Annotated in this window: 57 protein-coding genes and 1 riboswitch (2 of these 58 cut by a window edge); of the genes, 23 read left to right on the top strand and 34 right to left on the bottom strand. The window is 63.4% G+C overall.

The window, feature by feature from the left end; genetic code table 11:
- Window positions 1-1,102 carry the 3' portion of a glutamyl-tRNA reductase gene (locus AC3A4M_RS02240; RefSeq protein WP_498733661.1) on the top strand. 242 nt of this gene lie to the left of the window's left edge, so the window shows 1,102 of its 1,344 coding nt (coding positions 243-1,344); the start codon falls outside the window, past its left edge; the stop codon is at window positions 1,100-1,102.
- 38 nt (window positions 1,103-1,140) lie between these two features.
- Here the strand turns inward: AC3A4M_RS02240 and moeB are convergent, their stop codons facing one another.
- Complete coding sequence (gene moeB / locus AC3A4M_RS02235; RefSeq protein ID WP_498733659.1) at window positions 1,141-2,325, bottom strand: molybdopterin-synthase adenylyltransferase MoeB; 1,185 nt, start codon at window positions 2,323-2,325, stop codon at window positions 1,141-1,143.
- 150 nt (window positions 2,326-2,475) lie between these two features.
- Here moeB and AC3A4M_RS02230 point away from each other — a divergent pair, with 150 nt between their 5' ends.
- Genes AC3A4M_RS02230 through AC3A4M_RS02220 form a run of 3 tightly spaced genes read left to right on the top strand, consistent with a single transcriptional unit; the run spans window position 2,476 to window position 3,682 of the window.
- Window positions 2,476-3,096 carry a TetR/AcrR family transcriptional regulator gene (locus tag AC3A4M_RS02230; protein WP_139004764.1) on the top strand — a complete coding sequence of 207 codons (621 nt, stop codon included), beginning with the start codon at window positions 2,476-2,478 and terminating at the stop codon, window positions 3,094-3,096.
- A gap of 47 nt (window positions 3,097-3,143) precedes the next feature.
- Window positions 3,144-3,368 carry a DUF3107 domain-containing protein gene (locus AC3A4M_RS02225; protein WP_074701505.1) on the top strand — a complete coding sequence of 75 codons (225 nt, stop codon included), beginning with the start codon at window positions 3,144-3,146 and terminating at the stop codon, window positions 3,366-3,368.
- A gap of 14 nt (window positions 3,369-3,382) precedes the next feature.
- On the top strand, window positions 3,383-3,682 hold the full coding sequence (locus AC3A4M_RS02220; protein WP_498733657.1) for a hypothetical protein: 300 nt from the start codon (window positions 3,383-3,385) through the stop codon (window positions 3,680-3,682).
- 22 nt (window positions 3,683-3,704) lie between these two features.
- On the opposite strand, the gene AC3A4M_RS02215 is transcribed toward AC3A4M_RS02220, so the two are convergent.
- The 4 genes from AC3A4M_RS02215 to thiO all read right to left on the bottom strand — a co-directional run bounded on the left by AC3A4M_RS02215 (window position 3,705) and on the right by thiO (window position 6,207).
- Window positions 3,705-4,037, bottom strand: a complete 333-nt coding sequence (locus AC3A4M_RS02215; RefSeq protein ID WP_498733655.1) for a 4a-hydroxytetrahydrobiopterin dehydratase — start codon at window positions 4,035-4,037, stop codon at window positions 3,705-3,707.
- 14 nt (window positions 4,038-4,051) lie between these two features.
- Complete coding sequence (locus AC3A4M_RS02210; RefSeq protein WP_498731263.1) at window positions 4,052-4,819, bottom strand: thiazole synthase; 768 nt, start codon at window positions 4,817-4,819, stop codon at window positions 4,052-4,054.
- A 3-nt stretch (window positions 4,820-4,822) separates the two neighbouring features.
- A complete protein-coding gene (thiS, locus tag AC3A4M_RS02205) occupies window positions 4,823-5,059 on the bottom strand; it encodes a sulfur carrier protein ThiS (protein ID WP_498733653.1) in 237 nt (78 codons plus the stop codon).
- Window positions 5,056-6,207, bottom strand: a complete 1,152-nt coding sequence (gene thiO / locus AC3A4M_RS02200; protein WP_498733650.1) for a glycine oxidase ThiO — start codon at window positions 6,205-6,207, stop codon at window positions 5,056-5,058. Before thiO ends, thiS begins: the two co-directional genes overlap by 4 nt.
- Window positions 6,204-6,338: riboswitch (TPP riboswitch) on the bottom strand. (Overlaps the previous gene by 4 nt.)
- Before the next feature lie 106 nt (window positions 6,339-6,444).
- Between thiO and thiE the strand changes: the two genes are divergently transcribed.
- On the top strand, window positions 6,445-7,086 hold the full coding sequence (gene thiE / locus AC3A4M_RS02195) for a thiamine phosphate synthase (protein ID WP_498733649.1): 642 nt from the start codon (window positions 6,445-6,447) through the stop codon (window positions 7,084-7,086).
- Between the two features lie 32 nt (window positions 7,087-7,118).
- Here thiE and AC3A4M_RS02190 read toward each other — a convergent pair whose 3' ends face one another.
- Window positions 7,119-7,826 (bottom strand): ferritin-like fold-containing protein, encoded by a 708-nt coding sequence (locus AC3A4M_RS02190; RefSeq protein WP_498733647.1) that lies wholly within the window; start codon window positions 7,824-7,826, stop codon window positions 7,119-7,121.
- Window positions 7,827-7,877: 51 nt separating this feature from the next.
- Between AC3A4M_RS02190 and AC3A4M_RS02185 the strand changes: the two genes are divergently transcribed.
- From AC3A4M_RS02185 to AC3A4M_RS02175, 3 genes are all read left to right on the top strand, one after another.
- The gene (locus tag AC3A4M_RS02185) at window positions 7,878-9,362 is read left to right on the top strand and encodes an RNB domain-containing ribonuclease (RefSeq protein WP_498733646.1); all 1,485 of its coding nucleotides are present in this window, start codon (window positions 7,878-7,880) and stop codon (window positions 9,360-9,362) included.
- A 336-nt stretch (window positions 9,363-9,698) separates the two neighbouring features.
- Complete coding sequence (locus AC3A4M_RS02180; protein WP_498734082.1) at window positions 9,699-11,384, top strand: DEAD/DEAH box helicase; 1,686 nt, start codon at window positions 9,699-9,701, stop codon at window positions 11,382-11,384.
- A 38-nt stretch (window positions 11,385-11,422) separates the two neighbouring features.
- On the top strand, window positions 11,423-12,328 hold the full coding sequence (locus AC3A4M_RS02175) for a DNA-methyltransferase (RefSeq protein ID WP_498733644.1): 906 nt from the start codon (window positions 11,423-11,425) through the stop codon (window positions 12,326-12,328).
- A gap of 99 nt (window positions 12,329-12,427) precedes the next feature.
- Here AC3A4M_RS02175 and AC3A4M_RS02170 read toward each other — a convergent pair whose 3' ends face one another.
- The 3 genes from AC3A4M_RS02170 to AC3A4M_RS02160 all read right to left on the bottom strand — a co-directional run bounded on the left by AC3A4M_RS02170 (window position 12,428) and on the right by AC3A4M_RS02160 (window position 15,509).
- Window positions 12,428-12,559, bottom strand: coding sequence for a putative transporter small subunit (locus tag AC3A4M_RS02170; protein ID WP_240793011.1), 132 nt, complete (start codon window positions 12,557-12,559; stop codon window positions 12,428-12,430).
- An 11-nt stretch (window positions 12,560-12,570) separates the two neighbouring features.
- Window positions 12,571-14,271 carry a sodium:solute symporter family protein gene (locus AC3A4M_RS02165; protein ID WP_498733640.1) on the bottom strand — a complete coding sequence of 567 codons (1,701 nt, stop codon included), beginning with the start codon at window positions 14,269-14,271 and terminating at the stop codon, window positions 12,571-12,573.
- Between the two features lie 356 nt (window positions 14,272-14,627).
- Window positions 14,628-15,509, bottom strand: coding sequence for a PHP domain-containing protein (locus AC3A4M_RS02160; protein ID WP_498733638.1), 882 nt, complete (start codon window positions 15,507-15,509; stop codon window positions 14,628-14,630).
- 196 nt (window positions 15,510-15,705) lie between these two features.
- On the opposite strand from AC3A4M_RS02160, the gene AC3A4M_RS02155 reads away from it, so the two are divergent.
- Window positions 15,706-17,163 carry an aminopeptidase P family protein gene (locus AC3A4M_RS02155; protein WP_498734081.1) on the top strand — a complete coding sequence of 486 codons (1,458 nt, stop codon included), beginning with the start codon at window positions 15,706-15,708 and terminating at the stop codon, window positions 17,161-17,163.
- 123 nt (window positions 17,164-17,286) lie between these two features.
- Here AC3A4M_RS02155 and AC3A4M_RS02150 read toward each other — a convergent pair whose 3' ends face one another.
- Window positions 17,287-18,183, bottom strand: coding sequence for a YflT domain-containing protein (locus AC3A4M_RS02150; protein ID WP_498733636.1), 897 nt, complete (start codon window positions 18,181-18,183; stop codon window positions 17,287-17,289).
- A 119-nt stretch (window positions 18,184-18,302) separates the two neighbouring features.
- Here AC3A4M_RS02150 and AC3A4M_RS02145 point away from each other — a divergent pair, with 119 nt between their 5' ends.
- The 3 genes from AC3A4M_RS02145 to AC3A4M_RS02135 are packed head-to-tail and all read left to right on the top strand — an operon-like array spanning window position 18,303 to window position 21,327.
- Entirely contained in the window at window positions 18,303-19,586 is a 1,284-nt protein-coding gene (locus AC3A4M_RS02145; protein ID WP_498733634.1) for a magnesium transporter MgtE N-terminal domain-containing protein, read from the top strand.
- Entirely contained in the window at window positions 19,579-20,175 is a 597-nt protein-coding gene (locus tag AC3A4M_RS02140; RefSeq protein ID WP_139004750.1) for a DUF1003 domain-containing protein, read from the top strand. The genes AC3A4M_RS02145 and AC3A4M_RS02140 overlap by 8 nt, the downstream gene beginning before the upstream one ends.
- Before the next feature lie 3 nt (window positions 20,176-20,178).
- On the top strand, window positions 20,179-21,327 hold the full coding sequence (locus AC3A4M_RS02135; protein WP_498733631.1) for an Mrp/NBP35 family ATP-binding protein: 1,149 nt from the start codon (window positions 20,179-20,181) through the stop codon (window positions 21,325-21,327).
- Here AC3A4M_RS02135 and AC3A4M_RS02130 read toward each other — a convergent pair.
- The 3 genes from AC3A4M_RS02130 to sigE are packed head-to-tail and all read right to left on the bottom strand — an operon-like array spanning window position 21,324 to window position 23,480.
- Entirely contained in the window at window positions 21,324-21,788 is a 465-nt protein-coding gene (locus AC3A4M_RS02130) for a twin-arginine translocase TatA/TatE family subunit (protein WP_498733629.1), read from the bottom strand. The genes AC3A4M_RS02135 and AC3A4M_RS02130 overlap by 4 nt on opposite strands.
- A gap of 50 nt (window positions 21,789-21,838) precedes the next feature.
- Window positions 21,839-22,855, bottom strand: coding sequence for a zf-HC2 domain-containing protein (locus AC3A4M_RS02125; RefSeq protein WP_498733627.1), 1,017 nt, complete (start codon window positions 22,853-22,855; stop codon window positions 21,839-21,841).
- Between the two features lie 7 nt (window positions 22,856-22,862).
- Entirely contained in the window at window positions 22,863-23,480 is a 618-nt protein-coding gene (gene sigE / locus AC3A4M_RS02120) for an RNA polymerase sigma factor SigE (RefSeq protein WP_498733625.1), read from the bottom strand.
- A 255-nt stretch (window positions 23,481-23,735) separates the two neighbouring features.
- Between sigE and AC3A4M_RS02115 the strand changes: the two genes are divergently transcribed.
- Window positions 23,736-24,368 (top strand): O-methyltransferase, encoded by a 633-nt coding sequence (locus AC3A4M_RS02115; protein ID WP_208574779.1) that lies wholly within the window; start codon window positions 23,736-23,738, stop codon window positions 24,366-24,368.
- A 2-nt stretch (window positions 24,369-24,370) separates the two neighbouring features.
- On the opposite strand, the gene AC3A4M_RS02110 is transcribed toward AC3A4M_RS02115, so the two are convergent.
- From AC3A4M_RS02110 to AC3A4M_RS02090, 5 genes are all read right to left on the bottom strand, one after another.
- Complete coding sequence (locus tag AC3A4M_RS02110) at window positions 24,371-25,984, bottom strand: leucyl aminopeptidase family protein (RefSeq protein ID WP_498733623.1); 1,614 nt, start codon at window positions 25,982-25,984, stop codon at window positions 24,371-24,373.
- An 11-nt stretch (window positions 25,985-25,995) separates the two neighbouring features.
- The gene (locus AC3A4M_RS02105; RefSeq protein WP_074703315.1) at window positions 25,996-26,175 is read right to left on the bottom strand and encodes a DUF3117 domain-containing protein; all 180 of its coding nucleotides are present in this window, start codon (window positions 26,173-26,175) and stop codon (window positions 25,996-25,998) included.
- Window positions 26,176-26,356: 181 nt separating this feature from the next.
- On the bottom strand, window positions 26,357-27,490 hold the full coding sequence (locus AC3A4M_RS02100; RefSeq protein ID WP_498733621.1) for a putative hexosyltransferase: 1,134 nt from the start codon (window positions 27,488-27,490) through the stop codon (window positions 26,357-26,359).
- 95 nt (window positions 27,491-27,585) lie between these two features.
- Window positions 27,586-27,960 carry a DivIVA domain-containing protein gene (locus AC3A4M_RS02095; RefSeq protein WP_498733618.1) on the bottom strand — a complete coding sequence of 125 codons (375 nt, stop codon included), beginning with the start codon at window positions 27,958-27,960 and terminating at the stop codon, window positions 27,586-27,588.
- Window positions 27,961-27,990: 30 nt separating this feature from the next.
- Complete coding sequence (locus tag AC3A4M_RS02090) at window positions 27,991-28,800, bottom strand: LOG family protein (RefSeq protein WP_498731243.1); 810 nt, start codon at window positions 28,798-28,800, stop codon at window positions 27,991-27,993.
- Window positions 28,801-28,956: 156 nt separating this feature from the next.
- Between AC3A4M_RS02090 and AC3A4M_RS02085 the strand changes: the two genes are divergently transcribed.
- The 4 genes from AC3A4M_RS02085 (at window position 28,957) to AC3A4M_RS02070 (ending at window position 32,297) form a co-directional block, all read left to right on the top strand.
- Window positions 28,957-29,772 carry an amino acid ABC transporter ATP-binding protein gene (locus tag AC3A4M_RS02085; protein ID WP_498733616.1) on the top strand — a complete coding sequence of 272 codons (816 nt, stop codon included), beginning with the start codon at window positions 28,957-28,959 and terminating at the stop codon, window positions 29,770-29,772.
- A 50-nt stretch (window positions 29,773-29,822) separates the two neighbouring features.
- Window positions 29,823-30,671, top strand: a complete 849-nt coding sequence (locus tag AC3A4M_RS02080) for a glutamate ABC transporter substrate-binding protein (RefSeq protein WP_498733613.1) — start codon at window positions 29,823-29,825, stop codon at window positions 30,669-30,671.
- A 70-nt stretch (window positions 30,672-30,741) separates the two neighbouring features.
- Window positions 30,742-31,437, top strand: a complete 696-nt coding sequence (locus tag AC3A4M_RS02075) for an amino acid ABC transporter permease (RefSeq protein ID WP_498731240.1) — start codon at window positions 30,742-30,744, stop codon at window positions 31,435-31,437.
- Window positions 31,434-32,297, top strand: a complete 864-nt coding sequence (locus tag AC3A4M_RS02070) for an amino acid ABC transporter permease (protein WP_498733610.1) — start codon at window positions 31,434-31,436, stop codon at window positions 32,295-32,297. The genes AC3A4M_RS02075 and AC3A4M_RS02070 overlap by 4 nt, the downstream gene beginning before the upstream one ends.
- Window positions 32,298-32,372: 75 nt before the next feature.
- Here AC3A4M_RS02070 and dapE read toward each other — a convergent pair whose 3' ends face one another.
- Window positions 32,373-33,464 (bottom strand): succinyl-diaminopimelate desuccinylase, encoded by a 1,092-nt coding sequence (gene dapE / locus AC3A4M_RS02065; RefSeq protein ID WP_498733608.1) that lies wholly within the window; start codon window positions 33,462-33,464, stop codon window positions 32,373-32,375.
- Between the two features lie 54 nt (window positions 33,465-33,518).
- On the opposite strand from dapE, the gene dapD reads away from it, so the two are divergent.
- Together dapD and AC3A4M_RS02055 are read left to right on the top strand one after the other, a co-directional pair.
- Window positions 33,519-34,487 carry a 2,3,4,5-tetrahydropyridine-2,6-dicarboxylate N-succinyltransferase gene (dapD, locus tag AC3A4M_RS02060; protein WP_498733606.1) on the top strand — a complete coding sequence of 323 codons (969 nt, stop codon included), beginning with the start codon at window positions 33,519-33,521 and terminating at the stop codon, window positions 34,485-34,487.
- 18 nt (window positions 34,488-34,505) lie between these two features.
- Window positions 34,506-35,354, top strand: a complete 849-nt coding sequence (locus AC3A4M_RS02055; RefSeq protein ID WP_498733604.1) for a hypothetical protein — start codon at window positions 34,506-34,508, stop codon at window positions 35,352-35,354.
- A 22-nt stretch (window positions 35,355-35,376) separates the two neighbouring features.
- On the opposite strand, the gene AC3A4M_RS02050 is transcribed toward AC3A4M_RS02055, so the two are convergent.
- On the bottom strand, window positions 35,377-35,922 hold the full coding sequence (locus tag AC3A4M_RS02050; protein ID WP_498733602.1) for a hypothetical protein: 546 nt from the start codon (window positions 35,920-35,922) through the stop codon (window positions 35,377-35,379).
- 173 nt (window positions 35,923-36,095) lie between these two features.
- Here AC3A4M_RS02050 and galE point away from each other — a divergent pair, with 173 nt between their 5' ends.
- The gene (galE, locus tag AC3A4M_RS02045) at window positions 36,096-37,109 is read left to right on the top strand and encodes a UDP-glucose 4-epimerase GalE (RefSeq protein ID WP_498733600.1); all 1,014 of its coding nucleotides are present in this window, start codon (window positions 36,096-36,098) and stop codon (window positions 37,107-37,109) included.
- A 152-nt stretch (window positions 37,110-37,261) separates the two neighbouring features.
- Here galE and AC3A4M_RS02040 read toward each other — a convergent pair whose 3' ends face one another.
- From AC3A4M_RS02040 to fdxA, 3 genes are all read right to left on the bottom strand, one after another.
- The gene (locus AC3A4M_RS02040) at window positions 37,262-38,545 is read right to left on the bottom strand and encodes a citrate synthase (RefSeq protein ID WP_139004734.1); all 1,284 of its coding nucleotides are present in this window, start codon (window positions 38,543-38,545) and stop codon (window positions 37,262-37,264) included.
- Between the two features lie 193 nt (window positions 38,546-38,738).
- Window positions 38,739-39,866: a succinyldiaminopimelate transaminase gene (gene dapC / locus AC3A4M_RS02035; RefSeq protein WP_498733598.1), complete on the bottom strand. Its 1,128-nt coding sequence runs from the start codon at window positions 39,864-39,866 to the stop codon at window positions 38,739-38,741.
- A 2-nt stretch (window positions 39,867-39,868) separates the two neighbouring features.
- Complete coding sequence (gene fdxA, locus AC3A4M_RS02030) at window positions 39,869-40,192, bottom strand: ferredoxin (RefSeq protein ID WP_074703313.1); 324 nt, start codon at window positions 40,190-40,192, stop codon at window positions 39,869-39,871.
- A gap of 91 nt (window positions 40,193-40,283) precedes the next feature.
- Between fdxA and AC3A4M_RS02025 the strand changes: the two genes are divergently transcribed.
- Window positions 40,284-40,526 carry a putative acetyltransferase gene (locus AC3A4M_RS02025; protein ID WP_498733595.1) on the top strand — a complete coding sequence of 81 codons (243 nt, stop codon included), beginning with the start codon at window positions 40,284-40,286 and terminating at the stop codon, window positions 40,524-40,526.
- 72 nt (window positions 40,527-40,598) lie between these two features.
- A complete protein-coding gene (locus tag AC3A4M_RS02020; RefSeq protein ID WP_264670693.1) occupies window positions 40,599-41,093 on the top strand; it encodes an ArsR/SmtB family transcription factor in 495 nt (164 codons plus the stop codon).
- Here AC3A4M_RS02020 and AC3A4M_RS02015 read toward each other — a convergent pair.
- From AC3A4M_RS02015 to AC3A4M_RS01980, 8 genes are all read right to left on the bottom strand, one after another.
- Entirely contained in the window at window positions 41,090-41,581 is a 492-nt protein-coding gene (locus AC3A4M_RS02015) for a hypothetical protein (protein ID WP_498733593.1), read from the bottom strand. The two genes, AC3A4M_RS02020 and AC3A4M_RS02015, sit on opposite strands and share 4 nt — an antisense overlap.
- A 9-nt stretch (window positions 41,582-41,590) precedes the next feature.
- Window positions 41,591-43,513, bottom strand: a complete 1,923-nt coding sequence (gene typA / locus AC3A4M_RS02010; protein WP_498731229.1) for a translational GTPase TypA — start codon at window positions 43,511-43,513, stop codon at window positions 41,591-41,593.
- 191 nt (window positions 43,514-43,704) lie between these two features.
- Window positions 43,705-45,396, bottom strand: a complete 1,692-nt coding sequence (locus AC3A4M_RS02005) for a dipeptide ABC transporter ATP-binding protein (RefSeq protein WP_498731228.1) — start codon at window positions 45,394-45,396, stop codon at window positions 43,705-43,707.
- The gene (locus AC3A4M_RS02000; RefSeq protein WP_498733589.1) at window positions 45,393-46,349 is read right to left on the bottom strand and encodes an ABC transporter permease; all 957 of its coding nucleotides are present in this window, start codon (window positions 46,347-46,349) and stop codon (window positions 45,393-45,395) included. The genes AC3A4M_RS02005 and AC3A4M_RS02000 overlap by 4 nt, the downstream gene beginning before the upstream one ends.
- Complete coding sequence (locus tag AC3A4M_RS01995; RefSeq protein ID WP_139004726.1) at window positions 46,342-47,268, bottom strand: ABC transporter permease; 927 nt, start codon at window positions 47,266-47,268, stop codon at window positions 46,342-46,344. Before AC3A4M_RS01995 ends, AC3A4M_RS02000 begins: the two co-directional genes overlap by 8 nt.
- Window positions 47,269-47,393: 125 nt before the next feature.
- Complete coding sequence (locus AC3A4M_RS01990) at window positions 47,394-49,025, bottom strand: peptide ABC transporter substrate-binding protein (RefSeq protein WP_498733586.1); 1,632 nt, start codon at window positions 49,023-49,025, stop codon at window positions 47,394-47,396.
- A 307-nt stretch (window positions 49,026-49,332) separates the two neighbouring features.
- The gene (locus AC3A4M_RS01985) at window positions 49,333-49,869 is read right to left on the bottom strand and encodes a hypothetical protein (protein ID WP_498733585.1); all 537 of its coding nucleotides are present in this window, start codon (window positions 49,867-49,869) and stop codon (window positions 49,333-49,335) included.
- 111 nt (window positions 49,870-49,980) lie between these two features.
- Window positions 49,981-51,798, bottom strand: coding sequence for an ABC transporter ATP-binding protein (locus tag AC3A4M_RS01980; RefSeq protein ID WP_498734080.1), 1,818 nt, complete (start codon window positions 51,796-51,798; stop codon window positions 49,981-49,983).
- Between the two features lie 88 nt (window positions 51,799-51,886).
- Between AC3A4M_RS01980 and AC3A4M_RS01975 the strand changes: the two genes are divergently transcribed.
- Window positions 51,887-52,510 (top strand): PH domain-containing protein, encoded by a 624-nt coding sequence (locus tag AC3A4M_RS01975; RefSeq protein WP_498733583.1) that lies wholly within the window; start codon window positions 51,887-51,889, stop codon window positions 52,508-52,510.
- A gap of 34 nt (window positions 52,511-52,544) precedes the next feature.
- On the opposite strand, the gene AC3A4M_RS01970 is transcribed toward AC3A4M_RS01975, so the two are convergent.
- From AC3A4M_RS01970 to AC3A4M_RS01960, 3 genes are all read right to left on the bottom strand, one after another.
- Window positions 52,545-53,579, bottom strand: a complete 1,035-nt coding sequence (locus AC3A4M_RS01970) for an ABC transporter permease (protein WP_498733582.1) — start codon at window positions 53,577-53,579, stop codon at window positions 52,545-52,547.
- Window positions 53,576-55,117, bottom strand: a complete 1,542-nt coding sequence (locus AC3A4M_RS01965; protein ID WP_498733581.1) for an ABC transporter permease — start codon at window positions 55,115-55,117, stop codon at window positions 53,576-53,578. The genes AC3A4M_RS01970 and AC3A4M_RS01965 overlap by 4 nt, the downstream gene beginning before the upstream one ends.
- A 192-nt stretch (window positions 55,118-55,309) precedes the next feature.
- A protein-coding gene (locus AC3A4M_RS01960; RefSeq protein WP_498733580.1) for an ABC transporter family substrate-binding protein crosses the window boundary here: on the bottom strand, window positions 55,310-55,622 show its final stretch. 1,499 nt of this gene lie beyond the right edge of the window; 313 of the gene's 1,812 nt are visible here — the last part of the coding sequence; its start codon lies off the right edge, out of view; its stop codon occupies window positions 55,310-55,312.

Raw genomic sequence — 55,622 nt, 5'->3', positions numbered from 1 at the left:
CGAAAACCTGGTTGCCCGCTCCTTCTCCACCAATACCGGTCCCAAGGTCTCCCGCCACCTCTTTGCCGTCGGCGCCGGCCTCGATTCAGCCGTTGTGGGCGAGCGTGAAATCGCCGGCCAGGTGCGCCGCGCCCTGAACGAGGCGCAGCAGGAGGGCACCGCCAGCGGGGCGCTCGTGCGGCTGTTCCAGACCGCTTCCCGCACCGCCAAGGACGTTGGCGCCCAGACCGCTTTGGGCGGCCGCGGGCTTTCCATCGTTTCCGTTGCCCTGGACCTGGCCACCGATCTGGCCGAAGAGCGCGACTGGGCGTCCAAGAACGTCGTTGTTTTCGGCACCGGGGCGTATGCCGGTGCCACCATGGCGCTGCTGCGCGAACGCGGCTGCACCAGTATTTCCGTCTACTCATCCTCCGGCCGTGCACGGACGTTCACCGAGACCCGCGGCGGATTCCCTTTGACGGAAGAGACCTTAGGCGCTGCCGTTGCCGCTGCGGATGTTGTCATCGGTTGCAGCGGCAGCGACCGCCAGATCAGCGCCGCCGAGGTTGCCGCCGGCCGTGAAGCCGACGCCAAGCCGCTGACCATCATCGACTTGGCCCTGACCCACGATTTCGATCCCGCTGTGGGCGAACTGGACGGCGTCGAGCTCATCACGCTGGAGTCCGTGCGGCTGGCCGCTCCGGAAGAGCAGGCAGAGTCGGTCAACCAGGCAGCAAAGATTGTGGATCACGCCGCACGAACCTTCGAGGAAAGCCAGCAGGCACGCTCCGTGGATGCCGCCATTGTTGCACTGCGCCGGCACACCATGGCGGTATTGGAAACGGAGCTGGAGAAGGTCCGTAACCAGCACGGCTGCACCGGCCCTGCACAGGAAGTGGAATTCGCCATGCGGCGGATGGTCAAGCAGTTGCTTCATCTGCCGACCGTGCGTGCCCGCGAGCTCGCCGCCAACGGCCAGCAGGACCAGTACATCGCGGCCCTTGACGCACTTTATGGCATCAGTGTTGCAGAACCCGCCGCAGCACCGGCCAGCTCCGCCAGCGAGGACAGCTGCCCCGTAGACCATTCGGGCGGCAGCCGGGAACAGGCCGCTACCGCCTGAGCCTTGCGGCTCAGTACCCTGCGGGCAGTGCCTGCGGCTCAGTACACCGGCTTGTCCGGCTCCACTTCACGCACCCAGCTGAGGATGCCGCCATCGAGATGCCGCACACGAGTATAGCCGTGGTCCAGCAGGTTCTGCAGCACTTCGGCCGAACGCGTCCCGGCCTTGCAGTGGAAGACCAGGTCCCGGTCCCTGGGCAGCTCGCCCAAGGCCTCGCCGGACAGGATCCTTCCCTTCGGAATCAGCGTGGCACCGGGAATGCTGACGATCTCGAATTCGCCCGGCTCGCGGACATCGATCAGCTCAAAGTCTCCCGGGCCTTGTCCGCGGGACTGGAGCATGGCCGCCAGTTCGGGCGCCGAGACCGTATGGTCGGCATCCACCGTGGCTCCAGGTGCCACGCCGCAGAACGCTTCGTAGTCCATCAGCTCCGTGATCGGTTCGCCGTCCGGGTCCTTACGCACGCGCAGTTCGCGCCAGCTCATCTGGAGCGAGTTGAAGATCAGGACCCGGCCCAACAGCGTCTGGCCAATGCCGGTGATTAGTTTGATGGCCTCGTTGACCATGACGGACCCGATCTGTGCACAGAGCACGCCCAGCACGCCGCCTTCGGCGCAGGACGGCACGGAACCCGCCGGCGGAGCTTCCGGGTAGAGGTCGCGGTAATTCGGCCCGTACTTGTCCCAGAAAACGCTGACCTGCCCGTCGAACCGCAGGATCGACCCCCAGACATAGGGCTTGCCCAGGATCGCGGCGGCGTCATTGACCAGATAGCGGGTGGCGAAGTTATCCGTGCCATCCAAAATCACGTCATAGCCGGCAAAGATCTCCAGCGCATTGGACCTGTCCAACCGCACTTCATGGAGCACCACGTCCACCCCGGGGTTGAGGTTGAGGATGCTTTCCCGCGCCGATTGCGCCTTACTGCGGCCCAGATCGGCGACGGTATGGATGACCTGCCGCTGCAGGTTGCTGGTCTCGACCACGTCATCGTCAATAATGCCGATCCGGCCCACGCCGGCCGCCGCCAGGTACAGCATGGCCGGAGAACCCAGTCCGCCGGCGCCAATGACGAGGACCTTGGCATTCTTCAGCCGGAGCTGTCCCGCCATGCCGACTTCGGGAATGATCAGGTGCCGCGAGTACCGCTCCATCTCGGCCTGCGTGAGCTCGGCCGCGGGCTCCACCAACGGCGGCAACAACAGTGATTCCTGCGTATTCATAGAGCCAATCTACGCCGACGCCCACGGGTTGGCAGAATAGATGAATTGATCTGTATTACCGACGCGTAAACTGGCTGGAGAACGATAGTCAAGATTTCCTGCTATACCGGCGCGCGGCCACAATCGGGTGCCAGATGAGGTCCGAAGACAGTGAGTACTGATTCCCGGCCGGCGGCCAAGCCTGCCCGCCTGCCCCGCGAGGAGCGCCGGCGCCAGCTGCTCCAGGCAGCGCACGAAGTTTTTGTCGCCAACGGATACCACGGCGCCGCCATGGACGAGATCGCGGAGACGGCCCGGGTCAGCAAGCCCGTGTTGTACCAGCATTTCCCGGGCAAGCGGGAACTCTACCTGGCATTGCTGGACCACCATCTGGAATCGCTCACGGCCATGTTGATGGCAGCCCTGAACTCCACCAACGACAACAAACTGCGCGTCCATGCCACCATGGATGCTTACTACCGCTTCATTTCCCAGGAGAGCCAGGCACACCGGCTGGTGTTCGAATCGGACCTGAACAATGATCCGGACGTCAGCAAACGTCTGGAGGACTTCAACGCCCAACTGGCCAGTGCCATTGCCGCTGTCATCGCCGATGACACGAAGCTGTCGGAGGTGGAGGCGACGCTGCTGGGGCGGGCCCTGGCCGGCATGGCCCAGATCAGCGCCCGTTACTGGCTCCAGGCCGACAACGAGCTTGAGCGTGATACCGCCGTCGATTTGATCTACCGTTTAGCTTGGCGCGGAATTTCACGGTTCCCGAAGGAATCCTAAGATAGATTTCGAACCAGACATCGTTCGCACACCAGGAGGCATCAGTAGTGGAAATCAAGATTGGTATTCAGAACGTCGGCCGCGAGATCGTCGTCGAGTCCGACGAGTCCGCAGATGAAGTTGCCGAAATGGTTTCCCGTGCCATGAACGGCGGCGCCGAGCTGCGCCTGAAAGACAGCAAGGGCAACCTGGTCATCGTCCCGACCAATGTCCTCGGCTATGTGGAAATCGGCGCCGAGGAGCCGCGCAAGGTCGGCTTCGGGGCCCTTTAGCCCCCGTCAGCACCGTGGTCCAGTTCGTTCTGATCATTCTGGCGGCAGCCGCCGTGGGCATGAGCGCGTGGGGCATTGACAACAAGCGCCACGCCTACGGCGTCCTGCTGCTGCCGGCATCGGCCATCCTGGCCGCTACCATCTTGTGGCTCATCCTGATGTTCGCAGGCCTTGGCTCTCAGCCCGGCGTGGAGTACCTGAGTTGGCTGCTGCCCATGGTGGTGACCGTTCCCGTGGCTTGGCTCACGGTGCTCATGGTCGGCCGGCGTCGCGTCCCCGCTGACGTGGAGCGCCTGACCGAAGCGCTGCGCTGACCCGCCGGAGGGTACCTGGCCGTCAGGCCGGGTACTTGTCCGGTTGGGCCGTGGCTCCCAGCCGGGTGGCAAGCTCACTCAAGGAAGTGGCTGCAGCGACGTCGCGGGTTGTTACCGCGGACCCAGCATCATGTGACGTCAACCGGATGAAGACCTTGTTGTAGCGCCAGTCCAGGTCCGGATGGTGGTTGGCCTCCTCGGCCAACTCTCCCGCTCCGGCGATGAAATCCAGCGCAGCGCGCCCGTTCTCGAGCTTGAAGACGGTAACCAGCGCGCCCTCGCTGTGGCGCCAATCCGGCAGCGTCCTAAGCTGTTCATCGATCTGCTTGCTGTCCAGCTTGTCCTCGGCGCCCATTGCTCCTCCTGTGGCTAGAGATCCGGGCGGCCTGCAAACGATGATGAAGCCAATGCGTGCTCCCGTTTGGGAATCCGGCCACCTGTTGCCGCCAGCCTACCGGCGATGACCGCATGTTTGAAGGCTTCGGCCATGCGGACCGGATGCTGGGCCCTGGTCACGGCGGTGGCGAGCAGGACGGCGTCGCAGCCAAGCTCCATGGCCAGTGCAGCGTCCGACGCCGTGCCGATACCGGCGTCCAGCACCACCGGAATCCCGGCGCGCGAGACAATCAATTCGATGTTGTGCGGATTGAGGATTCCCAGCCCGGTACCGATCGGAGCACCCAGCGGCATCACGGCGGCAGCACCCAGCAGCTCGAGCCGGCGGGCCAGCACCGGGTCGTCATTGGTGTAGGCGAAGACCTTGAACCCGCGGTTGACCAAGGCCTCGGTTGCCTCGACAAGTTCCACCGCGTCGGGCAGCAGTGTCTCTTCGTCCGCGATGACTTCGAGTTTCACCCAGTTCGTCTCCAGGGCTTCGCGCCCGAGTTCGGCGGTCATCACCGCCTCCCGCGCCGTGTAGCAGCCCGCCGTGTTCGGCAGCACGCGAATGCCATGGCGGTCCAGCAGGTCGAAGACCGAAGTACCGGTACCGGCCGCGTAGCGGCGCATCGCTACCGTGGTGAGTTCTGTTCCGGAAGCCAGCAGCGCCTCGCCCAAACCATCCAGGCTCGGCGCCCCGCCCGTGCCCATGATTAGGCGTGATCCGAGCCTTACCCCGTCGATCATCAGTTCATCCATTATTCAGCCTCCCTGTACCGCGGTCACGAGTTCTACGCCGTCGCCGTCGGCGAGCACGGTCCGGGCCCAGCTGCCGCGCGGCGCTACCTCCGCGTTCAGCGCGACAGCCACACCGAGCCGTCCGCCGTCGGCCGGCCGCCCGTCCTCCGCCAATTCACGGCCGGTGGTCCTGGCCACCAGCTCGAGCAGTGTCGGCGCGGTCGGCAAGGTGTACGGACTGCCGTTGACGGTGATCTTCATGCGTGACTCTCCTTGGTCATATTGCTGAACCTGTCGGGATTGAATTGCAGTAGCTCGGCTGAGATTTGCACACCCTCGATGAGGTCGGCGCAGATCCTGGCCGCGACCGGCGTCAGGAGCACTCCGTGGCGGAAGAATCCGGTGGCAACTACCAAGCCCGGAAGGTCCTCCGCCCCTGACGCCACCCGTCCCAGCAACGGCGCATTATCCGGTGTTCCCGGCCGAGCACGGCAGGTCATCTCTTCGAGCGCGAGTTCCGCGACGGCCGGCACCAGCGTCTGGGCGTCGCGGAGCAACTGGTACACCCCGCCGGCTGACACATCCGCCGACCCGTCCTCGCGCTGGGTGGCCCCGATCACCACCGTGCCGTCCTCGCGCGGAACAAGATAAACCGGGTGCCCGCGAACGATGCCACGGATTGTCGAGGTGAGAAACGGTTGCAGGCCTGTGGATACGCGCAGCCGCAGAATGTCCCCGTACACCGGACGCAGCGGCAGCCGCAGCCCCTCGGGCAGGCCGGAGAGGTTGGCGGCCGCAAGCCCGTTCGCGACCACCGTTTCGTCTGCCGCGATGACCTCGCCGCCTGCTAACTGCACGCCAACAACTGTGCCCCCAGCATCGGTGATGAGTCCGGCTGCCTTTTGACTTACGACGGCGGCGCCTGAGTTCCGCAGCATCTTCACTAACGCCGTGGAAAGGGCCCGTGGATCCACTTGGTGGTCGCCCGGCGCGTAGAAGGCACCGGTCAGGGCCGGGCCCAGGCTGGGTTCGAGCCGCCGGGCCTCGCGGCTGGTGATTTCGTGGACCTCGAGTCCTTCGGCCAGCTGCGCCTGTTTCAGGTCTGCGAGCGCGGTGCGGTCCGCGGCGTCGAAAGCGGCAACCAAGGTCCCGGTTTCCTGGTAGCCGGTCTCCCCCAGCCCCGCAACGAACCCAGGGTAAAGCCGGGCGGACTCGCGGGTCAGGGCCAGCAGCCGCTCTTCCTGGTAGTGCAGTTCGCTGACCGGGGCGAGCATGCCCGCGGCGGCGTACGTGGCGCCCGTGGCGGGAGCGGGATCGATGACGGTGACACGGTGGCCGCGGCGGGTGGCTTCTGCGGCGATACCCAGTCCCACTATGCCCGCGCCGATGACGGCAACATGTTTGGACAACTTTGAGCTTCCTTCCCTACGCCGGCATGACCCGGATCAGGTTCGACGGTCGGTGCCAGGCACCCTCTCAGCCTGTCGGCCGCCGGCAATTGCCGAACGTGCCGCCCTTTCAGGCTCCCGCAGTGTTTTCTCCAGTGTAGCCATAGTTGCGGCTTCGCCGGCGTCACATTCTGCTGCCGAAGCCCGCGTCCCGCCACCGCGGAGTTCCTTGCGCGGTTTGCCATTATGGTTGCAGGTATGGATTTTTCCTCTGCCCAGCTTTACCTTTGCACCGACGCGCGCCGCGACCGTGGGGACTTCGAGCAGTTCCTCGATGCTGCCTACTCCGGCGGTGTGGACATCATCCAGTTGCGGGACAAGTCCCTCGATGCCGCCGAAGAGCTGGAGCTGCTCGGCGTGCTCGCCGACGTTGCCGCCCGGCACTCAAAGCCGTGGTCCGTCAACGACAGGGCGGATCTGGCTGCAGTGGCCGGGGCACCGGTCTTCCACGTCGGTCAGCAGGACCTTCCGCCGGCCGCGGCCCGGTCCGTGCTCGGGCCCGCTGCCGCCATCGGCCGCTCCACCCACACTCCGGAACAGGCATCAGCTGCCTTAGCCGATGACGCCCTGGACTATTTCTGCACCGGGCCGCTCTGGGCCACCCCTACCAAGCCGGGCAGGGCCGCCGTCGGTCTTCAACTGGTGGAGTTTACTGCCGCCCAGCAGGCGCAGACGGGTTCAGGCAAGCCGTGGTTCGCCATTGGCGGTATCGATCTGGAGAACATCGGCCAGGTAACGGAGGCCGGGGCCAAACGCGTCGTCGTCGTTCGCGCCGTCACCGATGCCGATGATCCGGCCGAGGCTGCCAGGGCGCTGAAGTCCGCGCTGCCGCCCCTGTAACCCGGCGTTCGGCCGGCTGGTGGCGTGAACGTTCAGGCGGTCAGGCCCAGGGCGTTCATCCGGCGGGAATGGTTCCGGGTCAGTTCTGCGAAAAGTTCCGCGGTGACCGCCTGCTGGGAGGCCGGTTCGTCCAGTCCCAGCAGGGCGCCCAGGAAAGCCCGCTCGATCCCGATGCGCTGCGCCTGCGTCAACGCCTCGCCGACCAGCCGCCGGCCCCACAAGGCCAGCCTCGAGGCCAGCCGCTCGTCATGTTCCAGCGCCCTGCGCAGCCGACTAGTGAGCAAGGCCAGCTGGTCCCCGTTTTCCTTGATCCTGGACACCAGCGCGCGCGTCTCGGGATCCAGCCGGTCGGCGATCGCACGGTAGAAATCCCCCGAAACGGCATCCGTGACGTAGGCCTTCATCAACGATTCATACCAGTCTCCGGGCCGCGTCCGCTCGTGGAACGCGTCGATCGAAGCCTGGAAAGGCGCCATGGCAACCTGCACGTCGACACCAAGGCGCGCCAGCTCGGCGCTGACAAGTTCAAAGTGCCCGAATTCGACGACTGCGAGGCGCCCGAGATCCGCGCGGTCTTTCAACGTCGGCGAGAACCGGGCGTCCGAGGAGAACCGCTCGAAGGCGGACAGCTCGCCGTAGGCCATGACGCCATACAGATCAACGACATGCTGCAGATGTTCCGCTCCTGTCCCGTTGCTGGTGGCCGGGCGATCAGCGGGGAAGGATCCTTCGGAGCTCATGAGCACTACCCTAACGCCCCACCTGCGGCGCTGTGGCGATAGGCTGGGCCTGTGCCGTATTCACACGTTGACGCCAGAGTTAATGAATCGCAGCATCTGCTCGCCCGTGTGCTGAAGGAACTGCGCACCGAGCTGGAACTTCCCGCGGCGTTCAGCCCTTCGGTCCTTGCGGAAGCCGAGAAGGCCGTGGCGGAACAGTCCATGCCAGCCGCGGACCTAACCGGGCTGGACTTTGTCACCATCGATCCGCCAAGCTCCACCGACCTGGACCAGGCGATGTACATCGAGCGCGACGGCGGGGGCTACCGGCTCTGGTATGCCATCGCGGATGTTCCCGCTTTTGTTGCTCCCGGCGGTGAACTTGACGCTGAGACGCGACGGCGCGGCCAGACCATCTATGCTCCGGATGGACGCATTCCGTTGCACCCGCCGGTGATCAGCGAAGACTCCGGCAGCCTCCTCCCGGACCAGGACCGCAGCGCATTCGTGTGGGAATTCGAGCTCGACGCCGCCGCAGTGGTCAGCACCGTGTCGCTGCGCCGGGCCAGAATGCGCAGCCGCGCCAAGCTGAACTACGAACAGGTCCAGCAGGACATTGATTCCGGCGAAGCGCCGGTCTATCTGCAGCTGCTCAAAGAAGTAGGGCTCAAGCGCATCGAGCTGGAGCGGCAGCGCGGCGGCGCGAGTCTGAACCTTCCTGATGAGGAAATAGCCCATGACGGCCGCCATTACTTCATCGTCGCGCGCCCTGCACGGCCGGTCGAGGACTGGAACGCCCAGATTTCGCTGATGACCGGTATGGCCGCAGCGGAAATCATGCTCAAGGGCAAGGTAGGAATCCTGCGCACCATGCCCGCTCCAGACGAGGAGTCGGAGGCCCGGTTCCGACGCCAGACCAAGGCTCTGGGCCACCCCTGGCCGGAGGGTATTGCCTATGGCGAATATCTGCGCGGGCTCGACACCGCGGATCCGAAACAACTGGCACTCATGGACGCAGCCGGGTCACTGTTCCGCGGCGCCGGCTACACACCGTTCGACGGCGAGGTGCCGCAGGAGCAGACCCAGGCCGCGATCGCTGCGCCATACGCCCACACCACCGCACCGCTGCGCCGTCTGGTGGACCGCTTTGTCCTGGTCATCTGCGAGGCGTTGTGCGCCAAGACCGAGGTGCCCGGCTGGGCCCGGCAGGCCTTGCCGGAACTCCCCCAGCTGATGGCTGCCTCGGACCAGCTGTCCGGACGGCTGGATCGTGCGGCGCTGGACGCGGTGGAAGCGGCCCTGCTCAGCCACCGGGTGGGCGAGGAATTCGATGCCGTGGTAATCTCGGCCCGTAATTCCAACAACCACTCGAACCATAATTCCAATGGCAACGGCCGTCAGGAAGCCGTCCCGCACGGCACTATCCAGATCAGTGATCCCGCGGTCAGCGCGCGTTGCGACGGCGAACTGCAGGCCGGCACTGCCATCAGGGCCCGTCTGGTCGAGGCCGATATCGAGAAGCGCACGGTCCGGTTCGAGCTGATCAGCCCGGCCTGAGCGGTCCGTCCATCCGCGCCATGGCGCCGGCCCGGGAGACGATTTGGTGCCAGCCGGTAGACTGGTCATTGTAGAACTGGATGCCCGGTCGTTGATTGTTAGTAAATTTCATCAACAGATCCGCACCTACGCGATCTTTAACCCGCCGGCATGGCCATGATGGCTTGCACCGGCACGCAGTTGTTAGCCCGCGATCGGCTTCCACTGGCTGCGTCACGCAACCGGACAGTTCCGCACGGCCGCAAGATGGCCGTGTCGTTGAGCACCGGGGCCCAGGCGCCTTATTTGAATGGTATTTAATTGAACACTGAGAATTCCCTCGTGGACCAGAACAACCTGCTCCATGCGGAAAACAGCCTTGAGGAAATCGAAGTCGAGGCAAGCCTCGCTTCCGATGAACGTCCGCACGAGATTCCGCAGCAGACCTTCGCCGACTTCAACGTCCGCGCCGACATCGTTCGCTCGCTCTTCGACGCCGGCATCACGCACCCTTTCCCGATCCAGTCCATGACGCTGCCCGTGGCGCTCGACGGCCATGACATCATCGGGCAGGCCAAGACCGGTACCGGCAAGACCCTGGGCTTCGGCATTCCCGCGCTGCAGCGCGTTGTCGGCCCCGAAGACGACGGTTATGACAAACTGCCCGTCCCGGGTGCCCCGCAGGCCCTCGTCATCGTTCCGACCCGTGAGCTTGCCGTGCAGGTGGCCAAGGACCTCACCACCGCTTCGCGCCACCGCAATGCGCGCATCGCCACCATCTATGGTGGCCGCGCCTATGAGCCGCAGACCGAGATGCTCGCCAAGGGCGTCGAAGTGGTTGTGGGAACACCGGGACGGTTGATCGACCTGCACCGGCAGCGGCACCTGAACCTGAAGAACGTGCGCATCGTGATTCTTGACGAGGCGGATGAAATGCTGGACCTGGGCTTCCTGCCCGACGTGGAAACGCTGATTGCCGCCACCCCTGCCATTCGGCAGACAATGCTCTTCTCCGCCACCATGCCCGGCCCCGTCGTCGCCATGGCGCGTCGCTACATGACGCAGCCGACGCACATCCGTGCCGCTGACCCGGACGATGAGGGCATCACCAAGAAAGACATCCGCCAGGTCATCTACCGTGCGCATAACCTGGACAAGACCGAGGTTGTCTCGCGAATCCTGCAGTCCCGCGGCCGCGGCCGGACCATCATTTTCACGAAGACCAAGCGCACCGCCGCCAAGGTCTCCGAAGAGCTGATTGACCGCGGTTTCGCCGCCGGCGCCATCCACGGCGACCTGGGCCAGGGCGCCCGTGAACAGGCGCTGCGTGCCTTCCGCAGCGACAAGGTAGATGTGCTCGTCGCCACCGACGTCGCTGCCCGCGGTATCGACGTCGATGACGTCACCCACGTGATCAACTACCAGTGCCCCGAAGACGAGAAGACCTATCTGCACCGTGTGGGCCGCACCGGCCGTGCCGGCAACAAGGGCACCGCGGTCACGTTCGTGGACTGGGACGATGTTCCCCGCTGGGGCCTGATCAACAAGGCCCTGGGCCTGGACCAGCCGGAGCCGGTGGAAACCTACTCCTCATCGCCGCATCTGTACACGGATCTGGACATTCCCGAGGGCACCAAGGGTCGCCTGCCCCGCAACCAGCGCAAACTCGCCGGCATCGACGCCGAGGAGCTTGAAGACCTGGGCGAAACCGGCAAGAAGCACGGCGGGCGTGATTCCGGCCGCCAGGGCGGACGTGGCTCCGAACACGGTGGCGGCCCTAGCCGCGGCCGCGGCGAAGGCCGTTCCGAAGCCGGATCCCGCGCCACCGAGCCTTCCGACGGAAGCCGCCGGCGCCGTCGTCGTTCTTCCGGAACCGAAGAAGCTGCCGGCCGCGCGGCAACCGACCGTCCGGCCCAGGCCGAGAACACCACCAAGACCGAGGGTGAGAGCGTTCGTCCGCGCCGCAGCCGCAGCCGTACCCGGCGGCGCAACGGCGAAGTGGTCAGCGCGCCGGATACCTCCGGCGCCGGTAACGCGGAATAACCGGCAGCACGGGACGAGAATAGGCTACCTCTTCAGTTATGACGGAGACCGTCTGCGGGCCCGGGCCCGGTTCTTTGTGGTCGCCGGACGGCCGCAACTTGGTGGTGCACGCGGATAACGCGGAGTTCCTGCCGACGCTGCCGGACGGCGCCTTCACGCTCATCTACGTAGACCCGCCGTTTAATACCGGCCGGTCCCAGCGGCGGCAGCAGCTTTCCATGGTCCGCAGCGCCGACGGCGAGGGCGACCGGGTGGGCTTCCAGGGCCGCTCCTACCAGACCATCAAGGGCATGCTCTCCAGCTACGACGATGCCTTCGATGACTACTGGTCCTTCCTCGAGCCCCGGCTGGCCGAGGCTTGGCGGCTGCTCGCCGACGACGGCACGCTGTACCTGCATCTGGACTACCGCGAGGTGCACTACGCCAAGGTGCTGCTGGATGCCCTGTTCGGCCGCGAATCCTTCCTGAACGAAATCATCTGGGCCTACGATTACGGCGGCCGCGCGAAGAACCGCTGGCCTGCCAAGCACGACAATATCCTGGTCTACGTGAAGAACCCCCGCACCTACCACTTCGACAATGCCGAGGTGGACCGCGAGCCTTATATGGCTCCGGGCCTGGTCACTGCGGAGAAGGCTGCCCGAGGCAAACTTCCCACGGACGTCTGGTGGCATACCATCGTCTCCCCGACCGGCAAGGAAAAGACCGGCTACCCCACGCAGAAGCCCGAGGGCCTACTCCGGCGCGTTGTGGCAGCCAGCAGCCGCAAGGACGACTGGGTACTGGACTTCTTTGCCGGTTCAGGCACCCTCGGCGCCGTGGCGGGACAGCTGGGACGGCGCTTTGTCTGCGTGGACCAGAACCCGCAGGCAATCGAGGTCATGGACAAGCGCCTCTCGCCTCAGGCTTCCGTGGTTCGCTTCGGATCAGCACCTGCACCTTAGGGCCTGAACATCCGCTGAGCCCCCGTGCTGCAGGCAGAACAAAGGCGGCCGGACAGTTTCGATGAAACTGTCCGGCCGCCTTTGTTGGCAGCGGGTCGCTTAGATTATGGTGCGACCCTCTCTACGGGCCTCGGCCCAGTCACGGAAGAAGCCCTTGCAGATCATGAACAAGGTTCCGCCGACGATCACCGGCCACATCAGTACGTAAATGGTCAAAAGAATGGTTTCCATAGGTTTCTCCTTTACTTTCCGGCGCCGCTTGCAGCGGTGCCGGCAGCAGTAGCGTCGAGCTCCGGCTCGGTCTCGGAATCCGTGTCGTAATCGCCGATGCGCTGCTTGATCAGTGCGAAGTCGAAGTCCTGCTTGCTGCGCACCGACATGGCGTAGCAGACCACGGTACTGATGGCGTAGGCCACCAGCGAACCGGTCAGGACCGTGTAATCATGCAGGAAGCCAATGGCGAACGGCGCCGCAACCAGCGCGCCAAGGGCGCCAATGATCCGGGCTGCCTTGAGTCCGAAGAACCCAAAGGACATCAGGCCCAGCACAACGCCGATACCCACCACGGAGACCACGTCGAAGACGATGCCGGTGGCGCCGTCCATCGGGAACCACTCGAAACGGACCGGGATGAAGACGGCGAGTGCCGCCAGCACCGAAACGGTGAACGCCTTGTTGGTGACCTTGTTCCAGTAGAAGCTGGCGATCACCGGGAAGACCAGTGCGCCCCAGAGTGCACCGACGAAGACCAGCAGGTCCAGGATGTTCATCTGTCCGCTGGCGAAATACAGTGCAGCGGCCGTGGCAACGATCATCGAGATGCGGCCGACCATCAGCATGGTCTTCGGGTTGGCTTTGCCCTTGGCGATGTTCTGTCCGTAGACGTCCGCCATCATGATCGAGGACAGCGCGGCCAGATCCGAATCCGCCGTCGAAGACAGCGCGCCGATGATCATAATCAGGAAGACACCCAGCAGGATCGGCCCGAGATAGGTGGAGGCCATCTGCGGAATCAGGTTGTTGGTGTCTCCGCCGGACGGCGAAATACCCAGGTACAGCGCCATGACGCCGAGCATGCCGACACCGATGATGGTGGCACCGTAGCCGATCGTCGCGGTGACGAAGGTCCTCTTGATCAGGTCCTCACGCACTGCGAAGAGCCGCTGGGCGATGGTCTGGTTGCCGATGGCGTAGGCCAGCACGGCGGCGATGTACGGCGCACCCTGGTTCAGGAAGGCATCCGAAGAGAAGAAGTTGGACTGCTGCGGCGTCAGATTCGCCGCACCCTGGGTAAACATGTCGGGGCCGCCGGCGGAGAAAAAGACCACCGGGATAATAACGACGACGGCGCCAAGCATGGCGACGACCTGGGCAAAGTCCGTCATCACGGAAGCCCGGAAGCCGGACCACAGCGTGTAGAGCAGCACGCCTGCGGCGATCACGATGATGCCCTGCGAGAAGCTGAACGGTGACAGCAGCGCAATCAGCGCACCGCCGGCGATGAAGTTCGAGGTGAGGCTGATAAGGCTCCCGACGACGTTCGAACCGGCCAGCATGAGCTGGCTGGAACGACCGTGTCGGGCATGCATAACCTCAGCGAGCGTATGGGCTTTTGGCGCGACTTTGCGGATGCGCTTGCCAAAGGGGTAGATGAACAGGATCATCAGTGCGCCCCAAAGACCGTAGTGGATCGGTCCCGAAATGCCGTAGGTGTAGCCCGACGTTGCCGAGGCGTACATGGAGGACGCCCAGATCCAGGTCGCCGTCATGCTGGCCGCGGAAATTCCGAAGCCGACTTTGTTGCCTGCAGTCATGTAACCGTCTGCGTTTTCCTTCTTTTTCCCGATGAGTGTGGACATCAGGAGTGTGCCGCCGTAAAACAGCACCAACAGCAGGATTACGGTCCAGCCGCTCAGTTGATAGAACTCCGCCTCAGGCGTCATTCGCTTCCTCTCCTCATGACAGGCTCACCGGGCACCTGCCAGATTCAACGCGCGCCGGCCGTCAAGGCTCTATTTCCACGTTTCGTCCGGCGGTTCCTCGTCAAAAAGGCCGCGGACATCTGAATCCGGTGAAGGATTCGAGGCGCGCACTCCCGTCCGGCACAATGCCGGACCCAACAACAAGCTGCACTCGCTGCAGCAAACAAAAATGCGGCCGGAATCCCTCCGCGCCGCAAAGGCAGTGGCTGTTCTTCAGCCGACTACGGGATTAATAATGCTTCCTACCTGTGCGTTTTCCGGCTCTAAGACATCGGAAGATTGCTACAAGCAAGCATCGTGCTTTCAATACTTTAGCATCATTGCGCCTGATAGCCGCTTTTTGTGTCCCGCTGCGGGAGGTAGGCAGCACTTCCCGTGCCCAGTTCGAGGATCCTTTCGAGCACCTGGACGGAGGTCGTATTCTCCCCCAGCCGGTTGGGTTTTCCCGCCCCGTGGTAGTCGCTGGATCCGGTGACCAGCAGCCCGTTTTCGGCGGCAAGCCGCCGGAGCCAGACCTTGCCTTCTTCCGGATTATCCCGGTGGTCAACCTCCACGCCGTCGAGCCCGGCGTCGATCATTTCCCGGAAGACCTCCTCACCGACAACCCTGCCGCGGCTGGAGGCCACGGGATGGGCGAAGACGGCCACGCCGCCCGCCTGCTTGATCAGTTCGACGGCGCGTGCAGGTTCCGGCGCGTAGTGCGTCATGTAATACCGCGACCGGGACGTCAGAATATGGGCGAACGCCTCGCTGCGGTCGGAAACGATGCCCGCCGCCACCAGGGCATCCGCGATATGCGGGCGCCCCACCGTCGCGCCGTGAGCGGTATGGGCATTAACGTCCGCCCACGTGATCGGATAGTCCTCCGCCAGCAGTTCGACCATCCGTTCGGCCCTGGTCAGCCGAGCGTCGCGGGCTTTACCGATTTCTGCCAGCAGACCGGGGTGGGTCGGGTCGTGCAGGTAGGCCAGGACGTGGACGCTGATCCCTTGCACAGAGTGGCAGGTCACTTCCATGCCGGGTACCAGCCCGATGCCGCATTCACGCGCAGCCGCGAAAGCGGGCTCCCAGCCCGCCGTCGAGTCGTGGTCGGTCAGCGCGACTACGTCCAGGCCTGCGGCGGCAGCCGAACGTACGACGTCGGCGGGCGGTTGCGTGCCGTCCGAGACTGTGGAGTGTGCGTGCAGATCGATTCTCACGCCACCAATCTACCGCGCACCGGCACCGGAATGCTGTGCTGGAACGTTTGGCAGGTCTTGGCGCCGGTGAGACGATGGTTCGGTGAGTACAGACGTCAATAACAGCGCCCCGCTGCAGGCTTCCGAAGGGCAGCCGCTCGAAGAGCGCGGAAACAACCGATCGCAGCGCCCGGAATCCGATGCTTTCAAGGACTTCATGGGCAGCAAGTGGGCCCCAAGTACCGCCCAGGCCCCGGCCAAAGCCGAGGTGGCAGCGCATGCCGCGCGCCGCCGTCGTGCCATTTCGGAGAAGTTCCGAGGCGAGCGGCTGGTCATCCCCGCCGGTCCGCTCAAGGTCCGCTCCAATGACACGGACTACCGGTTCCGCCCGCATTCCGGCTTCGCCCATCTGACCGGTCTCGGACTGGACCATGAGCCAGAAGCCGTCCTGGTTCTGGAACCGACGGCAGAAGGCGTCGGCGACGACGGCGGCCACCACCATGCCACACTCTATTTCCGCCCGCTGTCGGGCCGGGATACACCGGAGTTCTATGCTAACGCCCGCTACGGCGAATTCTGGATCGGCCCGCGGCCCACCCTGCCCGAGCTCAACCAGCTGCTGGACCTCGACACCGCTGAGCTGAGCGAGCTCGAGGTAGCCATTACCAAAGGCGCCGGCGTGGTCGGTGTCGGCGGCATGCGGATCCGCCTGCTGCGCGAAGTGGACATGAACGTGGACGCGCTCGTCGACACTTCCCGCATCAACACGGGGGTGGACCTGGAAGAGTCCGACAAGCTCGACGCTTTGCTTGCCGAAGCCCTGTCCGAACTGCGCCTGCTCAAGGACGAGTGGGAAATTGCGGAAATCAAAAAAGCCGTAGCCGCCACCATCAACGGCTTCCATGAAGTGGTCAAGGTTCTGCCGCGCGCGATCATCCATGACCGGGGCGAGCGCGTGGTCGAAGGCGCGTTCTTCGCCCGCGCCCGTGAAGAGGGCAATGATCTCGGCTACGACACGATTGCCGCAGCCGGCAACAATGCAACGATCCTGCACTGGATCCGCAACAACGGCAGGGTCAACGCGGGCGATCTGTTGCTGCTCGATGCCGGGGTGGAGGCCGATTCCCTGTACACCGCGGACGTAACCCGGACCCTTCCGGTCAACGGCAGCTTCAGCGAGATCCAGCGCAAGATCTACCAGGCCGTGCTGGACGCGGCGGATGCCGGCTTCGCCGCGGCCCAGCCGGGCGCGAAGTTCCGTGATGTGCACACGGCTGCCGTAACAGTACTGGCCGAGCGGCTGGACGAGTGGGGTGTGCTGCCCGTTTCGTTGGACGAGGCGCTGTCCGAGCACGGCCAGCATCACCGGCGCTGGATGCCGCACGGAACCAGCCATCACCTGGGGCTGGACGTCCACGACTGTGCGCAGGCCAAGCGCGAGCTCTACCTGGACGGCATCCTCACGGAAGGCATGGTTTTCACCATCGAACCGGGCCTCTACTTCAAGAACGAAGACCTAGCGGTTCCGGAGGAATATCGCGGCATCGGTATCCGGATCGAGGATGACATCCTGATGACCGCCGATGGCCCGGTAAACCTCAGCGCAGCGCTGCCACGCAAGCCGGACGAGGTCGAGTCCTGGATGGCCGGCATCTACAGCCCCACCGGGGAATAGCCTGCTCGGCCGGGCAGCCTCTGCCCGGCCAGGCGCCGCAGGACCAGACAGCAGAAACAGTAGGGGACGGATCCGCAATGGATCCGTCCCCTACTGTTTGGATTTCCCTGGAGGCTGGCGGCCTTACTGGCGCGGTTGCTCCGAGGGACCCTCTGGTTTCTGGTCCTGTTTCCGCTGTTCTTCCGGGTTGCCGGAAGGCCCACCGCGGTCATCCGGCTGGCTCTGCTCCTGCTCCGGCGAGATGCGGACGCCGTACTGGGGACGGCCGTCCGGCAGATCCGGGAAACGGCCACGCACCGGCATACCCGTTGTCTCGGCACCGTTTTCCTTACCGGCACCGGCCGACGGCTGGCTGTTTGGCTGCGGCGGGATGTCTGGCTGGCCGGGCTGGTTCTGGCCGGCCTGGTTCTGGCTGGGCTGCTGGTACGGATCGCCCCACTGCGCCGGACGGTCAGGCATCGGCGGCTGCTGCTGGGATTGCTGCGGTTGCTGCCCGGGGCCAGGCCCCTGTGCACCGGGGTGGAAAGGATGGCCGGGCATTGGCAGCTGTGAGGCCAGCCGGCGGGCCTCATGCGCCACTTCGGTGGCAACGACGACGTCGTAGCTGGTTGCCACCGTCTGCTGGGTCGAGGTGAAGTCCCGCTTGCCGCGGGTAAACGCATAGCTGACCACACCGAACAGGATCCAGAATGCGGCGCCCATGGCCATCGAAGAGAGCACCAGCGTGTAGCTTCCGCCACCGCCGAACAGCATCAGCAGAAGCCCTACGAACAGACCGAACCATGCACCCGTTGCCGCCCCGGAAAGAGCAACCTTCGGATAGCTCAGCCTGCCAGTGACGCGTTCCACGGACTTGAGGTCATTGCCTACAATTGTCACGTGCTGGACGGGGAACTCCTGGTCCGCAAGGTAGTCCACCACTTTCTGCGCGTCCAGATAAGTCCGGTAATTGCCGAGCAGCTCGCCTTGCGGAAGCCCCGGCTTCAGGTCACGTGATTCGGTACGGCCAAGCATTGACATACCCTCATTGTCCCCCACATTGTCCCGGCAGTGTGCCCGGTATCGCTTCAGGTGAACGTCTGTGGCCTTTCGCGCGCCCCAGTGCGGCTTGGACGGCGCATACCACGTAGCCTAATGGGATGAGCACAAATCCAACCAGAGTCTTCGTTGCACGCCTGCTCGGCCTGGACGTTTTCGATCCTTTGGGCGACCGTCTGGGTCGGCTGCGTGATGCCGTAGCGCTTGACCGCGGCGGGGCCAAACCGCCCCAGGTCGTGGGCATTGTCGTCGAGGTCCCCGGCAAGAAACGCGTCTTTGTGCCCATGACCAGAATTACCTCGATCAACGCCAGCCAAATCATCTGTACCGGATTGGTCAACCTGCGCCGGTTCGAACAGCGTGGCGCGGAAATGCTGATGGTCGCGGAGATGTTCGACCGCCGGGTCACTCTGGCGGACGGCAGCGGCGACGCCACCATCGAAGACATCGCGATGGAAAAGTCCAGGAACGGTGACTGGTACGTTTCCCAGCTGTTTGTCCGGCGTGGCCACTCCACTTCCCCGCTTCGCAGCCTGCGCCGCAACGAAACACTCATCATCGACTGGAACGAGGCCCAGCAGGGCGCCCGGAACGAGCCTCAGGCGGCAACGGCGTTCGTGGCCAGCCACGAGGACCTCAAAGCAGCGGACTTTGCCGAAGCCCTGCACGAGATGACGGGCAAACGCCGGATCGAGGTAGCCAGCGAGCTGCAGGACCAGCGGCTCGCGGCGGTGCTCCAGGAGCTTCCGGACGACGACCAGGTCCAGATCCTGTCCTCGCTGGACATTGAGCGTGCCGCGGATGTCCTGGAAGAAATGGACCCCGACGACGCTGCAGACCTGCTGGCGGAACTGCCCGAAGAGCAGAAAGAAGAACTGCTCCAGCGTATGGAGCCAGAGGAAGCCAAAGACGTCCGACGCCTCATGGAGTATGAGGAGAACACTGCCGGCTCCATCATGACCCCGGTTCCGGTCATCCTGCCTCCGGAAGCTACCGTAGCCCAAGCCCTGGCCCACGTACGCCGCGAGGAACTGACGCCCGCGTTGGCGTCGGCCATTTTCGTCTGCCGGCCGCCGCTGGAAACACCCACGGGCCGTTATCTCGGCGTCGTGCATATCCAGCAGTTGCTGCGCTATCCGCCGCCGGAGGCATTGGGCAATATTGTGGATACGGACCTTGACCCGGTGTCGGATCAGGCGGACGTCAGCGAAGTGGCGCGGATGCTGGCCACCTACAACCTGAACTCGCTCGCCGTGGTGAACGAGGACGACAGGCTCGTTGGTGCGGTTACGGTGGATGATGTGCTCGACCATCTGCTGCCCGATGACTGGAGGGCGCAGGATGATGAAGTATCACTGAGCCGGAAGGTGGGCCGAAATGGCTGAGAAGAAGAATACCGCCGGTGCGCTGGACATCCCCCGCGAGGCGCGCGCCCGTCTGCTTCCGCGGTTGCGGCCCAACCCGGATGCCTTCGGCAGCGCCACCGAGAACTTCGCCCGGTTCATGGGTACCCCGCAGTTCCTGGTCTGGATGTCGGTCTTCTGCCTGATTTGGCTCGGCTGGAATACGTGGGGGCCGCCGTCGCTGCGCTTCGACAGCGCGGCACTGGGTTTCACCGCGCTGACGCTGATGCTTTCCTTGCAGGCGTCCTACGCGGCACCGTTGCTGCTGCTGGCCCAGAACCGTCAGGACGACCGGGACAAGGTCTCGCTCCAGCAGGACCGGCAGCGCGCCGAGCGGAACCTTTCCGATACGGAGTACCTGACGCGTGAACTGGCCGCGCTGCGCATCGCGCTGCAGGAAGTGGCCACCCGCGACTTCGTCCGCAGCGAACTTCGAAGCGTCCTCGAGGAACTCCTTGAGTCCGACGACGGCGACGAGCGTCCCGTCCGCAGGGGCAAGAAGAAAGTCTCGGACGCGACTGCTGCCTTGCCCCGCATTTCCGCGCGTCCCCAGAAACAATCCGAAAGCTAAGCCGTGACACCGTATCATCCCCTACCCGACAGGCAGTCCGTCCAGCGGGCCCTGGAAAAAGTCATCGACCCGGAACTGCGCCGGCCGATTACCGAACTGGGCATGCTGAAGGGTTTTTCCATTGACGACGGCGGCGCTGTCACCGTGGAAGTGCTGCTCACCATCGCCGGGTGCCCCCTTCGTGACACCATTACCAGCGATGTGGAGAAGTCCCTGGCCGCCGTACCAGGCATCAGCGCGGTTTCGGTGGTGCTGGATGTGATGACACAGGAACAGCGCACCGCTTTGAAGGAACGGCTCAAGGGGCCCGGCGCGGAGCGCGGCATTCCCTTCAACGATCCGTCCTCGTTGACCAGGATCTACGCCGTGGCCAGCGGTAAGGGCGGCGTGGGCAAATCCAGCGTCACTGTGAATCTCGCGTGTGCCATGGCGGCCCAGGGTTTGCGTGTAGGGATCATCGACGCGGACGTTTACGGTTTCTCCATCCCCGGCCTGATGGGCATCACCGGTGCCCCCACGCGCGTGGACGAAATGATCCTGCCGCCGGTGGCCTACGGCGTCAAAACCATCTCCATCGGCATGTTCGTCTCGCGAAACCAGCCGGTGGCGTGGCGCGGACCGATGCTCCACCGTGCACTGGAGCAGTTCCTGACCGATGTCTACTTCGGCGACCTTGACGCACTGTTCCTGGACTTGCCGCCCGGCACCGGTGACATCGCCATCTCCGTATCGCAACTGCTGCCCGAGTCCCGGATACTCGTGGTCACCACGCCGCAAAGCGCTGCCGCCGATGTCGCAGAACGGGCGGGGTCCATCGCGGTGCAAACGGGCCAGCAGATCGCGGGTGTCATCGAGAACATGTCCTGGCTTGAGCTGGAGGACGGCAGCCGGGTGGAAGTTTTCGGCGCCGGCGGCGGGCAGGTGGTGGCCGAGCGGTTGAGCAGCACCCTGGACAAAGATATTAAGCTGCTGGGCAGTGTCCCCTTAGATCCGCGGCTTCGGGAAGGTGGCGACCGCGGCGAACCCATCGTTCTGGCGGACGGCCCGGCAGGGTCTTCACCGGCAGCCAAGGCTTTGCGGAGCATCGCCGCGGAGCTGGCATCCCGCCCCCGCGGTCTCGCTGGCCGTCCCTTGGGGGTCAGTCCGGCCTAGGTGGCTTCGACGTCGAAAGGGGCAGCCTGGCCCGGCTCGAGCCGCTCAATGCGTCTGGTCCCGGGGCCTGCTCCTGGACCCGCTGCTGCCGTAGAGGTTCCGGCCGTTTTCGTCGCCGTTGCGGCAGCGGCTGCACCAGCGGCTCCGGCCGCCAGGGCAGGAGTTGACTTCGCTGTGCTGCGCTGCGGACCGAAATCGTCGTCTTCATCGTCGTCAAGCAGAGCTTCCTTGATGATCCGGCGCGGGTCATACTGACGTGGATCGAGCTTGCGCCAGTCCATATCAACAATTTCGTCGCCGACTTCTTCGCGGAGCTGGTCTTTAGCCCCGGCCGCCATCCTGCGCAGCTGCTTAACAAGCCGGCCCAGCTGGGCGGCGTATTCGGGTAAACGCTCAGGACCGAGCACTATCACGGCAATTACCGCGAGAATGATCAGTTCCGATCCGTTAATTCCGAGCACGTTTGAAGATTACCTGTTCCGGCCCTGTAACAGCCAACTTTGGTCGGGGATCATCGCTCGCCCGCAGGTTCGATCAGCTTGCCCAGCCCCCGGATGATCCGGTTGACCGGATCGTCCGCGGGTTCTTCTTCCGGAAGCATCAGTCGTGACTTCTCCGTCACGATGATCTGGTTGACCGTCTCCGGCAGCGCCGAGAGCGGGATGTCCGCCCACACTGTATAGGTCACGTTCTCCGAGTCCAGCACAACGGTCCAGTCATTGGCCGAGTGCACCCACATCTCCCGGTCCATACCGTCCACAGGATGGAACCCGTCGGCTGCCACGGTGTTTCCTGTCACGGCATTCACTGCGGCCTCAGCGCGGGTGGCATCGGGCTCCTCGTTCCTGATCCGCTCCGTGCCGCGCCGTTGTTCGGTAACCACAACAGTCCCGCTCTCTTCATTCGCGAGCTCTATCCGGACGGCCGGTGCACCGGCAATCTCGATTTTTCGCGCGGAGACGAACTCATAACCCATTCCGACAAGCTGCGGGCAATTCCACCCGTGGCCACGGAGTTCGGCGAGGCCTTCGCGGTCCAGTTCATGGACGCTGCCGGCGAGACTGGACTGCAGTTCCTGTGTTCCCTGCCAGTCCGCGTCGGAGGAACCGGCACCGCTGGCAACGGGACGGGAGTCTTCACCGCCGAGCACATAGGCCGTCCCCGCAGTCAGAGCCGCGAAGCCCGTCAAGACGCTGCACAGCGTCAGCGCAGTGCGGTGGCGCGGAGACCCTGCTGCTTCACCCTCCGCGGACGGCAGCGCGGCCGCCGGCGAGGCCGGCGCAGCATCGGGCGTAGCCGTGGAGACGGGTACGAAGGCGTGGGAACTGCGGCTCAGGATTCTACTGGCCAGGTCTGGGCCGGGCGGCGGCACGTCGAGGGCACGCAGGCGCTCCTGAATGGCGCGATGTTCCGCAACAGACTCACGGCATCGCCCACAGCGCTGCAGGTGGCGTTCAAAACCCGGCCGGCGCTCGTCAGCAAGTTCACCGTCCAGATACTCCGCCAAATCACGTTCGGGGTGGCGCATGGTGGATTCAGTGTGCTCCGGCCACGCGGGGCAGCTTCAGCCGGGAAGGCCGCTTGGCAGCCGGGTCGCGGTGTGCCAGCTTCTCACGCAGCATGGTCCGTCCTCGGTGAATGCGCGAACGGACAGTGCCGAGCTTGACGCCCAATGCCGCGGAGACTTCGTCGTAGGAAAGACCCTCCAGGTCGCACAGTACAACCGCCGCCCGGAAGTCGGGCGGAAGATCTTCAAGCGCTGCCTGCACATCGACGTCGAGATTGTTGAATTCGAAGCTACGCTCCGGTCCCGGATCGCGGCCGGGAATACGTGCTTCGGCATCATCGGCGAGCCCGTCGAAACGGATCCGGCTCTTCCGCCGGGCCTGGTCCAGAAAGAGGTTGGTGGTAATCCTGTGCAGCCAGCCGTCAAGCGTGCCCGGTTTGAAGTTCTCGAGGGAACGGAACACCCGGACGAAGACTTCCTGGGTGAGGTCTTCGGCATCGTACTTATTGCCGGTAAGGCGGTAAGCGAGCCGATAAACCTTGGCCGAGTGATTGGTAACTACTTCTTCCCAGGTCGGAGCAACCCACGGCGTCTCCGCCCCGGCAGCGGCCGGCTCTTCAGTGGCGTCCTGCTGCAACTTAGTCATAGCTACTCCCCTCGGCGGTTGCCCGTTCGCTTCAGCCCCTGGCTACGTTCGGGTCTGCGGTACGTCCCCCGGCAACCGTGAAACACATTTGACCTACGGATGTCCATCCTCACCCAGAAAGCTGGGAGAATTCTGTTAGCCACCTGCACGAAGGCGCAACACTAGGGCGTCTCGCTCTCCCGCGGCACGGATACGCAGCGGTAGCAGTAGGCTGGGGCTGGAATATGAAGATTCTTCCTGAGAAAGTGATGGTTCATGAGCGCCGATAAGCAAACCAGCTGGTCCTACACGGAGGGACTGCCCACCGAGGATGAGGTATTGCTCCGCGCACGTGAACGCTCCTACGAACTCGGCGTCGCCACGGTCAGTCCCGGCGTTGCCGCCGCCTTGACGGTTCTGGCCGCGGGTTCCAAAGCACACACGGTGGTCGAGATCGGTTCGGGCGCAGGTGTTTCGGGCGTCTGCCTGCTGCGCGGCCTGCCCGCCAATGCCGTGCTTACGACCATCGATTCCGACGTGGACCATTTGAGGGCCGCCCGCGAGGCCTACGCCGAGGCAGGAATTCCCAGCAACCGCACCCGGACCATTTCCGGCCGGGCGGCCGACGTGCTGCCGCGGCTGACCGACGGCGCCTACGATCTGGTCTTTGTGGATGCCGATAAGCCCTCCTACCCCCTCTATGTGGAGCGGGCCGTGCGGCTGCTCAAGAGCGGCGGAATGCTGATCATTAACGACGCGCTGGACAAGGACCGTGTCTCGGACCCGGCTATCCGGGAGGAGACCACCAACACCTTGCGGCAGGTGGGCAAGAGCGTCCGGGAAAACGAGGACCTGATCTCGACCGTCCTGCCCACTGGTGACGGGCTGTTGCTGGCCGTCAAACGCTGAGGCTAGCCGCGGTAGCCAGCCAGGAACGACAGCAGCAGGCGCGCGCCGTAGCCGGTAGCGCCCTTGGTGACTTCTGCTTCATCGGCGGTGGCCCGGGCCGGACCGGCGATGTCCAGGTGGATCCACGGGGTCCGGCCGACAAACTCCCGAAGGAACAGCGCGGCCGTGATCGAACCGGCCTGGACCTTGGATTTCGGTGAAGAAATATGGGACAGGTCAGCCACGGTGGAATCCAGCGAGGACCGGTATTCCTCCGCTGCCTCCGCCAAGGGCATATGCCACACCCGCTCCCCCGACAGCTCGGCTGCATGTTCGAAACCGCCCACCAGATCCTGCCTGGTCCCGTACAGTGCGGCATGCCGCCGGCCCAGTCCCAGTGAAGCTGCGCCCGTCAGCGTTGCGATGTCGATCAGCACATCCGGTGCCAGTTCCTCACGGGCAAACGCAAGGGCATCGGCGAGCACCATGCGTCCTTCGGCGTCGGTATTGCCGATTTCAACGGTGGTGCCGTCATAGGTCCTGACGACGTCACCCGGACGATAGGAGGCGGCACCAATGGAATTCTCGGCCAGTGCCAGTAGGCCGGTGACCCGGTGCGGAACACCAAGTTCGGCGGCGGCGTTCAGCACGGCCAGGACGACGCCGGCACCAGCCATGTCCGTTTTCATCGGCACCATTGCTTCACGCGGCTTCAGGGATACCCCGCCGGTGTCAAACGTGATGCCTTTGCCCACCAGGACAATATGCTGCGCATCCGGGGCGGCACCCGCCGGAGTGTAGGACAGCTGGACCAGCCTGGATTCATGCTCGGACCCCCGGCCCACGGCCAGCAGGCCGCCAAATCCGCCGGCTGCGAGCTCCGCGTCATTCCAAATGCGTACCTCGAGCCCGCTCTCGGCCGCGAGACGTTCGGCCTGTCCTGCCATCCACGCCGGGTTCTTGACGTTGGATGGCATGTTCGCCAGGTTGCGGGCCAGCCAGACGGCCCTGGCCGTGGCATCCGCCGCGGCCAAGGCGGTCTCGGACCCGCCCGTCAGCTCCAGGGTGCGGGCCATCGGCTTCGGGGCAGGCGAGGTGCCCGCCCTCGGCGGACGGTAGCCACCGAGCAGGAAACCCTCGACGAAGGCCTGCTGTGCCGGCGCGTCCAGCCCGTCGACGACGCTGGCCCGGATGGTTTCCACGCCGAAAGTCGCCTTGGCCAGAGCCGCTCCGGCCTTGCGCAGGCTGGCCGGCGATTCGTCTCCGACACCAAGGAACAGCAGCCGTTGGGGCAGGTCCGGTTCGCGGCGAGGCGCAGTAACGGCCAGAATTTCGGCGGCCTTGCCGGTCACCGAGTTCACCTCTGCCAGGACAGCTACGTCGACGTCGTACCTGGCGGCAGCTTCCGCTGCACCCTGCCGCGGCTGCGGCGTTGCCCGCTCATCGGAATTCCCGCCCGAGACGCCGGAGGTGCCGATGGGAACCACCAGCACGCTGACGCCCGTGCCCGGTTCCGGTACCACGTGGTCCTTGCCCAGCCCGGGCCGGGCCACGATTGTGGAGGGCCTGGGTGCGGCCAGCGCTTCTTCGAGCGACCTGATTGTCAGTTCGTCTGGGGTAGCTGCAGGGTGGCCCACTCGCTCAGGCCTTAGCTGGCGACGCTGTCGGTGACGCCGAGCAGGCAGTCCTTGAGATTGCCGGCCTCTTCGGCGTTGAGTTCCAGTACCAAGCGGCCGCCGCCGTCGATCGGAACCCGCAGAATGAGGCTGCGCCCCTCCTTGGTGACTTCCATGGGTCCGTCACCTGTACGCGGTTTCATCGCAGCCATTTGGTTTTCCCTTTCACCGTGGGCGGACAAGTCGGTGACCTGTTCGCCCGTCAACATGTCAGCACGGCAAGATTTGGCGGTCGGCCGTGCGTCATCCATTCACCATTATCGCGTACATCACAGGCCGGTGCTAATCACCGCGCCACGTGTCAGGCTTCGTGTCGGAACGCTACGGCCAGCGTTACGGCGGGTAGTCTCCCCCACCGGGCAATTCCGCCCAGGACCACAGCCAGGCCACCCAGACAATCTGTCCGGCAAGGAACATCACGCCCAGGCACACCCGGTAGGCGGTACTGCGCGAGGCCATTGCGGCCACGAGCGCCAAAGGGAACAGCGGCAGCAGCAAGCGGAACGTACTGGTTTGCGGATGCAGGAACGCGAAAAGGTAGGCGGCATAGGCGGCACACCACAGCCGCAGTTCCATGCCGATTCTCCGCGCCGGCCCGCTGCTCAGACATAACACTGCCGCTGCGACCAGGACCAGGGGAGCAAGTACGCCGCCTACGGGGCCGAACAGGTCCTTGCTCATATCGAACCACGGCATGAAGAGCACCAGGTCATCCCCGCGCCACGCCGTTTCCGTTGCCGTATACGCATCCATTTCGCCCGTAACGGCCCAGGCGAGCGCAGGCCAAATGAGCGCGCCGGCGCAACTAACGAGCGCCAACGCTACGATGCGCAGGAATTCGGGCGTCTGAAGTTCGTCCCGTTGTCTGCGCCAAAGCCGCCACAACAAGTACGCCCCCATCATTGCGGCGAACGGCACGCCTGTAGGCCGGGACAGGCACATCAACAGGACCACCGGGACCGCTAATAGATAGCGCCGGGTGATGACCAGATACAAACTGCCGGCCAGCAGCGCGAGGTTCAGTGATTCGGCGTAGGGAACCTGCAGTATCGGCGATACCGGAAAGACGGCCACAAACACCACGGCCCAAAGGGCTGTGCCGTGCCCGGCATACAGCCGGAACAGCTTGTAAACGATCACTGCTGCCACGAAACCGGCCAGCGTCGCCGCAACAGGGGCCAGAACCTCCCAATCCTGACCCGTGGCAGCATTCAGCCCACGGATGATCGCCGGGAACAACGCGTAGAACGCCCACGAATTTTCCTGTGCCTGACCATTTCCGGCGCGGGGGATTTCGGATGGATACCCGTCCCGATAGATCTGCTCATACCAGGCGCTGTCCCAGATACCGATGAAGGACAGGTAGTCGGGACGGGCACCGCCCCAGGGGCTCGGTCCTTGTTGGCGCGCAACCGAGAGGAAGACAAACAGCGAGTAGATCCGGGCCATTGCGTAAAGGACGACCACGTGGACCCACCAAGGCCAGGCCGCGACCCGCTTTTTCCAGAAGCCCAGTTCGTCCCTGAGAAAGCTGCCGGCTCTGCCTTGGCGCGGCGGACTAGTCATGATGCCGGCGGGAGCGGAGTTCCGTCGTCGTTCTTCCAGTGTCTTTCTCTCCTGAATTCGCTGATGAGTTGGTCCCTCGCCGCCAGTTCCCGGCGCAGCCTGTCCAGGACCTGGTCCACCTGATCCATGCGGTACCCGCGGAAGGCCACCGAGAACCGCAGCCGGTCAATGTCTGAGGCAACAGGGTGTTCGGGCAACAGCACTGCAGGCAGCCGCGGATCGGCTTCGCTCAAACCGTCCAGCGCCGGAACTTCACCTCGTTCCCAGCCCTGGCCGGCCTCCGTCTTGGCGCGCCGGCTGACCCGTCCGGAGACAACCACGGCCACGGCACCTGCGGCGGCTATGGCGAGGAAGACCAGGAACAGGCTCACGGAACCATCGTGCCAGATGCGGCCATGACCTTACACGTCCACGATGCTCTCAGAGGGGCGGCCGCGGCTCTGCAAGAGTCCCTCCAGGATCCCCTCCACCGCATCCTCAGCGGTATCCACCACGCGCACCAGGTCCAGATCGACCTCCGCGATCATGCCCTCCTCCAGCAACGTGCCGCGGACCCATTCGATCAGCGGGCCCCAGAAGGCACTTCCCACCAGCACGATGGGAAACGACGTCACCTTCTGCGTCTGCACCAGCACCATGGCTTCGAACAACTCGTCCATGGTTCCGAGGCCGCCTGGCAACACGATGAAGCCCTGCGCGTACTTGACGAACATGGTCTTGCGGGCGAAGAAGTACCGGAAGTTGATCCCGAGATCAACCCAGTCGTTCAGCCCCTGCTCGAATGGCAGTTCAATCCCCAGCCCCACGGAGAGCCCGCCGGCTTCGCTGGCACCTTTGTTCGCCGCTTCCATCGAACCAGGACCGCCGCCGGTGATGACAGCGAAATTATTCTCCACCAGCCGTCGTCCGATCTGTTCGGCGATATCGTAGTGCTTGGTGCCGGGGCGAGTGCGGGCCGACCCGAAAACACTGACGGCAGGCCCCAACTCGGCGAGGGTGCCGAATCCTTCCACAAATTCACTCTGGATCCGCAGCACTCGCCAGGGATCCGTATGGGTGAAATCCGCTTTATCGCGCGTGTCCAAAAGATACTGGTCGGCCTGCGGGATATTCGCCTGGGACCGGCGCAGTTCCACGGAACCTTTGTGCCGCGAAGGCATCCGTGCCGCGATCTCGGACGGCAGCGGAATTTCATGCTGGTGGTTACTCATCCCCCAAGGCTACCTACCAAACCCGCGCGGCGACGCGGTTTTAGCGACGTTTATCCAACCGATAGCCGAATCGCCCACATTAAACTTCAATCACGATTCGGCCATTCGTTCCCCCAAATGCATTGCTCAGTGGGAATCTTTCGCTAGATTCAAGTCATGACCCGTGACGCCCAACACAGTGAATCGACGCCCGCGGCTTCCAGCAGCACGGCTGCCGGCCGTACTCCACACGCAACCCAGCCTCTGGTCCTGCTCAAAGACGTCAACAAGCACTTCGGTTCGCTGCATGTGCTGCAGAACATCAATCTTGAAGTCACCAAGGGCGAAGTCGTCGTCGTTATTGGTCCTTCCGGGTCCGGTAAGTCCACGCTCTGCCGTGCGATCAACCGCTTGGAAACGATCGACGACGGCGAGATCCTCATCGACGGCAGGAAGCTTCCGGCCGAGGGCAAGGAGCTGGCTAATCTGCGCGCCGATGTCGGCATGGTGTTCCAGTCCTTCAACCTGTTCGCGCACAAGTCCATTCTCGAGAATGTCACGCTCGGGCCGCTGAAGGTCAAGAAGATGAAGAACGGCGAGGCAAAGGAGCTGGCGATGAGCCTGCTCAAACGCGTCGGCGTCGCGAACCAGGCGGATAAATTGCCAGCCCAGCTCTCCGGCGGCCAGCAGCAGCGCGTCGCGATTGCCCGCGCCCTGGCGATGAAGCCCAAGGTCATGCTGTTCGACGAGCCGACGTCCGCGCTGGACCCGGAGATGATCAACGAAGTGCTGGACACCATGGTCCAGCTCGCCAAGGAAGGTATGACGATGATCGTGGTGACCCACGAAATGGGCTTCGCGCGCAAGGCTGCGGACCGGGTGATCTTCATGGCCGATGGCCAGATTGTGGAGCAGGCCACGCCGGAAGAATTCTTTACCAACCCCAAGAGCGACCGCGCCAAGGACTTCCTTGGCAAGATTCTCAACCACTGACCTCCCCGACCGGAAGTTTCATCCGAAGTAATCACTAGCAAGGAGAAAACATGCGCAAGACCCGCTTTGCAATGGCGGCAATGGGTGCCATTGCCGCACTGACACTGTCCGCCTGTGGCGGCGACGGCGGCGACGGGGGCGAAACGGCCGGCAGCGGCGAGGGCGAAACCCTCCGCGTCGGCATCAAGTACGACCAGCCTGGCCTCGGCTTCTCCTCCGGCGGCGAGTTCACCGGTTTCGACGTCGACGTTGCCAAGTACGTCGCCAACGAACTGGGCTACACAGAGGAACAGATCGAGTTTGTGGAGTCCCCTTCGGCCAACCGTGAGAACATGCTGGCCAACGGCCAGGTGGACATGATCTTCGCGACGTACTCCATCACCGACGAGCGCAAGGAGACCGTGGACTTCGCCGGACCGTACTTCGTTGCCGGCCAGGACCTGCTGGTACGGGCCGAAGACACCGAGATCCAGGGGCCGGATGACCTCAACGGGAAGAACCTGTGCTCCGTCACCGGTTCCACCTCGGCCCAGCGCATCAAGGACGAGCACGCCGAGGAAGTAAACCTCCTCGAACGCCCGGGCTACGCCGAGTGCGTGACAGCCATGCAGAGCGGCCAGATCGACGCCGTGACCACCGACGACATCATCCTGGCCGGCCTGGCCGCACAGGAGAACTTCGCCGGGCAGTTCAAGGTTGTCGGCAATCCGTTCTCCGAAGAGCGCTACGGCGTCGGCCTGCCCAAGGGCACCGAACTCTGCGCTGACATCAACGCGGCGATCAACAAGATGGTCGAAGAAGGCGCCTGGGAGGAAGCCCTGGCGGCGAATACCGAAGGTGTCGACTACAAGTTCAACGAAGAACTGAACCCGCCGACGCCGGGCGACACCTGCGCGTAATTGCACATTCTGTGGGGCAGGCCGACAGGCCTGCCCCACAGTCACCAAATAGTCACTCCCATGAGAGGGGATGGACAGTTTGACAGAGTATTTCCAGAGCTATCTGACGGCGCTGGAGACCTATGACGTCGTCGCGGCCCTGTGGGTCAATATCCAACTTACGTTCTGGTCCGCCCTGTGCTCGCTGGTACTCGGCACCGTCCTGGCGTTGATGCGGATTTCGCCGGTGCCGAGTTTCCGCTGGGCCGGCACGGCGTATGTCAACATTTTCCGGAACACGCCGCTGACCATCATCATGGTCTTCTGCATCCTGGTGGCCATCTTCCAGCTCCAGCTGAACCTCTCCAGCGACTTCAACTTCAACTTCTTCCTATGGGCCATCGTCGGCCTGTCGGTCTACCACGCCGCCTTCGTCTGCGAAGCAATTCGCAGCGGCGTCAATACGGTGCCGCTGGGACAGGCCGAGGCGGCCCGCGCCATCGGCCTAAGCTTTCTTCCGGCAGCACGCCTGGTGATCCTGCCCCAGGCCTTCCGCGGTGCGGTCGCTCCCCTGGGCAACACACTGATCGCGTTGACGAAAAACACCACCGTTGCAACGGTCGCATCCGTTGCCGAAGCCGCCGGTCTGATGAAGACCATGATCGAGTTCCGTCCGGACGTCATCATGGCCATCTTCGCCACCTTCGCCCTGGGCTTCGTCATCATCGTCATACCCATTGGCCTTGTGACAACCTGGCTTTCCTCGAAACTGGCGGTGGCACGATGAAAATCCAGCAAAGCGTCCTCTTCGATGCACCCGGGCCGAAGGCCCAGCGTCGGATCCTTGCCACCAACGTGCTCGGCATCATCCTCTTCCTCGGTGCCGCCGCGTTCGTCCTCAAAGGACTGAACGACCAAGGCCAGCTCGAGGCGGAATTATGGGCACCGTTCCTGACCGCCGATGTGTGGCAGTTCGCCATTCTTCCGGGGCTGATGAACACCTTCAAGGCAGCGGCCGCGGCCATTGTCACGTCCGTGATATTCGGCCTGCTCTTCGGCGTCGGACGGCTCGCTACCAACCGCGCTGTCCGCTGGCTCTGCGGCATCATCGTAGAATTCTTCCGGGCCGTCCCCGTTCTGCTGATGATGATCTTCTTCTGGCTGCTGCTTGGCCGTCTCCAAATCGTAGAACCCGCCGACACTCCGTTCTTCGCCGTCGTAATAGCACTGACGCTTTACAACGGTTCGGTGATCGCGGAACTGGTCCGCTCCGGCGTCTACGGGCTGCCCAAGGGACAGCGCGAGGCGGGCATGGCCATCGGCATGACGCGCGGACAGTCGCTGCGGAACATCGAGTTGCCGCAGGCTCTGGTAGCCATGCTGCCCTCGCTGATCAGCCAGTTCGTGGTCATCCTGAAGGACTCGGCGCTCGGCTCGATCATCACCTATTCCGAACTGCTGCGTGGCATGCAGATCTACGGCTCGGCCGGCCCCATCCTGCAGGCGCTGACCGTAGCCGCGTTGCTGTTCATCATCGTGAACTTTGCGCTCTCGTGGGTAGCACAGAAACTTTCCGGTCTGCTCAGTAGCCGCACTTCCGGAAAGACGCGGCCTGTCAGCGCGCCCTCGCTGATAGCCAAAGTCTGACAAACAGCTCTTTAACTAGCAGGGTTCCCGGCAGCATCGCCGCCGGGAACCTTGCTAGTTAATGCGTTTAAAACCCTAGGCCGAGAGCCACCTGTCCAAGGCCCGGAAGCATTCGCGGATGGCCTCTGCCGGAACATGCTCATTGTCCGTGTGGGCAAGGAGCGCGTCCCCGGGACCGAAATTAACGGCGGGAATACCAAGCGCGCTGAAACGGGCTACATCGGTCCAACCGTATTTAGGCTTCGGCTCCGCGCCGACAGCCGCCACGAAATCTGCGGCGGCGGGATGGTGCAGGCCGGGACGAGCGCCCGCTGCCGCATCGGTCCGGACCACAGCGAAGCCGTCCAGCAGGTTCCGGACGTAGGCCTCGGCATCGTCCGGGGTCTTATCCGGAGCGAAACGGTAGTTGATTTCGATGACAGTACGGTCCGGAATGACGTTTCCGGCGGTGCCGCCGTGGATCTTCACCGCATTCAGGCTCTCCCGGTACTCGAGGCCGTCCACCGTGACCGTGGCAGGCTCGTGCTCCCGGAGCCGGGTCAGGATCTCCGCCGCGGCATGAATGGCGTTCTGCCCCATCCAGGCACGGGCGGAATGGGCTGCCTTCCCCACAGTGGTCACCTCGAACCGGCTGGTACCGTTGCAGCCGCCCTCCACCGTGCCGTCTGTCGGCTCCAGCAGGATGGCGAAATCCCCCTGCAACAATTCCGGGTAATTGTCGACCAACCGGCCCAAGCCGCTGAGCGAAGCTTCCACTTCTTCATGGTCATAAAAGACATAGGTCACGTCCCTGGCCGGATTGGCCAAGCGGGCGGCCAGTGCCAGCTGGACAGCGACGCCGCCCTTCATGTCCGTGGTGCCGCGGCCATAGAGGACCTCACCGTCCCAGCTAGACGGGACAGTTCCTCGGGATCCGGGCGTCAGCGGCAGCGGGACAGTGTCCAGGTGGCCGGCCAGGATAACGCGCTCGTCGCGGCCCAGATCGGTCCTGGCAACAATGGCATCGCCGTCGCGCGTGACCTGAAGGTGCGGCAGTGCCCGCAGCGCCGCTTCCACAGCGTCGGCCAGTTCCCGCTCGTTACCGGAGACACTGTTGATATCGATGAGCGCCGCCGTGAGGTCGGCTACATCGGAGGTCAGATCCAGGGCAGTGGTGAAAGCAGTCACTCCCCTAGCGTAACCGTGTCAGGGCGCTTAGATCTCGTCGGTAGACTTGAGTGCATGCCTGAGAACAACACCGCTGCAACTGTCTCCCGCACCGCCTACGGCACCGGCCTTGCCACCGTCGCCTCCAACGGCACTGTTCTGGATGTCTGGTATCCGGCTCCCGGCCTCGGCCAGGCTCCCGCCGCTGCTGAGACTGATCCCGAGCTAGAGTCCCTCGCAGAGCAGGGTGAGGACGCCGAGCGCGGCACCCGGCTTGAGCTGGTCAGCCGCAGCATTGAGCTTGACGCCGCCCCGGCAGACACAGCCGATGCCTACCTGCGGCTGCACCTGCTCTCGCACCGCCTAGTCACCCCCAACTCGCTGAACATGGACGGCATTTTCGGCCTGCTGGCCAATGTCGTCTGGACCAACTTCGGTCCCTGTTCCGCAGAGAACTTCGAAGCAACGCGTCTGCGGCTGCGCCGCCGCGGCGCGGTTACCGTCTACGGCGTGGACAAGTTCCCGCGCATGGTGGACTACGTCCTGCCCTCCGGCGTGCGCGTTGCCGATGCGGACCGCGTGCGGCTCGGCGCACATCTTGCGGCAGGCACCACGGTCATGCACGAAGGCTTCGTCAACTTCAACGCCGGCACGCTCGGCACGTCCATGGTTGAGGGCCGTATCTCCGCCGGAGTCATAGTCGCGGACGGCTCCGACGTGGGCGGCGGCGCCTCCATCATGGGTACCCTCTCGGGCGGCGGCAAGGAACGCATCAGCATCGGCGAACGTGTCCTGCTCGGCGCCAACTCCGGCGTCGGCATCAGCATCGGTGATGACTGTGTGGTGGAGGCCGGTCTCTACGTCACCGCCGGCACCCGGGTTAGCCTGCTGTCGGCCGACGGCGAAGCCCGTCAGATCAAGGCTGTGGAGCTGTCCGGCGTATCGAACCTGCTTTTCCGCCGCAACTCCATTTCCGGCGTCGTTGAAGTCCTGCCCCGCAAGGGCCAGACCGTTGAGCTCAACGCTGCCCTGCACGCCAACTAGAAGGTACGTGTAACCACAATGGCCCGTTCACGGCGGCGCCGACGCAGTCTTCTCGTGCTGCTGGTGCTGCTTGCCCTGGTAGTGGGTGGCCTCTGGCTGGCCGCCACCTCCATCGACCGTTCCCAGTTGCTCGTCCGTGAGCGCTGCACGGCTGTGGTGGGTCCGGAGACCTTTGAACTGGCTCCGGACCAGGCGGCCAACGCAGCCCTCATCGCCGGCATTTCCATGCAACGCGGGCTGCCCGCCCGCGCTGCCTCGATTGCCTTGGCCACGGCGATCCAGGAGTCGAAGCTGCGCAACATTGGGCACGGAGACGACGCCGGTCCGGATTCACGCGGCCTGTTCCAGCAGCGGCCCACGCAGGGCTGGGGCAGCGAGGAGCAGGTCATGGACCCGGTCTATGCGACCAACCGTTTTTTCTCGGTGCTGGAAAAGATTCCCGACTACGAAAGCCTCCCGGTTACCGTCGCAGCGCAGCAGGTTCAGCGCAGCGCATATCCCGACGCCTATGCGGACCACGAAGGCGAGGGCAAGGCCTTCGCCTCAGCGTTGACCGGACACTCCCCCGCCGCCCTGAACTGCGTGCTCAAGGAGGCCGAATCGGCCGGCGATCCTGCCGACGTTGAAGGCGCCCTCGAGGTCTCGCACCCCGGGTTGGAAACTGTGGTCGAGGACGGGACCCTGCGCGTGCAGGCAGGCGACAGAACCGGCTGGGCTGTGGCCCAATGGGCCGTGGCGTCAGCCAAGGAACTCAATATTGACTCGGTGTCCTTCGCCGGCCTGAGCTGGCAGCGTTCCGACGGCGAATGGCTCGCTGCCGGATCGGAAACCGGAACTGTAGTTATCACGGTGGCTGACCAGCCCTGAAGCCGGCCAGCTGCAGCCGTGATTAGACGAGCAGTTCAACGATCGGTTGGATGAAGCTCCTGTACGACCCCTCGTCATCGATCAGGTACTGGTTCAGGAGCACCTTGTTCGGTTCCACAAACCAGGCGCGGCGTTCGCGCAGCGGCAACTCGATGAACTTGAGCTCGAACCCGCGGGCATCGCGGCCCAGCTCCATTTCCCGGTCCTGCACCATCTGCCCGACCAGCTTGGTCTTGCCGCTGGCTTCGCGTTCCTCGGCCAGCAGCCGGTAATCCGCCACGCGTTCGCTGGACCAGCTCATGGCCGCCCCGAAGTGGGCCTGCAACAGCTTCTGCAGCGCCGGGCTGCCGTCAAAGGCAGGGAAGGCAGGCGGTACCAAAGCATCCGCCGCGGCAGGGTCCTCCTGGATCAGGAGCGACCACCATTGCTCCCATTCCCGCCGCAACGCCCGCGTCCCGCCGACATGCGCGGTCAGCTGGCGCGGATCGGCTTTCCGGACCGGTGGATCAGCACCGCACACGGCAGGCAGGCCTGCGCCGTCCAGACCGGCCACATCATGCAAGTACAAGGCCAGAAGCAAATGCGCCGAGGTGTCGGTTGTTATCCGCCACCCGGGCCCGCCGGTGTGATGCATAGACCAAGATCCTTTCGAACCGCCCTAAGATCCACTCTAGACCGTGGTGAGGCAGGCGACCACCGCAAAATACAGCGCATTAGGCATCAGCTACTAGGCTTGATGGTATGAAGATTTTGGTCACCGGGGGCACCGGCTACATCGGCTCGCATACAACATTGGCCTTGCTTGAGGCGGGACACGACGTGGTAGTCGTGGATAATCTGGCCAACTCCAGCGAGGAATCGCTGCGCCGCGTGCAGGAGCTGGCAGGGCGGAAGGTTGCGTTCCATAAGGCGGATCTTCTCGACGAGGTCCGCCTCGGCGAAGTTTTCGATGCCGAGCACGTCGATGCGGTGATCCATTTCGCCGGCCTGAAAGCCGTAGGCGAATCCGTGGACCAGCCGCTGCATTACTACCACAACAACGTCGGCGGCACGCTCAATCTGCTGCGTACCATGGAAGCGCACAACGTCCGCACCATCGTTTTCAGCTCATCCGCCACCGTCTACGGGAACTCCGATGAAGTGCCGCTGACGGAGAAGATGCCGCTGGATGCCACCAACCCCTACGGCCGGACCAAGGAACAGATCGAGGACATCCTCTCCGATCTCGGCGCCTCGGATGAGCGCTGGCACGTTGCCCTGCTGCGTTACTTCAACCCCGTGGGCGCGCACGAGTCCGGCCTGATCGGCGAGGATCCCACGGGCGTCCCCAACAACCTGCTGCCATTCGTCGCCCAGGTGGCCGTGGGCCGCCGCGACAAGGTGCGAGTCTTCGGCAGCGACTATCCGACGCCGGACGGCACCGGCGTGCGCGACTACATCCACGTGATGGACCTGGCCTCAGGCCACCTGGCGGCGCTGGACTTCATCGCCGGCAGGCCGGGCGTGCGCCGGTGGAACCTGGGCACCGGCCACGGCTCTTCGGTCCTGGAGGTCCTCTCGGCGTTCGGCAAGGCTGCCGGCTTCGAGATTCCATACGAGCTCGCCGACCGCCGGCCCGGCGATGCCGCCATCAGCTACGCCGACGCTACCGCTGCCTTGGCGGAACTGGGCTGGTCGGCGCACCGGACGCTGGAGACGATGTGCGAAGACCACTGGCGCTGGCAGAAGAACAACCCCAACGGCTACGCCGAATAATGCCAGCGGTGTAAAGCCAACAACGACGCCGGCGGCAGCCTTCCAGCGCAAGGAGGACTGCCGCCGTCGTCGTCTAAGCATTAAGTCGTCGGCCAAGCATTAAAGAGCCGGGGCCCCGGAAATCCGGGGCCTGGCTTTGGCACAACTGCGGGTTAGCGCATGGGGTACTGGCGCTCGCCCTCGCCTGTGTAGAGCTGGCGCGGACGGCCGATCTTGGTCTGCGGGTCTTTCATCATTTCGCGCCACTGGGCAATCCAGCCCGGCAGGCGGCCGATGGCGAACAGGACCGTGAACATCTTCTCCGGGAAGCCCATGGCCTTGTAGATCAGGCCGGTGTAGAAGTCCACGTTCGGGTACAGCTTGCGCTCGATGAAGTAGTCATCGGCCAGGGCCTTTTCTTCCAGCCGCATGGCGATGTCCAGCAGTTCGTCGTTGCCGCCGAGCTTGCTGAGGATCTCGTGCGCGGTTGCCTTCACGATCCTGGCGCGCGGGTCGTAGTTCTTGTAGACCCGGTGGCCGAAGCCCATCAGCCGGACGCCGGCTTCCTTGTTCTTGACCTTCTCCATGAAGTCCTCGGGCTGCATGTCGGAGGACTGGATCTGGCGCAGCATGTTGAGGACGGCCTCGTTGGCGCCGCCGTGGAGCGGGCCGAAGAGGGCGTTGATGCCGGCGGAGACGGAGGCGAACATGTTCGCGTTCGAGCTGCCCACCAAACGGACTGTGGAGGTCGAGCAGTTCTGCTCGTGGTCCGCGTGCAGGATCAGCAGCAGATCCAGCGCCTTGACCATTGTGGGGTCCATTTCATACGGCTCGGCCGGAAGCCCGAAGCTTAGCCGCATGAAGTTCTCCACGAGATTCATGGAGTTGTCCGGGTACAGCAGCGCCTGGCCGATGGACTTCTTGTGCGCGTAGGCCGCGATCACGGGCATCTTCGCCATCAGGCGGATGGTGGACAGCTCCACCTGCTCGTCGTCGAACGGGTCCAGGGAGTCCTGGTAGAACGTGGACAGCGCGGAAACGGCCGAGGAGAGTACCGGCATCGGGTGCGCGTCACGCGGGAAGCCACCGAAGAAGCCCTTGAGCTCTTCGTGCAGCAGGGTGTGGCGGCGGATGCGCTGGTCGAAGTTTTCCAGTTCGGAAGGGGTGGGCAGGTTGCCGTAGATCAGCAGGTAGGAAACCTCGAGGAAGCTCGAGTTCTCGGCCAGCTGGTCAATGGGGTACCCGCGGTAGCGCAGGATGCCGGCGTCGCCGTCAATGTAGGTGATGGCCGACGTGGTGGCCGCGGTGTTCATGAAACCGGGGTCAAACGTGACGGCACCGGTCTGCTTCAGCAGCTTCGAAACGTCGTAGCCGTCATTGCCTTCGGCCGCTTTGAGCCGCGGGAGGTCGAGTTCGCCGCCATCGTAATGCAGGGTAGCACCGGATTGCTCAGTCATTGAGTCCCCTTCAGGAGGTGTATGGAAACTAGCGCACACACGGCGGTATTGGGGCGCCGAACGTATGCTTACTCGGGTAAAACGCTACCCGCATAGTGCCCGGGATAACTAATCGTACGGTCACTTTTTGGTCACTAACGCAGGCAACAGAGGCCCGGATTTGTGCTCGCGTGACCGCGCGAATCACGTCAAGTCAGCTCAACCGCTCGACGGCGGCGTCGATCCGTTCATCGCTGCCGGTCAACGCAACCCGGATGAACCCCTTGCCCTGTTCGCCGTAGAAGACTCCGGGCCCGACGACGACGCCAAGCTGGGCCAGGCGGTCCACCGTGGTCCAAGTGTCTTCGCCCGCGGTTCCCCACAGATACAGCCCGGCCTCCGAATGCTGGATGTCGATGCCGAATTTCCGCAGGGCCGGCAGCAGGCGTTCGCGGCGGCCGCGGTAGAGATCCTTCTGCGCCTGCACGTGGCCGTTGTCCGCCAGCGCGGTGCGCATCGCTTCCTGGATGGGGTACGGGACGATCATGCCGGCATGCTTGCGGCTGTTGATCAGGTTCGGCATCAGCACCGGGTCGCCAGCAATGAACGCTGCACGATAACCGGCCAGGTTCGACTGCTTGCTGAGCGAGTAGATGCTCAAGAGTCCCTCGTGGCTGCCCTGGGCCACGAACGGATCCAGCACGCTGGGAACGGTTTCCCCGCCGCGTTCCGGATCCCACTGGCCCCAGCCCAGTTCGGCGTAGCATTCGTCCGACGCAACGACGGCGCCGATGGCACGGGCCTGGTCCACGATCTCGCGCAGCGATTCGCGGCTCCGGACGATGCCGGTAGGATTCCCGGGCGAGTTCACCCAGACGAGCTTGACGCGCCGGCGGACGTCGGGCTCAAGGTCGTCCAGGTTGTCTGCCGCAACAGGGGTGGCGCCTGCCAGCAGCGCGCCGATGTCGTAAGTGGGGTAAGCCACCACGGGCCGCACAACGACGTCGTTCTTACCCAGGCCCAGCAGCAGCGGCAGCCACGCCACCAGCTCCTTGGAACCGACAGTGGGCAGAATCGCCGCGGGATCCAGCTCGGACACGTTGCGGCGGCTGGCAAACCAGTCCGCGATCGCTTCACGCAGCGCCGGCGTACCGTGCGTGGTGGGATAGCCCGGGGCGTCCGAAGCTGCCTTCAGGGCATCCTGCACCACGGCCGGTGTGGGATCTACCGGCGTACCGATGGAGAGATTAACTGCCCCGTCCGGATGAAGCGAGGCCTTTTCGAGATAAGGCTGCATCGCGTTCCATGGGTACTCGGGCAGGCGGAGACCAAAACCTTCCATGCCTACTCTTGGTTCTGAGGAGGAAGCACGGCGATGATCGGGTGGTCCTTGTGCGTGTTGCCGATCTTGGCGGCACCGCCCGGAGAACCGAGATCGTCGAAGAACTCGACATTGGCCTTGTAGTACTCGGCCCACTGCTCCGGAGTGTCATCTTCGTAATAAATGGCCTCGACCGGACACACGGGTTCACACGCGCCGCAGTCCACACACTCGTCGGGGTGGATGTAGAGAGAACGCTCGCCTTCATAGATGCAGTCCACCGGGCATTCTTCAATGCACGCCTTGTCTTTGACATCCACGCACGGCTGTGCGATTACATACGTCACGTCCTTGAGCACCTTTCGTTGTCAGCTACCACCAAGGGTATCGCTTGGTCCATTATCCAACAGCGGCCGAGGTCACACGTACTATGAAGGGGTGAGATCGGCTACGCCCTTGGACTTCCTGCGAGGAGCCGCGCCCGGAACCCGGGTAGTGGTACGCTACCGCCTTGACGACGGCGTTACGGACGCGCTGGGCTACCTGATCAGCATCGGCAGCGTCGAGTGCACGGTCCGCACCCGCCGCGGTGACGTGGCGATCCCGCTGGACCGGGTCGAAGCCGCGAAGGAGGTGCCTCCTCCCCCGGCACCGAGGGCGCCCCGCTACCCGGCCCGCTAGCTTTAGGCGCAAAATCCGGACTTGTGATTGAGAAACATCAATCATCGGCTCTGCCTCACGTATGCTGGAAACATGCCAACGGACCAGGACCTTCAAGCTACCGGACGCGCGCTCAGCTCCCCTGTCCGCCTCCGCATACTCCGCCTCTGCCTGCACCGCTCGCGGACCAATAAAGAGATCGCGGAACTGCTGGAGATGAATCCGGCCACCTCGCTGCACCACGTGCGGACCCTGCTCAACACCGGGTTCCTCGAAGCGGAAGAACCGCGCAAAGGCAACCGCGGGGCCAAAGAAGTTCCCTATCGGGCCACCCGGATGTCCTGGGGCGCGAAAATGCCCGACGCCGCACCCGTGCTGGTCGAGACGTTCCTGCAGGAGATCGACGGGCTCGCCCCGGACGAGATCGAAACCACCCGGATGGGCATCAAGCTCAATGATGCCAACCGCAAGGAAATGATGGACAAGATCCGCGCCGTGCTGGAAGAGTATGCCCGCCGGCCGGCAGATGAGGACGGCACCGCGACGTCGATCTTCCTGGCCCACCACGTGGACCGTACAGCCAACTAGCGCCGCGGCTTGAGCGCCCAGGCGGCGGCCATGATGGCCAGCACGACGGCGACCGCCAGCCCGATCATCCAGATCTTTCCGGCGAGTTCGATGCCCAGCGGCATCTCGGCGGTGGTCTCGGTAACGATGAGCGGATCCCCGAAGACGCGGGTGGCCATGATGCCCACCAGCAGGTAGGTCACCATGCCGGTCAGGCCCGTGGCCAGGACATTATTCGCCCGCATACCGACCCAGACCATCACCGCAAAAGCGAGAACCAGCGCCAGGACCGCTCCCCAGGGGTAGGCCTGGTCCCCCGCGTAGGCAAGCTGGCCGTGGAGATTGGTGCCCAGCACAGCGGCGATAACGCCACCAACGACGGCGGTGCCCCAGCCTGCGAACGGATGTTGCCGGCGTCGTACTCTGGTTCGCAGATCCGGGGCATCCGGGGATTTAAACGCCGGAGGCAACCCACTTCCATAGTCCGTGGGTTGCCTCTGCTCAGTCATAGGACCAGTTTAGGCCTTGGCGCGGGCGCGGTTTGCCTTGGCCCGTTCGTTGGAGTCAAGAATCAGCTTGCGGATCCTGATGGATTCAGGAGTGACCTCGACGCATTCGTCCTCGCGGGCAAATTCGAGGGACTCCTCCAGGGTGAGGATCCGCGGCGGGGTCAGGTTCTCGAAGCTGTCCGAGGAAGCGGCACGCATGTTGGTGAGCTTCTTTTCCTTGGTGATGTTCACGTCCATGTCGTCGGCGCGGGAGTTCTCGCCCACGATCATGCCCTCGTAGACCTCGGAGGTCGGCGGAACGAAGAAGGAACCGCGTTCCTGCAGGTTGATCATGGCGAACGGCGTCACGACGCCGGCGCGGTCGGCAACCATGGAGCCGTTGGTGCGGTATTCGATCGGGCCGGCCCACGGCTCGTAGCCTTCGGAGATGGACGCGGCGATGCCGGCACCGCGGGTCTCGGTCAGGAACCGGGTGCGGAACCCGATCAGGCCGCGGGCGGGAACGATGAATTCCATCCGGACCCAGCCGGTGCCGTGGTTGGCCATGTTGACCATGCGGCCCTTGCGGGCGGCCATCAGCTGGGTGACGGCGCCGAGGTACTCTTCCGGTACGTCGATGGTCATGTGCTCCATCGGCTCATGGATCTTGCCGTCAATGGTCTTGGTAACCACCTGCGGCTTGCCGACGGTGAGCTCGAAGCCCTCGCGGCGCATCTGCTCCACCAGGATGGCCAGCGCCAGCTCGCCGCGGCCCTGGACCTCCCAGGAATCAGGACGCTCGGTCGGCAGGACCTTGAGCGACACGTTGCCGATCAGTTCCTTGTCCAGACGGTCCTTAACCTGGCGCGCGGTGACCTTGGCGCCCTTGACCTTGCCGGCCAGCGGGGAGGTGTTGATGCCGATGGTCATGGAGATGGCCGGATCATCGACGGTAATCATGGGCAGCGGCTGCGGGTTATCGGCATCTGTCAGGGTTTCACCGATGGTGATTTCCTCGATGCCGGCGACGGCGACAATCTCACCCGGACCGGCTTCTTCGGCCGGAACGCGGGTCAGGCCCTTGGTTGCCAGCAGTTCCGAAATACGCACATTCTTCAGCTCGCCGTTCTGGCGGGCCCAGGCAACCGTCTGGCCCTTCTTCAGGGTGCCGTTGTAGATGCGCAGCAGGGCCAGGCGGCCAAGGAACGGGGAAGCATCCAGGTTGGTCACGTGCGCCTGCAGCACACCGGCCGGATCGTAGGTAGGTGCCGGGATGTGCTCCATGATGGTCGCGAAGAGGGGCTCCAGGTCTTCATTGTCGGGAGCGGTGCCGTCCGCGGGCTGCTCCAGCGAGGCGCGTCCGAGCTTTCCGGAGGCGTAGACAACCGGCACGTTCAACACGGCGTCCAGGTCCAGGTCCGGAACTTCGTCGGAGAGGTCCGAGGCGAGGCCGAGCAGCAGATCCATCGATTCGGCGACGACGTCGTCAATGCGGGCATCGGGGCGGTCGGTCTTGTTGACCAGCAGCACGACGGGCAGCTTGGCAGCCAGTGCCTTGCGCAGCACGAAGCGGGTCTGCGGCAGCGGGCCCTCGGAAGCATCAACCAGCAGCACAACGCCGTCGACCATGGACAGGCCGCGCTCAACCTCGCCGCCGAAGTCGGCGTGGCCGGGAGTGTCGATGACGTTGATGGTGACATTTTCACCCTTGGCGGAGGGGCCGGAATAGAACACGGTGGTGTTCTTCGCCAGAATGGTAATTCCCTTTTCGCGCTCCAGGTCACCGGAGTCCATGACGCGCTCTTCGACATCGCCATGGCTTGAGAATGCCCCGGTCTGCTTCAGCATGGCGTCCACCAGAGTGGTCTTACCGTGGTCAACGTGGGCAACGATAGCGACGTTACGAAGGTCGCTGCGGACGGCGCTCTGCGTCGACGTGGTGGTTTCAGACATGCGAGAATGCTCAATTCAGGTGGAGAACTAAAGGGACGGCGAAATGCGCAGCCGTGCGCCCTCAAAAGGGGGCATGTATATTCTAGCGGCATAGGCAAATCCTCACCTAATGCAGATTTTCCGGGCACGCCGAACCGGGGCTGCGTATCACGCGCAGCCCCGGTTCTGCCATCCACTTAAGTGGGTTCCGGTCAGGCTACCTGGGGAGGCAGCTCCAGACTTGATCCCGGAATAGCCGCCAGCAATGCGCGCGTGTATTCCTGCTCAGGCTCGTCAAAGACCGCATCCGTAGTGCCTGCTTCGACCACCCGGCCCTTCTCCATAACGCAAACATGATCCGCAATCTGCCGCACCACCGCGAGGTCATGGGTGATGAACAGATAGCTCAGCCCCAGTTCGTGCTGCAGATCGGCCAGCAGGTTCAGGATCTGGTCCTGCACCAGCACGTCCAGGGCAGATACCGCTTCGTCGCAGATCACCACTTCGGGATCGAGTGCCAGCGCACGGGCAATGGCGATTCGCTGCCGCTGGCCGCCCGAGAGCTCGTTCGGGAATCTCCGCATGACGGAAGCGGGCAGAGCCACTTGGTCCAGCAGTTTGCGCACTTTGGCTTCGCGGCTCTTTTTGTCGCCGATGTTGTGGACGCGCAACGGCTCCTCGATGGTGCGGAAAATGTTGTACATCGGATCCAGCGAGCCGTACGGGTCCTGGAAGATCGGCTGGACCCGCCGGCGGAAAGCCAGCAGTTCCTTGCCCTTGAGCGAGCCCATATCGACGCCGTCGAACCGGATTTTCCCGCTCGTCGGGTCCTCGAGGTTCAGCACCATCCTGGCGACGGTGGATTTGCCCGAGCCGGACTCCCCCACTACCGCCGTGGTGGTTCCGCGCTTGATCGCAAAGGACACATCATCCACAGCTGTGAAGTCGGTGGACTTACCGAACCCTCCCCGCAACTTAAACACCTTGGTCAAGTTGCTGACCTCGATAACGTTGTCGGCTGTTTCCGCGGCGGCCTCTGCGGGAGCGAGCAACTCCCCTGTCTCGATTCCCGCCGCCTTGGCCGACTGGATCCGTCGGGAAGCGAGCGACGGCGCCGCCTCCACCAACCGCTTGGTGTACGGGTGGCGCGGATTGGTCAGAATCTCCTGGGCGGGACCGGATTCCACTACGCGGCCCTTGTACATGACCACCACTTTCCGCGCGCGTTCGGCGGCCAGTCCCAGGTCATGGGTAATCAGCAGGACGGCCGTGCCCAGCTCCGCCGTCATGGTTTCCAGATGGTCCAGGATCTGCCGCTGCACGGTAACGTCCAGGGCCGATGTCGGCTCATCGGCGATCAGCAGCCGCGGACGGCAGGACAGCCCGATCGCGATCAGCGCGCGCTGGCGCATGCCGCCGGAGAACTCATGCGGGAACTGCCTGGCGCGCCGTTCGGCATCCGGCAGCCCCGCCTCGGCCAGCACCTTGGCGACGTCGGAAGGCCCGGCCGGAAGACCATTGGCCTTCAGCGTCTCCCGTACCTGGAAGCCTATCTTCCAGACCGGGTTCAGATTGGACATGGGATCCTGCGGGACCATGCCGATGGAACTGCCCCGCAGCTCCACAATTCGCTTGCTGCTGGCCCCCGTCAGGTCTTCGCCGGCGAAGGTAATCCGGCCGCCGCTGACCCTGCCGTTTCCCGGCAGCAGTCCGATGGCGGCCAGTGCCGTCGTGGACTTTCCCGATCCGGACTCCCCCACGATGGCTACCGTCTCACCCGGCATGACTGTCAGATGGGCATCCTTGACTGCCTGTACCTCACCGGTGGACGTGGCGAAGCTGATGGCCAGGTCGCGGATTTCCAGCAGAGGTTCGTTGCTATTGACTTCGTTGATTACTGTCATCGTTTTCTGGCCTTCGGGTCCAGGGCATCCCGGAGAGCGTCCCCAAGCATGATGAAGCTCAGGACGGTCACGGAGAGTGCGGCAGCGGGCCACAGCAGGGTGGAGGGATTTGAGCGCAGGGAAACCTGCGCCGAGGAGATGTCGTTGCCCCAGCTCATCACGTCCGGCGGCAGCCCGATACCGAGGAAGGACAGTGTTGCCTCGGCGACGATGAAGATGCCGAGGTTAACCGTGGCAACAACGATGACCGGCGCCAGCGAGTTTGGAATGACATGGCGCACCAGCGCGGCGGGCCGGGAGACGCCCAATGATCTGGCCGCGGTCACGAAGTCCGCGTTCCGCACGGAAAGGACCGCGCCGCGGGTGATCCGGGCAATCTGTGGCCATCCGAACACCGTCAACGTGATCACCACTGTCCAGACGTTTCGGTTTTCCCGGAAGAACGGCAATTGCATGATGATGATGGCGCCAAGAATCAGCGGCAGGGCGAAGAATACGTCGCCCAGACGCGCGATCACTGCATCGAGCCAGCCGCCGTAGAAGCCTGCGATGGCACCAAGGGTTCCACCGATAATCAGTGCCCCCAAGGTGGCGAAGATGCCCACTGTGAGCGACGCCTGCGTACCGTAGACAATCCGGGAAAAGACGTCACAGCCCTGCAGCGTGAAGCCCAGCGGGTGTCCGGGTGCCGGATCGCCGTCGGAATTCGCCAGCAGGCAGTTCTGGTTGGGCGGCGTTTGTGTGAAAACGCCGGGGAACAGTGCCACGAAGACAATCAGGACAATCAACAGGGTGGAAATGATGAACAACGGTTGCTTGCGCAGATTCCGCCACGCCTCGGCCCAGAGGCTCAGCGGCTGTACGTCCTCGGCCACATTGTCCGTGGCGTGGAGCGGGGTCTCATCCAGCGGAGCGACGTAGTGTTCGATCTTTTCAGTGGGTTTCTCAGGCATAACGAATCCTCGGATCAAGCCAGGCGTACAGAACATCGACCAGCAGGTTGGCCAGGATGTAGACCATCACCAGCACGCTGACAATGGACACAATGGTCGGCCCTTCGCCGCGGAGCACGGACTGGTAGAGCCGCTGGCCGACACCGGGCACATTGAAGATTCCTTCCGTTACGATCGCGCCGCCCATGAGGGCGCCGAGATCCGCTCCAAGGAAGGTGACTACTGGAATCATCGAGTTCCGCAGGATATGGACGACGACGACGCGTTGCCGGCTCAAGCCTTTCGCCGTCGCGGTGCGCACGTAGTCCGCGTGCATATTTTCGATAATGGAGGTTCGGGTTAGGCGCAGCACGTAGGCAAAGGACACCAGTCCGAGCACGATCGCCGGCAGGATCAGGTCAAGCCAACCGGCATCGCCGCCGACCGTGGGCTTGGCCCAGCCAAGTTTCACTCCGACCACAAACTGCATCACAAAACCCAGCACGAAGATTGGAATGGCGATGACGATCAGCGAGGCCACCAGGACGGTGCCGTCGAACAACTTGCCCTTCCGCAGGCCGGCGATGACGCCGAAGATAATGCCGAATACGGCCTCGAAGATCAGTGCCAGGATCGCCAGCCTGATCGTCACGGGGAAGATCTGGACCAGTACTTCGGCGACGGGCCTGCCCGAAAAGTCATTGCCCAAGTTAAACGTGACCAGGTTCTTCAGGTACAGGAAATACTGCACCAGGAACGGCTCGTCGAGGTTGTATTGCTCTCTGAGCTGGGCGGCAACTGCTTCATTGACCGGACGGTCGCCGAACAGCGCCTGAATGGGGTCGCCTGGCAGCGAAAACACCAGGAAATATACGAGGAAGGTTGCCCCGAAGAAGACGGGGATCATTTGGAGGAACCGCCGGATTATGTACCACGTCATTGTGTAGCTTCTTCCGACGGAACCAGCAGGAGACTAGTCATTCACATGCCTGTTCTTTGCGAGTCCGGCACAGCACGGGGGCCGGCCAAAGGATGGCCGGCCCCCGAACAGCCGTTAGATGGTTCTTACTTGCCGGTGATGTTGTGGTAGATCGGGACACCGTTCCAGGCGGTGTCGACGTTTTCAACGTTCTCGCTCCAACCCACCTGCCGCACTTGGTACCACAGCGGGATCGCCGGCAGATCCTGGAGCAGGATCTCCTGCGACTCGTTGAAGATGGCGTTGCCCTGTTCAGGGGTTTCGGCGTTCAGGCCCTCGTTGAGTTTCTTGTCGAATTCCTCGCTGGAATACTGGCCGTCGTTGGAACCAGCGCCAGTGCCGAACAGCGGGCCAAGGAAGTTGTACAGCGACGGGTAGTCCGCCTGCCAGCCCGTGCGGAATGCTCCGGTCATGTCCTTAGCCGTGATCTTGGTACGGACTTCGGCAAAGGTGGCGTACGGTTCAAACTGCGCGTCAATGCCCAGGTCGTTCTTCAGGCCGTTGACCACGGCTTCGATCCATTCCTTGTGTCCACCGTCGGCATTCGATGCGATGGTGAAGGTCTTGTCGCCCCAGGGATCGATTTCATCTGCCTGTTCCCAAAGCTTCTTGGCTTCTTCGGGGTTGTATTCAAGCACTTCGCTGCCCGGAATGCTCTCGTCGTATCCGTCGAGCACAGGAGCGGTGAATTCCGTTGCCGGCTGGCGTCCACCCGAGAAAATGACCTCGGTAATTTCGTCCCGGTTGATGGCCATCGAAATGGCCTTGCGGCGCAGTTCGCCGGCCTCGCCGGTCCACTCATCGAGGTACTGCGGAATGGTGATGGTCTGGTTGCCGGCGTAGGCCTTTTCCAGCCAGCGGCCCTCTCCAAGGTCCGTCTTGAAGTTCGCCAGCGAGCTCGGCGGGATCGTATCGAGCAGATCGAGGTTGTTCGCCAGCAGGTCCTGGTACGCGGCTTCGAATCCGGAGTAGAACTTGAAGGTGATGCCGCCATTCTTCGGCGTGCGGGTGCCTTGGTAATCAGGGTTGGGCGTCAACGCGATCTGGACATCGTGCTGCCACGCGCCCTCGTCTGCCAGCATGTACGGGCCGTTGCCCACCGGGTTGTTGCCAAAGGCTTCCATGTCTTCAAAGGCAACCTCCGGAAGCGGCGAGAAGGCCGTGTAGCCAAGCCGCAGCGGCCAGTCGGATTCCGGCTGGGCCAGTTCGGCGGTGAACGTCAGGTCGTCGACGACCTTCAGGCCGGACATCTCGGTCTGGGTACTGCCTTCGGCGCTGACTTCGTCGTACCCGGCGATGCTCTCGAAAAAGTACTGGCCCAGCTGCGCGTTCTCGGCTGCAGCGCCATAGTTCCAAGCATCCACGAAGGAGTTGGCAGTAACGGGCTCACCGTTCGTGAACGTCTGGTCGGCCTTGAGCTTGATCGTGTAGGTCTGCGAATCCTCGGTCTCGATGGACTCTGCCATCTCGTTGACCGGTTTGCCCTCGGCGTCGTAACTGATGAGTCCTTCGAAGAGGAGGTCCACCACGCGGCCGCCGCCGACCTCGTTCGTGTTGGTTGGGATCAGCGGATTTTGCGGCTCCGTACTGTTGGCGGTAATAACTGCAGCAGCGTTGCCCTCTCCGCCTTCGGTGCCACCTCCCCCGCCGCATGCACTCAGGGCCAAGGCAGCAGCTGCAGCCAGACCAATCAGTTTCGATGTTCGCGCGAAACGCATGTCGATTCCTCTTTGCAGTCGGAACGCCCGGCATCGGATTGCGCCGGACCAGCCAGTGCGAACTTGAATCTGAGTCCGCCCCAACTCTTGGTCGTGATCAGGATATTCCCGACGTGTGACCTCGGTAACAGTATTGGGTTTTCGATTGGGTTGCAATTTGCCCGAAGAGGCAGCCGGCAAGCCCTTTCAGCGCCATTGTCCCGCGTCAGTACAGGAAAGTGGCGGCATTAACCAAAATGGGGATGTAACGTTTTTGCATCGGAGAAGCGAGCGGCTACCCGGGCGTGTCATGACCCTCATAATGCGGCTAGGAGAGCTGGCTTAGCGTTGCCTTCCAAAAGGACTTCCAATGGTCCAACTGCTCAGGGGTCTCCAGCTTCTCGTGCTGCAGGGACAGCGCCGACTTACCCGGGGCCTTTTCATAGATGTTGACGTTCACTCGTGAGCCGTCGGCCAGTCCGCAGCGCCAGTAGCGCCACTTGTCGGTTTCACTCAGTTCCGGACCTCGGCTGATGCCCACTCCGGAAAAATCCTCAGCGGCACCTATCAGGGCTACCCACTTGTCCCTTGCCTCGTCCATCGTGCCGGCCACTGTCTTGCTCGCAGAAGTCTGGAACCTGCCATCACAGTCCTGCCCCGGCACACGCCGCCCAATCAACTGCTCAAAAGCGACTGTGGCAGATTGCGCCCACCAGTCCTCGGCCAGACCGGCATCCTGCAGGGCTTGGGCAATCTCCTTATGACTCTTCTCTTTGGCATCGATGGAAGCCAGGAACTCTTCGACCTCGGTCCATGACCGTCCGATGCCGCGTTCGATCGCCTCGATGTTCATGGTGCGGATCATCGGTCACTCCTTTGTTTCGACCATTCAGTGGGGACCGCAGGGGTCCGGACAGCATCCTTTCACGGTCCGGACCCCGGTGCTACGGATGGTGGGAGATCGTAGGACGGCCGCCTAATCCGCCGTGGCCAGCAGTTGGGCGCGCAATTCCCTGCGCTCACGCTGTTTGTCCGGATCCGGCAGCGGTACCGCTGCCAGCAGACGCTGCGTATACAGCTCCTGCGGATGGCGGAGTATCTGGTCGCGCGTGCCCTGCTCAACGATGTTGCCGTGCCGCATAACGCAGATCCGGTCAGCCAGGACATCAATGACTGCCAGGTCGTGGGTAACGAAAAGACAGGCGAAACCAAGTTCACGCTGCAGATTCTGGAAAAGTTCCAGCACAGTGGCTTGGACGGAGACGTCAAGCGCCGACGTCGGTTCGTCAGCAACCATCAGCTTCGGTTCCAACGACAGGGCCCGGGCAATACCTACCCGCTGCTTCTGCCCGCCGGAGAGCTCGTGCGGATAACGGTTCCGGTAGTTACGGGGCAGCTCAACTTGATCGAGCAGTGTCTCGATGTTCCGTTGCAGGGCCGCACCTTTAGCGACACCGGCAAGGAACATGGGCTCGCCAATGCTTTCTCCAATAGGGAGCCTCGGATTCAGCGACGAAGAAGGATCCTGGAAAACCATCCCGACTTGACGACGGAGTGCGTGCAGTTGCTTGCGGCTAGCACCCGCTATCTCGCGTCCGACAACTTTCAGGGATCCCTCGGCCACCGGCAGAAGTCCGACGGCGGCACGGCCGATGGTCGTTTTCCCGGAGCCCGATTCGCCGACAAGGCCAACGACCTGGCCCGGATAGATCGCCAGGTGCACTCCTTCCACCGCCCGGAACGCCGGTACTCTGCCTTGTTTGGGGTATTCGATGGCGACGTTGGTCAGTTCCAGGACCGGCTCGCCGTGTGTGCTTTCTCTGGCAGCCATGTCCAGTGCCGCCTCGTTAGCGGCTTCCCTGCGCTGCAACTCCGTCTCATCAACCTCGTGAAGCGTAATGCCTGTGGCTGCAGCGAGAGCTGCGGTGATATCGATGTCGTCGCTGCCTGCGTTGTGGCCTCCCAAGTGAGGAACGGCAGCCAGTAGTTGCTGGGTGTATTCATGCCGCGGATCGTTGAAGACCTCCTGTGCCGTTCCCGTTTCGACGATCCGGCCACGACGCATCACGGCGATGCGGTCCGCCAGATCAGCGACCACACCCATGTCATGGGTAATCAGGACGATGGCGCTATCCAGCTTGTTGCGGAGATTGCGCATCAGGTCCAGGATCTCCGCCTGAACCGTCACGTCGAGAGCGGTGGTCGGTTCGTCTGCGATCAGCAGCTTCGGATCACATGACAGCGACTGGGCGATCATCGCCCGCTGCCGTTGCCCGCCAGACAACTGGTGAGGATAGGACCTGAACGCCTTCTCCGGATCGGGCAGTTCGACCAGCTCGAGCAGTCGGATGGCCCGGTCTTTGGCCTCCTCGGGAGAAATGGCGTTGTGCAGGCGCAGCGTCTCCACAATCTGAAAGCCGATGGTGTAGACCGGGTTCATGGCTGTCATCGGTTCCTGGAAAATAACGGCCACGTCATTGCCGCGAAGCTGCCGCAGTTTGTTGGGGTTGAGTCCCAGGATCTCCTTACCATTGAGCTTCACGCTGCCGCGCACCCGGCTGTTGGCCGGCAGCAGTCCCAGCAGCGCCATGGAGCTAGCGCTTTTGCCCGAACCGGACTCCCCGACAATGGCGAGCACCTCCCCTGCCGAGACTTGGTAGTTCAGATCGATGGCGGCCGGCACCCATTCCTTCTCAACGCCAAAATCGACGCTCAGATCGGAGACCTCCAGCACCGGCGGTTCTGAGCCGCCAGCGGGGGTTCCGGTATAGATGGGGATGGCAGGATCGATCATTTCAGTCATTGCAGGTTTGTCCTTCCAACTGCTCGCAGCCGGCTTGTTCCATTAGTGATGTGGCGCACGACCCTGACACGATGGAAGCATGTCCAATCATGACACCGACGCTCCTGTTGTTTTCCGGCCGAGAAGTGCCGCTTGGTTGACGGGTGTTGTTTGGCTCATCGTGTTGTTCAGCGTGGCCTCTACAGTCGTGACGCATGGTTTCCCGGCTCTCGTGCAGCTTGCGCCGTTGGTGGCACTCGGGTACCTGGCGTGGTGGCTGGCCTGGTACCCCGCCGTCGTTGTTTCCAACGCGGGAGTGGCGCTGCGCAATCCGCTGCTGACAGTTCAGGTCCCGTGGCACGCCCTGATCATGGTTGACACGAAATACGCGCTGACATTGGTCACGCCGAGGGGAAAGTTCGCGGCATGGGCAGCGCCGGCGCCTGGCATCTTCGGCGTCCAGCGCGCACAGCCGGGGCATGTCCGTGGGCTGCCGGAGGTGACCTATGGGCCGAGCGAGTCCGTGCGTCCCGGTGACCTTTCCAATTCGGATTCCGGTGCCGCGGCCTTCCATGTCCGCTCCCGTTGGGCCGAGCTGATCGCGTCCGGCGCGGTGGCGACTGGCGAGGCCGACACTGCCACAGTCGCGAAAAGGCCGAACTGGCTGGTTCTCATTGCGGCAGCAGCCCTGATCGCAGCCAGCGTGCTGTCGTTGACGGGCTGAGCACTGCGCGCCCAAAAGATTTTCAGCCACCATCTCAAACCTTCGTAGGTCGGGAGCCCTGGGCGCCCTGACCATCATCCGGCTCGGCTGCTGTACCGGCTTTCCTGGCATTGAACTTCTTCTGCCGGGGGTCAAAGGCATCCCGCAATCCGTCGCCGATGAAGTTGATGCACAAGCAGATGGCCACAATAAAAATGCCCGGCCACCAGAAGAGCCACGGACGGGTGGAAAACGCTTCCTGGTTCTGGCTGATCAGCGAGCCCAGCGAAACATCTGGCGCCTTCACACCCATGCCGATATAGGACAGGCTGGTCTCCAGCAGAATGGCGGCGGACATGCTCAGCGTCACGCTGACAATGATGACGCCCACGGCGTTGGGCAGAATGTGTTTAAAGATGATCCGAGCGTTTGAAGCGCCGGCGATGCGGGCTGCATCCACAAATTCGCGCTCGCGCAGGGAGAGAAATTCTGCTCGGACCAGCCGGGCGAGACCGGTCCACGCGACGAGCCCGACAAAGAGGCCCAGAAAATAGGGCTGGATTCCGGCTGGGATCCAGCGTGCAGCGAGCTGCCCGAGGACGGCTGCCAGAATAATCAGCGGAATCACGATGACGATGTCCGTCAGGCGCATGAGCACCGCTTCGATCCTGCCACGGAAGAAGCCGGAGACAGCTCCAACCACGACTCCAATCGCGCCGCCGACAACGCCGATGATAAACATCACGGCTACGGAAATTTGGACGCCTCGCATCGTCTGGGCAAAGGTATCCCGGCCCAGCCGGTCCTGGCCGAACGGGTGCTCGCCCAAGCTGAACGGGAAGAGCTGCAGTGTTGGCCTTCCGCCATTGGCCAGGTCATTGACCTCGTTATAAGTGAATTTCCACCAGCCCGGCAGGCCGAAGAAACCGCCCGCCGAATAAGCCAGAACCAGAATGAGCAAGAACAGCACCAGGCTGATCAGCGCCGCAGTGTTGCCCATGAACCGCTTGCGGACAATCTGACCTTGGCTTAGTCCTGCTTTTTCTTGAGGTGCCGCAGGTTCGGTTGAAACAGTACTCGTGGTGGTCATGCCTTGACCCTCACTCTCGGATCCAGGGCGGAGTAGACGAGGTCCGCTATGAGGTTGAAGACGAGCGCCAGAATGCCCGTGACCAGGAAAACTCCCATGACGGGATTCGGGTCAACGCGGTCCAGGGCCTGGATGAAGAGTTGCCCCATGCCAGCGAACGCGAAGACCCGCTCAGTGATGACCGCACCGCCGATCAGTCCGCCGATGTCATAGGCCACGATGGTGGCAATGGGGATCAGCGCGTTCCTGAATGCGTGGCGCATAACCACCGTCCGCTCACCGAGCCCCTTCGCCCGCGCGGTACGGATGTAGTCCATGTTCATGATTTCCAGCATCGAAGACCGCGAATACCGGCTGTAGGAAGCCAATGAAATCAGCAGCAGTGCAATGGTGGGCAGGAGCAGGTGGGTAAAGGTATCCAGGCCGTGCACCCAGAGGTCGCCCTCCAGATTCGGCGTCTCCGCTCCGATGGTGGCGATGGGCCGACCGTTGACTCTGTTGTTGTTGAAGTATGCAGGCCACGCCTGCATGTACCGGTCCAGAAGGACCAGTCCTGCGGTCAGGAACGACGTAATGACTGCCGCGCTCATGTTCTGGCGTCGGTCGTATCCGCCCATGACGTATCCAACGCCCAGCCCTGCCAAGATTGTGGCTACGGCCAGCAGGAAAACCATCAGGCCCGTTGCCTGGGCCAGCAGCGGCTGGATGGGAAAATACAGCAAGATTCCGACGGCCACCATTGTCAGGGACGAATACAGTGCCCGCCGGTTCTTCAAGCCCGCGGTCAACAAGGTTGCGCCGAAGGCGATTCCTGCACCTGTGACTGCAATAACCGGCAGCCCAAGCCCTGGCGAGCTGAACCAGGATGTCGCCGACAGCAGCCAGAGTACGCCGCCGGCCAGCACGAACCCGATGCCAGCAGCCTTGAGTCGGGCCGGCACTGTTCCACGGGCGCAGATGAACCAGATCAAGGCGCTGACCACGCTCACGATGATTATGGTTACCAAGGGGATCTGCGGTTCCCGCAGGAAGTTGTTGAACCCGATGGCAACGTATTCCTTGAGCAGAACTGCTACCCAGAAAACCGGCAGCGAGAAGAAGAGGAACGCCATAAAGGTGACACCATAATCCAGCGTGCTGTACTGACGCAGCGCTGTCACAATGCCGAGCGAAACGCCGATAAGCACCGCCAGAATTGCCGCCGCGCTGACCAGAAGTATCGTCATGCCCATCGCTCTGCCCAGCGCCTCGGTCACGGGCTGTCCGGTGATGGAAAACCCGAGATCGCACTGGCCGGCGAACGGCACCAGGCATTTTGCTGCGCCTCCCAACCAGTGGAAATAACGTATGGGTGCAGGCACATTCAGGTCCAGAAGCTCGATACGCTGCTGGATGAGCTCTTCCTTATTCGGCTGGTTGCTCGTGCGTAGGTCAGCAAGAGGGTCGCCGGACAGTGCTGTTAGCTGATAAACCAAGAATGAGGCACCCAGGAGAATCAGTACGGCTGTGAATAGCCGCCGCACAATATAGGTCACCATCGTATGTATAAACCTCGTTTTCACTTCCCGGACGACATAATCCGGTTGCCCGCCGCTGGACCCCGATCTGCGAGGGAAGATCCAGGGCCGCAATGGGTCAGGGACGTTTCAGGAGACTGCAAAGGCGCCGGGACCGTTGATGCATATGGTCCCAGCGCCTTGCAGTATCCTGCGCGTTAGAACGTAAGGGAGTTACTCGCCCTTGACTTTCCAGTCCCAGAAGTTCCAGAAGACACCGGTCTGGTTCGGCTGGTAAACAACGCCTTCGACACGTTCGCTGTTGTAAGCATCCAGCCCCACCGATTGGAAGAGCGGCAGGCCGTAGAACGAGTCCCACACCAGCTTGTCGATCTTGGTGATGATCTCATCCTGCGCAGCAGCGTCCGTGGTGACCATGAGTTCGTCCATCAGCTTGTCGGCCTCCGGATCGGAGAAGCCGTTGTAGTTTGAGCCGCTGTCCGTACGGAAGATCTGCGGTACGCCGCTGACCCCAACGCCGGAGTTG

This window comes from Arthrobacter sp. Soil_C_60 (assembly GCF_057656375.1).
Note: the sequence above shows the minus strand (reverse complement) of the source record. Positions and strands in the feature narration are given on the sequence as shown.

Excerpts from the sequence above, each read along its gene's own strand:
- moeB (WP_498733659.1), bottom strand. The coding sequence starts at position 2,325 with ATGAATACGCAGGAATCACTGTTGTTGCCGCCGTTGGTGGAGCCCGCG.
- AC3A4M_RS02215 (WP_498733655.1), bottom strand. The coding sequence starts at position 4,037 with ATGGGCGCCGAGGACAAGCTGGACAGCAAGCAGATCGATGAACAGCTT.
- AC3A4M_RS02210 (WP_498731263.1), bottom strand. The coding sequence starts at position 4,819 with ATGGATGAACTGATGATCGACGGGGTAAGGCTCGGATCACGCCTAATC.
- thiS (WP_498733653.1), bottom strand. The coding sequence starts at position 5,059 with ATGAAGATCACCGTCAACGGCAGTCCGTACACCTTGCCGACCGCGCCG.
- thiE (WP_498733649.1), top strand. The coding sequence starts at position 6,445 with ATGGATTTTTCCTCTGCCCAGCTTTACCTTTGCACCGACGCGCGCCGC.
- AC3A4M_RS02190 (WP_498733647.1), bottom strand. The coding sequence starts at position 7,826 with ATGAGCTCCGAAGGATCCTTCCCCGCTGATCGCCCGGCCACCAGCAAC.
- AC3A4M_RS02175 (WP_498733644.1), top strand. The coding sequence starts at position 11,423 with ATGACGGAGACCGTCTGCGGGCCCGGGCCCGGTTCTTTGTGGTCGCCG.
- AC3A4M_RS02170 (WP_240793011.1), bottom strand. The coding sequence starts at position 12,559 with ATGGAAACCATTCTTTTGACCATTTACGTACTGATGTGGCCGGTGATC.
- AC3A4M_RS02165 (WP_498733640.1), bottom strand. The coding sequence starts at position 14,271 with ATGACGCCTGAGGCGGAGTTCTATCAACTGAGCGGCTGGACCGTAATC.
- AC3A4M_RS02155 (WP_498734081.1), top strand. The coding sequence starts at position 15,706 with ATGGGCAGCAAGTGGGCCCCAAGTACCGCCCAGGCCCCGGCCAAAGCC.
- AC3A4M_RS02150 (WP_498733636.1), bottom strand. The coding sequence starts at position 18,183 with ATGTCAATGCTTGGCCGTACCGAATCACGTGACCTGAAGCCGGGGCTT.
- AC3A4M_RS02145 (WP_498733634.1), top strand. The coding sequence starts at position 18,303 with ATGAGCACAAATCCAACCAGAGTCTTCGTTGCACGCCTGCTCGGCCTG.
- AC3A4M_RS02140 (WP_139004750.1), top strand. The coding sequence starts at position 19,579 with ATGGCTGAGAAGAAGAATACCGCCGGTGCGCTGGACATCCCCCGCGAG.
- AC3A4M_RS02125 (WP_498733627.1), bottom strand. The coding sequence starts at position 22,855 with ATGCGCCACCCCGAACGTGATTTGGCGGAGTATCTGGACGGTGAACTT.
- sigE (WP_498733625.1), bottom strand. The coding sequence starts at position 23,480 with ATGACTAAGTTGCAGCAGGACGCCACTGAAGAGCCGGCCGCTGCCGGG.
- AC3A4M_RS02115 (WP_208574779.1), top strand. The coding sequence starts at position 23,736 with ATGAGCGCCGATAAGCAAACCAGCTGGTCCTACACGGAGGGACTGCCC.
- AC3A4M_RS02105 (WP_074703315.1), bottom strand. The coding sequence starts at position 26,175 with ATGGCTGCGATGAAACCGCGTACAGGTGACGGACCCATGGAAGTCACC.
- AC3A4M_RS02090 (WP_498731243.1), bottom strand. The coding sequence starts at position 28,800 with ATGAGTAACCACCAGCATGAAATTCCGCTGCCGTCCGAGATCGCGGCA.
- AC3A4M_RS02085 (WP_498733616.1), top strand. The coding sequence starts at position 28,957 with ATGACCCGTGACGCCCAACACAGTGAATCGACGCCCGCGGCTTCCAGC.
- AC3A4M_RS02080 (WP_498733613.1), top strand. The coding sequence starts at position 29,823 with ATGCGCAAGACCCGCTTTGCAATGGCGGCAATGGGTGCCATTGCCGCA.
- AC3A4M_RS02075 (WP_498731240.1), top strand. The coding sequence starts at position 30,742 with ATGGACAGTTTGACAGAGTATTTCCAGAGCTATCTGACGGCGCTGGAG.
- AC3A4M_RS02070 (WP_498733610.1), top strand. The coding sequence starts at position 31,434 with ATGAAAATCCAGCAAAGCGTCCTCTTCGATGCACCCGGGCCGAAGGCC.
- dapD (WP_498733606.1), top strand. The coding sequence starts at position 33,519 with ATGCCTGAGAACAACACCGCTGCAACTGTCTCCCGCACCGCCTACGGC.
- AC3A4M_RS02055 (WP_498733604.1), top strand. The coding sequence starts at position 34,506 with ATGGCCCGTTCACGGCGGCGCCGACGCAGTCTTCTCGTGCTGCTGGTG.
- galE (WP_498733600.1), top strand. The coding sequence starts at position 36,096 with ATGAAGATTTTGGTCACCGGGGGCACCGGCTACATCGGCTCGCATACA.
- AC3A4M_RS02040 (WP_139004734.1), bottom strand. The coding sequence starts at position 38,545 with ATGACTGAGCAATCCGGTGCTACCCTGCATTACGATGGCGGCGAACTC.
- dapC (WP_498733598.1), bottom strand. The coding sequence starts at position 39,866 with ATGGAAGGTTTTGGTCTCCGCCTGCCCGAGTACCCATGGAACGCGATG.
- AC3A4M_RS02020 (WP_264670693.1), top strand. The coding sequence starts at position 40,599 with ATGCCAACGGACCAGGACCTTCAAGCTACCGGACGCGCGCTCAGCTCC.
- AC3A4M_RS02015 (WP_498733593.1), bottom strand. The coding sequence starts at position 41,581 with ATGACTGAGCAGAGGCAACCCACGGACTATGGAAGTGGGTTGCCTCCG.
- typA (WP_498731229.1), bottom strand. The coding sequence starts at position 43,513 with ATGTCTGAAACCACCACGTCGACGCAGAGCGCCGTCCGCAGCGACCTT.
- AC3A4M_RS02005 (WP_498731228.1), bottom strand. The coding sequence starts at position 45,396 with ATGACAGTAATCAACGAAGTCAATAGCAACGAACCTCTGCTGGAAATC.
- AC3A4M_RS02000 (WP_498733589.1), bottom strand. The coding sequence starts at position 46,349 with ATGCCTGAGAAACCCACTGAAAAGATCGAACACTACGTCGCTCCGCTG.
- AC3A4M_RS01995 (WP_139004726.1), bottom strand. The coding sequence starts at position 47,268 with ATGACGTGGTACATAATCCGGCGGTTCCTCCAAATGATCCCCGTCTTC.
- AC3A4M_RS01990 (WP_498733586.1), bottom strand. The coding sequence starts at position 49,025 with ATGCGTTTCGCGCGAACATCGAAACTGATTGGTCTGGCTGCAGCTGCT.
- AC3A4M_RS01985 (WP_498733585.1), bottom strand. The coding sequence starts at position 49,869 with ATGATCCGCACCATGAACATCGAGGCGATCGAACGCGGCATCGGACGG.
- AC3A4M_RS01980 (WP_498734080.1), bottom strand. The coding sequence starts at position 51,798 with ATGATCGATCCTGCCATCCCCATCTATACCGGAACCCCCGCTGGCGGC.
- AC3A4M_RS01975 (WP_498733583.1), top strand. The coding sequence starts at position 51,887 with ATGTCCAATCATGACACCGACGCTCCTGTTGTTTTCCGGCCGAGAAGT.
- AC3A4M_RS01970 (WP_498733582.1), bottom strand. The coding sequence starts at position 53,579 with ATGACCACCACGAGTACTGTTTCAACCGAACCTGCGGCACCTCAAGAA.
- AC3A4M_RS01965 (WP_498733581.1), bottom strand. The coding sequence starts at position 55,117 with ATGGTGACCTATATTGTGCGGCGGCTATTCACAGCCGTACTGATTCTC.